A 57,671-nucleotide genomic window follows, 5' to 3' on the forward strand; every position below is an offset into this window, starting at 1 on the left:
TTCAGGACAGCGGGGGAGGCCGTGACGCGATTGCACGTCCCGATCTGTTTCCGCGGCGTCGCAATCGCGAAAAGCTGCGCGTCGTCAATTTTATCGGCTTGTCCGGCCCGGCCGGGATCTGGGGCCTGGCGGGCACCAATAGCATGATGCTCGCGGCTTCGGAGATCAATCGGCGCGGCGGCATTCTTGGGCGCGAGATCGAGCCGGTGTTTCATGACGCCGGCGGCGATATCGATGGCGTTGTCCGCACGGCAGCCGACATGATCGCGGCTGGTGATGTCGATGTCATCATGGGCTCGCATATCAGCGCGGTCCGCGTCGCGCTGCGCAAGGTGATTGCCGGGCGCGTGCCCTATATCTACACGCCTGTCTATGAAGGCGGAGAACGCACGCCTGGCGTGATGGCGATCGGCGAGACGCCGCGCGATCAGTCACGCCCGGCCATCGAATGGCTGGCGAGTGAAAAGAAAGCGGCGCGCTGGTATCTGATCGGCAGCGATTACGTTTGGCCGTGGCTGGCCCACAAGGCCACCAAGACATACATCGCCGGCGCCGGAGGGCGCGTGGTCGGTGAGGAATTCGTTGCGCTTGGCGAGCAGAATCACGATGCCCAGATCGCCCGTATCCGGGCCGCCAAGCCGGACGTCGTGGTCATCTCGCTGATCGGCACCGACAGCATCGTGTTTAACCGTGCCTTCGCTGAACATGGTCTCTCGTCGAAGGTTCTCCGACTGGCGGGGGCCATGGATGAAACGCTGCTGCTCGGCATGGGCGCGGATAGCTCCGAGGGGCTCTATTGTGCATCGGGCTATTTCGTCGACCGTGCGTCGGCGGCGAATGATGCATTCCGTGCGCAATATGAAGCATCGTTCGGACGCTGTGCGCCTGTGCCGGGATCGGTCGCGCAGTCGAACTACGAGGGGCTTCGGTTTCTCGAATCCGTGGCGACCAAGGCGGGCTCATTCGACGTCCGGCCGATGCTGAACGCGGCGTCCAGCGTGGCCTATCACGGCGCCCGCGGTGAGATCAGCATGCGCGGCGGGCGGGCGAAAATGCCGATCTATCTTGCCGAAGCAGACGGTCTGGATTTCAGGCTCATCCGGACATTCTAGGTCAGTCGCAGATGACCCGATCGGGACGATCCCGAAAAATAATACTTGAAAAGGAAAATATTTCTCTTTCTAATGATGCGCGAAAGGCGACACCGTCGTCGCCTTGACGGCGTGGGCATCCCGAAGAAATGCCGCGCCGGTTGCATCGTGGATATCAGGAGAAATCATCGTGGCCGTTTCACTTCCCACTCCCGATCAACTCCTCGCCGTCGCCGACCAGTGCGGCCTCGCGCTGTCCGATGAGGACGTCACCTCGTTCCGGGCGCTGATGCAGGGATCGGTCGATGCCTACAACGTCGTGGCGGCGATGCCCGACGAAGTGCCCGAGGTGAAATATCCGCGTACGCCTGGCTATCGGCCCGCGCCGGAAGAGAACACGCGCAACGCCTGGTATCGCAAGTCGGTGGTGAAGGGTGCGCCCAGCGGCAAGCTCAAGGGCAAGACCGTCGCGCTGAAGGACAACATCATGCTGGCCGGCGTGCCGATGATGAACGGCTCCTCCACGCTGGAAGGCTATGTGCCGGATTTCGACGCCACCATCGTCACGCGCATGCTGGACGCGGGCGCCGAGATCATGGGCAAGGTGCATTGCGAATCCTTCTGCATGTCCGGCGGCAGCCACACCAATTCGACGGGCAACGTGCATAACCCGCACAAGATGGGCTATTCCGCCGGCGGGTCGTCGTCCGGCAGTGCCGTTGTCGTGGCGCTTGGCGAAGTCGACATGGCAATCGGCGGCGATCAGGGTGGCTCGATCCGCATGCCGTCGTCCTTCTCGGGCACCTATGGCATGAAGCCGACCTGGGGTCTGGTGCCTTATACAGGCATTATGCCGATCGAGATATTCGTCGATCACACCGGCCCGATGACATCCAACGTCGCCGACAATGCGCTGCTGCTGGAAGTGCTTGCCGGCGATGACGGCTATGATCCGCGGATCAAGTCGCCGGAAGTGCCGGAATACACCAAGGCACTTGGCGTCGGCGTCAAGGGCATGAAGATCGCCATCGTCAAGGAAGGCTTCGAGCAGCTCGGCGCCGAGGACGCGGTCAATCGCAGCGTTCGCGAAGCCGCCAAGCGTTTCGCCGATCTCGGCGCGACCGTGGAGACGATCTCGATCCCGATGCATCTCACCGCGGCGGCGGTCTGGACCCCAATCGGCACCGAAGGCATGACCCAGACCATGATGGTGGGCGACGGCTATGGCCTCAGCCGGTCCGATCTCTATTCGACCTCGCTGATGGACGCCCATCGTGGCTGGCGCGGGCAGGCGGACTCGCTGTCCGAAACCACCAAGCTGCTGCTGCTGTTCGGCACCTATATCAACAATAATTTCGGCCCTCGTTTTTACGGCAAGGCACTGAACATCTCGCGTCGCGTCACGGCTGCCTATGACAAGGCGCTGGCGAGCTATGATCTGTTGCTGATGCCGACCACGCCGATGAAGGCAACGCCGCTGCCGGCGCCCGGCGCGCCGCGTGAAGAAGTCGTCGGCCGCGCCTTCGAAATGATCTCCAACACCTCGCCCTTCGACATTTCGCATCATCCGGCGATGTCGATCCCCTGCGGCATGGTTGATGGTCTGCCCGTCGGACTGATGCTGGTTGGCAAGCATTTCGACGAGATGACCATCTATCGCGCCGCGCACGCCTTCGAGCAGTGCGGCGACTGGAAGTCGATGTGAGGCATCCATGCAGAAGCGAGGATCGGTGATCACGCATGGATAATCTGATCATGGCGGTCTTCGAGATCGCCAGTTTCGGGGCGATCGTCGTGCTGGTCGTGCTGGGGCTGGGGATCATCGCCAGCATGATGGGCATCTTCAATTTCGCGCAGGGCGAGTTCGTTCTACTCGGGGCCTATGTCACCTACATTGTTCACACCGCGGGTTTGCCGGTGTGGCTCGGTATGATTGCGGCGCCATTTGTCGTCGGCGCGTTAGGCTTCGTGCTGGAACGCCTCATCGTCCGGCGATTCTATGCCGCGCCGATCGTCGCCATGCTCGGCACCTATGCGCTTGGGTTGATCATCCGCGAGATCGTGCGTGGCCTGATCGGCGGGCTGTATCTCTCGGTACCGGAGCCGGTCGGCGGTTCGGTGACCATCGGCGGCATGCATTTCTCAACCTGGCGTCTGGTGATCATCGTGATCACCGCGCTGGTGATGGCAGGGAGCTATCTGCTTCTGGCGCGCACCGCGTTCGGCCTGCGCATCCGCGCTTCGCTGGAGAACCCGGCGCTGGCGCGGGCCTCCGGCATTTCGACCAACGCAATCTATGGCGCAACCTTCGCCTTTGGTGCCGCGCTCGCAGGTCTGGCTGGCGCGCTGATCGTGCCGGTGTTCACGCTGTTCGCCGATCTCGGCATCCGCTTTCTGATTCAGGGCTTCGTCGCTGTCATGGTCGGTGGCATCGGCTCCTTTGCCGGCCCGGTCGCTGGCGCAGGCCTGATCGGCACGCTGAGTGCGGCGCTGCCCTGGGTCATCTCGCCCGTTATCGCCGATGTCGCCGTATTCGTGCTCGCCATCATCTTCATCAAATTCCGGCCGCAGGGCCTTGTTGCAGGAAAAGGGGTTTAGTCCGATGTCACGTGACGCCAACAATCTCAGCCGCCGCCGCTTTCTCGGCAACTTCGCCTTTGCTTCGACGGCCATCGCCACCGGTGTCGGCAGCTGGGTCATCCCCGCAGGCTGGGCCAACGCGGCAGCCGGACCGATCAAGGTCGGTGTCGGTACCGATCTGACCGGGCCGATGGGCTATGCCGGCAATGCTGACGCCAATGTGGCCAGGATGGTGATCAAGGACATCAACGATGCCGGCGGTCTGCTTGGCCGGCCGCTGGAACTGTATATCGAGGACACTGCGTCCAATGAATCCGTCGCGGTCGGCAATGTGCGTAAGCTGATCCAGCGCGAGAAGGTCGATCTGGTCATCGGCGGTATCACCTCGTCGATGCGTAACGCCATCAAGGACGTCATCGTCTCCCGCGGGAAGACGCTCTATATCTATCCGCAACTCTATGAAGGCAAGGAATGCACGCCCTATCTGTTCTGCACCGGGCCGACCCCGGCGCAGCAATGCGATGAATTCATTCCCTGGCTGATCAAGAATGGCGGCAAGAAATTTGCGCTGCCCAGTGCCAATTACGTCTGGCCGCATACGTTAAACGTCTATGCGCGCAAGGTGATCGAGGCCAATGGCGGCGAGGTCGTGTTCGAGGAGTACTATCCGCTCGACCAGATCGATTTTTCGTCGACAGTGAACCGCATCATTTCGAACAAGGTCGATGTCGTCTTCAACACCGTCATTCCGCCAGGTGTCGGGCCGTTCTTCAAGCAGCTCTCCGAAGCGGGCTTCCTCAAGAATGGCGGGCGGCTCGCCTGCGTCTACTATGACGAGAACACGCTGAGCATCAATCAGCCGGCCGAGATCGAGGGCCTCGCGAGCTGCCTCGATTACTTCAAGGCGCTGACGCCGGAAGATCCGTTCAGCGCCAAACTCCAGGCTGCCTACGAAAAACAGTTTCCGGGCAATTTCCTGTTCGCGGCTGGCAGCGCCGCGACCGGCACCTATCGCGGCCTGAAACTGTGGGAGGCGGCCGTCAAGGAAGCCGGCAGTGTCGATCGTGATGCAGTTGCCAAGGCGCTAGACCATGCCAAGATCGCCGAAGGCCCGGGCGGCCCGGCCGAGATGGTCCCCGGTCAGCGGCACTGCAAGATGAAGATGTATACGGCGGTGGCCAAGGGCGGCAAATATGAGGTCGTCGCGCGCAGCGCCGGTCTCGTCGATCCCAAGGAATGCTGAGCCGATAGTTCTAACCTCACGGGAGTGACCGATATCACTCCCGCTTCTCTTTCTCTCATGCCGGCGACCTGATGACCGAGACGACGCCACTCTCTGCCGTATCTCTGACGCGAGGCATCAGCGCATCGCGCCAATGGCGCGTGCTGCCGATGATCGAGATCGCAGTGCTGGTCATCGGCCTGCTGCTGCCGCTGGTGCTGCAGGACTATCTCACCGTCTATGCCACGCGCGTGCTGATCCTCTGCCTGTTCGCGCTGTCATTCGACCTGGTCTGGGGCCATGCCGGCATCATGAGTTTCGGCCAGGCCGTGTTCTTCGGCTCTGCCGGGTATGGCGTGGCGCTGCTGGCGCGCGATCTCGGCATTACCTCGATGCTGCTGGTGTTGCCTGCGGGAGTGCTGATCGGCTTCGCCTTCGCCCTGCTGCTCGGCGGCTTTCTGCTGCTTGGTCGCCATCCCGCCAGCGTGATTTTCGTGGCCCTGGGCACGCTGACCGGCTCCTATGCCTGCGATCGCCTGGCGCGGGGGTGGTATTATCTCGGCGGCCAGAACGGCATTCCCTCGATTCCGCCGATGACAATCGGCAGCTATGAGCTCACAGAGGGACCTGCCTATTACTACACGGCCATCGGCTTTCTGATCGTGGTCTATCTGCTCTGTCGTTTCCTGATGCGCTCGCAATTCGGCCTCGCGCTGGCCGGCCTGCGCGAGAACGAACAGCGCATCGCCTTCTTTGGCTACAAGGTGCAGCACCTCAAGGCGATCATCTTCTCGCTCAGTGGCGCCATCGCCGGGCTCGCCGGCAGCCTCTATGCGTTCCACGAAGGCTTCGTCTGGCCCAACATGCTGGGCGTCGTGATTTCCACCCAGGTGGTGCTCTATGTGCTGTTCGGCGGCTCCGGCACACTGATAGGCGCCGTGATCGGCACGGTCGTCATTGAGGCCGTCAGCTTCTGGCTGTCGAACAGCTATCAGGACATCTGGCCGATCATTCTTGGCGTATTGCTGCTGCTGGTCATCCTGTTCCGGCCCGCAGGACTGGTCAGCCTGTTGTTGTCAGAGCGCGAGCGCGTCGGCAGCTTCGGCCGTCCGGGGAAGCGATAGTCATGGCGCTTCTGGAAGCAAGAGGCCTCATCAAGATATTCGGCAAGCTCACGGCGCTGAACGGCGCGGACCTGACCATCGCCCACAATGAGTTTCACGGACTGATAGGTCCCAATGGTTCCGGCAAGAGCACGCTGATGAAATGTATCGCCGGTGCAGAGACGCCGACGCAAGGCACGGTTACATTTGCTGGTCGCGATATCACGCAGGCTTCGCCGGCGGAGCGCGCCCGTGCCGGTATGAGCCTGAAATTCCAGATCACCAGCGTGCTGCCGGCGCTGACGCTGTACGACAACATCCTGCTGGCACTGCAGGCGCAGACGTCGCTGCTCAATCTGGCGCTGTCGCGCACCCGCGGCGTGCTGCATGACAAGGTAATGGCGATGCTGGAGCAGTTCCGCCTCGTCGATCGCGCCCACGAGCCGGCATCCGCTCTGTCGCACGGGCAGCAGCAATGGCTTGAGATCGCCATGGCGCTGGCGCCCGAGCCGAAGCTCCTGCTGCTCGATGAGCCGACCGGCGGCATGAGCCTGGAAGAGCGCCGCGTCACCGGCGAATTGTTGCAGCCGATCAAGGCGCGCTGTTCGCTCGTCATCGTCGAGCACGATCTCGATTTCATCCGCGATATCTGCGACCGCCTCACGGTGCTGGATCAGGGCCAGATCCTGCAGACCGGCTCGGTGCAGCATGTGCAGTCGTGCCCCAGGGTCCAGGAGGTCTATCTCCGCCGTGCCTGACGATAAATTCCTCGATATCCAGTCGCTGGATGCCGGTTACGGCCGCAGCCAGGTGCTGTTCGGCGTTACGCTCAGCGTGCCGTGGCGCGGCGGCGTGGCCATTCTCGGCCGCAACGGCGCCGGCAAAACTACGTTGATGAAGGCTATTGTCGGCGAGTTGCCGGTGCTCGGCGGTGCGGTGAGCCTCGATGGCCGCGATGTCGGCAAACTGCCGACCGAGCAGCGTATCCGTCGCGGCGTCGGCTATGTCCCGCAGGAACATTCGGTGTTCGCGAAACTGTCGGTGCGGGACAATCTCGCCGTCGGCGCGCTGACCAATCGCGACAGCGGGGCAGTCAACCGCGTGCTGGAGATTTTCCCCAAGCTCGGCCAGCGGCTCGACCAGTTTGCCGGCACGCTGTCCGGCGGTGAGCGCAAGATGCTGGCGATCGGACGCGCCATGCTGTCCGACCCCAAAATCTTGCTGCTGGATGAGCCGACTGAGGGCGTCTGGATCGGTGTCATCGAGGAAATTACCGAGCGCCTGATCCTGCTGGCGAAGGACATTGCCGTCGTCATCGTCGAACAGCATCTCGATCTCGCGCTTCGCGTCGCGAGCCGCGCTTACGTGCTGGATCGCGGCCGGGTAGCGCTGACAGGTTCGGCCGGCGAGATTCGCGACGATCCAAGATTATTGCAGTATTTGGCGCCTTAGAGCCAAGCGAGATCGTTGGCACCTACCTCTTTGCAGCTCTCGCTTCAGGGTGAATTATGTCCGCTTTTGGCCCAAAGCGGACGCTTCTGATCCGGAAGTCCGGCCTTACTGAGTGTTCGAGGTCGCCTTTCGGAATGCCGGATTCCAGGCGGCGCATTTATTCAGAGGTTTAAAGTGACATCATAAATTCCGTGATCTTCTGTGTCGGCCATGACTTCGAAACCCAGCTCTCTACACATTTGAAGCATGATCGTGTTTTCGCGCATGATTTGGCCAACGATCTGTTTAAGCCCTTCGGAGCGGGAATACTCAATAATCAACTGCATCAAAGCCCAACCGAGCCCTCTGCCTTTGAGGTCCGATTGAAGGAGGATGGCATATTCACCGGAAACGCCGTCGTCTTTACGATGCATCCTGACGACGCCAAGTGGCTCCTGGCTCGCCTCATCGAATGCGATGAATGCCATGGCCTTAGCGTAATCAATCTGCGTCAAGCTTACGAGAAACGGGTGGGAGAATTCTTTGATGGCACCAAAGAAGCGAAGCCTGCGATCCTCTTTATTAACGTGGGAGAGAAGCGTCAGAACCGAAGGTTCATCCGCCGCCGTGATCGGCCGCGTAAAAATTCTCCAGTCAGAATTGAGAACGAGATGTCGCTCCCATTCGACCGGGTAAGGACGAGTTGATCCACCGACCGCGTTCATGTGTGGCTCGTGGCTTGATCCTGCATTAAATGCCGCCCTGTAGCTTGGCAGAGAGCATCCTCAAAATACCTTCGTAAGTGGTAACCATCTTCTTATGCCGATCGATTGTCTCGGCCGTTATGTCCTGCCAGTCGCCACCGGTGGCGCGCTTGCCGATTTGCAATTCGCCAGCTTTCATAGGCGACATGTGCTCGTGGCATTCGTCCAGAGCTTCCCTGATGCCATGTGCGCATGTTTCAAGATTTATCATGGGTGCCTCGTGGCTATTATATGGTGCAGGCGGGTAACAAAGCCTATTGAATGTTTCTATGTCGTTTGAAGCAGATGGCGGATTTCCTAGGCCGAATCGGAGCCGCACTCCGCCAAGTTCCTCACGCAATGACGCGCGATTACTAACTCCTCGTTCGTCGGAATGATCCTTATTTCAATACTGCTATCCCTAGTGCTGATGCACGCGGATCCCGCTTTGTTTGCGTCTGCATCGAGGGCGAGACCTAACCAGCTCAACTGCTCGCAAACGCGCCGTCGAATTTCCTGTGCGTGCTCGCCAATCCCACCGGTGAAGATCAGGCAATCCAGACCATGGAGACTGTTGACCATCATCGCCGATTGTCTGGCGATAGAATCCACGAACAGATCGATGGCTTCGGAGGCATACGGGCTTTCACTTGCGAGCAGTGCTCGTATGTCGCCTGATAGTCCCGACACTCCAAGCAGCCCGGAGTCTCGATAGAGCAGGTCTTCGAGGTCGGTTGCCGACATTCCACGCTGTTGTTGCAGATAGAGGAGCACGCCGGGATCAATGGCGCCGCAGCGGGTCGCCATCACCAAGCCGTCGAGCGGCGTGAAACCCATTGTGGTGTCGATACTGGCGCCATCGCGCATGGCGCATAGACTGGCGCCGCTGCCCAGATGTGCGACAACGCATCGTTTCTCGCCGGCAGATGGTGAGAGTTCCTGGAGTCGTCCGGCAATGAACTCGAACGACAGTCCATGAAATCCGTAACGGCGGATGCCGGTGTCATGAATCTGGCGTGGAATGGCAAAGCGGGTGGCGGAGGCGGGAAGTGAGTGGTGGAACGCCGTGTCGAAGCAGGCAACCTGGGGCAGTTCCGGCCGTTCGGTCATGATCGCACGTATCGGCGATAGACAGCGTGGCTGATGCAGTGGCGCCATCAGTGTCAGCTTTTCAAGCTCATTGACTATCGATCCCGTCAATCGGACCGGCGTTGCGAAGGCCAATCCGCCATGCACCACGCGATGACCAACTGCAATCAGATCGTCACTGGCAAGATAGCCATCGACCCAGTTCAACGCATCGAGCAGCAGCTCTTCTCCGTGGCGGTCTGCGACCTTGCGATGCCGATCATAGAGAATGGCTCCATCGGTCTCCTTGATCGTCAGGCGCGGTTCGACCTCGTGTTCGTCCAGACTCCCTCGGCAGAGCAATCTCGGCTCCCCATCCGATGCGATATCGAATAGCGCAAGCTTGATGCTTGAAGAGCCGGAGTTCACGACAAGGACGGCATCTGGCATTGTTTGTCCTCAGTCGACGGTGTGCTTGGTGAAGCGGTCTGGCCAGCTCCAATCGCGAATCTGCGGCATGTCTTCGCCATGGGCGCGCACATAAGTTGTGTGCTCAAGCAGCTTGTCGCGAAACTGCTGCTTGATCGCCGCCGCTGTGATGCCGAGGCCAGGAACGCGTTCGATGACGTCGATGGCGAGATGGAAGCGGTCGAGCCGGTTCAGCACCACCATGTCGAACGGCGTGGTCGTCGTCCCTTCCTCCTCGAAGCCATGTACATGCATGCCGGCATGGTTGGCGCGGCTGTAGGTCAGGCGGTGGATCAGGTTGGGATAACCGTGAAAGGCGAAGATCACCGGCTTGTCCCGGGTGAACATGCCATCAAAGTCGCGGTCATCCAGTCCGTGCGGGTGCTGCGTCTTGGGTTGCAGCGTCATCAAATCTACGATGTTGACGACGCGGATCTTCAAGCCGGGTACGGCTTGCCGCAGTAAGTCCACTGCGGCCATGGTTTCCAAGGTAGGCACGTCGCCACAACAGGCCATTACGACATCCGGTTCGCTGCCTGTGTCTTCGGTGCCAGCCCATGGCCAGATACCGATTCCGGCATCGCAATGGGTCGCAGCATTGTCCATGCTCAGCCATTGCGGCGACGGCTGCTTGCCGGCAACGATGACGTTGATGCGGTCGTAAGTACGCAGCACGTGATCGGTGATCCAGAGCAGAGTGTTGGCGTCCGGCGGAAAGTAGATCCGGACGATATCGGCCTTCTTGTTGGCGACCAGATCGACAAAGCCCGGATCCTGGTGACTGAAGCCATTATGGTCCTGGCGCCAGACATGGGATGTGAGGAGATAGTTCAGGGAGGCAACGGGACGTCTCCAGGGCAGCGTCCGGGATACTTTCAACCACTTTGCGTGCTGATTGAACATCGAGTCGACGATATGGATAAAGGCCTCATAGCAGGACATCAGCCCGTGGCGGCCGGTCAGCAGATAGCCTTCCAGCCAGCCCTGACATAGATGCTCGCTAAGCACTTCCATCACGCGGCCGTCCTGGGCGAGATGGACATCGTAAGGTTCGATGCCCTCCATCCAGACGCGCTCAGTCACGTCGAATACCGCGTCTAGCCGGTTCGACGCCGTCTCGTCGGGACCCATGATGCGAAAATTGCGCGCCTCGGCGTTTAGCTTGATGACGTCGCGCAGGAACTGCCCCATCACGCGCGTTGCTTCGCCTTCGGTCCCGCCGGGATGGGGAACATCGATGGCGTAGTCGCGGAAGTCAGGCAGCTTCAGCTCGTGCTTCAGCAAACCGCCGTTGGCGTGAGGATTCGCTCCCATGCGCCGGCGACCCTGCGGCGCCAGAGCCTGCAACTCAGGTAGCAACCCACCGGCATTGTCGAACAGATCGTCGATTCGGTAGCTGCGCATCCATTCTTCGAGCAGACTGAGATGTTCGGGATTGCCGCGCGGGTTGACAATCGGCACCTGGTGAGCGCGCCAGAAACCTTCGACCTTCAAGCCGTCGACTTCCTTGGGGCCCGTCCAGCCCTTTGGACTGCGCATGACGATCATGGGCCATTTCGGCCGATCCACCGTTGCGCGACCGTCACGAGCGGAAGCCTGGATCGCACGAATCCTGTCGATCGCGCGCTCAAGCGTGTGTGCCATCAGCGGGTGCATCATGGCGGGATCGCTGCCCTCGACGAACATCGGCTCATGACCGTAGCCATGAAACAGATGGCGTATTTCGTCGTCGCTCATCCGCCCCATCACAGTGGGATTGGCAATTTTGTAACCGTTGAGATGAAGAATGGGCAGTACCGCGCCGTCATGCTTCGGGCTCAAGAACTTGTTGGAGTGCCATGACGCGGCGAGGGGGCCTGTCTCCGCTTCGCCGTCTCCGACGACACAGGTGACGATCAGGTCGGGATTGTCGAAGGCCGCGCCGTAGGCGTGCACCAGCGCATAGCCGAGTTCGCCGCCCTCATGGATGGAACCGGGAGTTTCCGGAGCCGCATGACTTGGAATGCCTCCCGGAAACGAGAACTGTCGAAACAGTTTCTGCAGTCCGTCTTCGTCCTGGGTAATGTCCGGATAGACCTCGCTATAGGTGCCTTCCAGATATGTATTTGCGACCATCCCCGGGCCGCCATGGCCGGGGCCGCAGATATAGATCATGTCGAGGTCGTGGGCTTTAATAACGCGATTCAGATGCGCGTAGATGAAGTTTAGCCCAGGTGTGGTTCCCCAATGGCCGAGCAGGCGGGGCTTGATGTGGTCCTTGCGCAACGGCTCGCGCAGTAGGGCGTTGTCGAGCAGATATATTTGACCCACCGACAGGTAATTTGCGGCGCGCCAATAGCGATCAATCAATTGCACCTCGTCGGTGCTGAGGAAAGCTTCTCCATAACGTGGCATATGCTGCACCTTGATCCAGTCGCTACACGGCGGCAAATATCAGCCGCCAGCATTTGCATCGCTTTGTCGTAAATGTCAGCGGCTTGCGGGTGCGTCGCCGCGCAATGTACCGATCTTGAAGTGCTTCTTGGCGTAAGCGACGATTTGGCCATCGGTCGGATGGTCAGCGGCCTCGACGCCGACAATGCGGCTGCCGATATGCGTGTGCTCTCGCAGATAGGTCGCCAGTTCGGTTTTCGCCTGCGCCGGACCAATGATCAGAATCTCACCAGCATCACTCACCGCGTCCGCCGCGTCTTTCATCAGTCCCTTGTCTTCGTGGACATGACCGCTTCCGATTTCGTTGGCCTTGTGATGAATGTGGCGTGTCTCGAATGTTGGATGGAGATCGAGTTGATCTGTCCCGGTGAGGCCGACATGGAATATCTTCGCTTCGCGATGATCGATCCAAACGATCGCATGAAAATGATGCATCTTGTTTCCTTGTTTGCGATTTGCTCTCGCGTCTAACTTGCTCTTGCAGCGGTGTTATCCTCTGCAGAAGCGAGGTACATGCTTGCTGTTGCGAATGTCGTCGCAGAACAGTACGGCAAACGGCGAGTGGCCGTTTGACATACGTCAAACAGCTGTCACGTCAGAAACGATCTAATTGAAAAGACCACGAACACGCGTGTTGATCGAGTTCACGTCATCCAAACCGCCAGAGCGGCGTAAGTTCCGAAAATAAGTTATAGGTCGACGATAAACGGAGTTTCGTTCCGGCGATCAGGCAGAAGGAACTTCGTTGTATGATTTGAGGGCGATCCGTGTCACCCAACATGTGGCCTCCACTTCAACCCGCGTGTCGTCCTGCTGACGACGCTCGATGGCGCCTCCACTGGCCTATTTTGGCATAAGCGCAGGAGATCGTCGTGATAAATGCACCTTTGCTGATAGCCAGCGCCAACGGCGATGCGCTCGAATTGCGCCCTACAGGAAGCTGGACCGTCGTCAATGCGGCGACTCTGGAGCAACTATCTGCCAGCATAGCGCCTCAGCTCGCGCGGGCCCGGTCGGTAACCGTGAACATGTCCGGCGTCCGCGAGCTCGACACGTTGGGCGCTTGGCTTATCGAGCGAATATCGCGACATTTGGCCGGCGGCGGACAACGTGCGCACATTGTTGGTGCTGCAGATGACTATATCGATCTGATCGAAGAATTGAGACAGGTCAATCGACGACGTAATCCGGGTCCCACCGAGCGTAAGTCCATCGCCGACAGATTGGAAATGCTGGGTCGGGCGGCGCTGGCGGCAATTCTGGATCTGTCGGTTTTCCTTCAAATGCTCGGCGCGATTTGTCTGGCCGCTGTCGGTGTGTTTCGCCGTCCGAGATCATTTCGGCTGACATCACTGGTTTACCAGATCTATCGCGTCGGCTGGCAGGCGCTTCCGATCGTGGTGCTGATTACATTTCTGATCGGCGCCATTATCGCGCAGCAAGGCATCTTCCACTTCCGTAAGTTCGGCGCGGAGGCTTATGTGGTCGATATGGTCGGGATCCTGGTGTTGCGTGAACTGGGAGTTCTGATCGTTGCAATCATGGTCGCCGGAAGATCCGGGAGCGCCTACACCGCTGAACTGGGCTCCATGAAGATGCGCGAGGAGATTGATGCTCTATCGACGATGGGTCTTGATCCCGTCGATGTACTGATCCTGCCTCGCGTCGTCGCACTGATCATTGCATTGCCGATCCTGGCCTTCGTTGGGGCGGTGGCGGCGCTTTACGGGGGAGGCCTCGTCGCCTGGTTTTATGGGGGGATGTCGCCGGTAACATTCATAGCCCGGCTACATGAGGCAATCTCGGTGACGCATTTCGAAGTGGGTATCATCAAGGCGCCATTCATGGCGCTGGTGATCGGGATCGTCGCGTGCAGCGAAGGGCTTCGCGTAAAAGGGAGCGCTGAATCCCTAGGCAAACAAACAACGACATCTGTCGTGAAATCGATCTTTCTCGTCATCGTTCTCGACGGACTATTCGCCGTATTCTTCGCATCGATAGGAATGTAGCGATGCAGGAGACAGATACGCATGTTGCCATCCATGTTGAGGACCTGGTTGTCGGTTTCGGCCGCCATATCGTCATCGATCATCTGTCACTCGATGTTCGGCGCGGCGAAATCCTGGGGCTTGTAGGTGCCTCCGGTGGCGGGAAATCAGTGCTGATGCGGACCGTGATTGGTTTGATCGAGCGGCAAAGCGGAAAGATCGAGGTCATGGGGAGCGATATCGGTCTGACGCCCGGGCGCCGGACAAGGGATGCCGCTGCAAAATGGGGAGTGCTGTTTCAGCAGGGAGCACTGTTCTCGTCACTCACGGCATTGCAGAACGTCGAGTTTCCGCTTCGCGAGAATGCAACGCTCTCGGACGAACTCATGACTGAGATTGCGAATGCCAAGCTTGAAATGGTGGGTCTCGCGCCCGAAGACGGTGTCAAGTTTCCGTCGGAGCTTTCTGGCGGCATGACAAAGCGAGTCGCGCTTGCACGCGCATTGGCGCTGGATCCAGCCATCGTCTTTCTCGATGAACCGACTTCCGGCCTCGATCCTATCGCAGCTGGCGATTTCGATACGCTGATCAAGACGTTGCAGAAGACGTTGGGGCTCACGGTCTTCATGGTCACGCACGATCTCGCCAGTCTGAACACCGTTTGTGATCGCGTGGCCGCCCTGGCTGATGGAAAAATCGTCACGATCGGACCGATGAGCGAGCTGCTTCGATCCGAGCATCCATGGGTTAAGGCTTATTTCCATGGCAAGCGCTCCCTCATGCTCCAACCAAAGGCGATTTGATATGGAAACGCGCGCTCCTTTCGTCATCGTCGGTGCATTCGTTCTCGCAGCTATCGCTGCAGTGTTCGGCTTTATATTCTGGCTGCATAGCACCGGAAATTCAGGTCCGCGGACTGCCTATCAGATTCAGTTCGACGGCTCTGTGCCGGGTCTGCTGGTGGGCGCCGCGGTGCTCTTTAACGGCATTCGCGTGGGCGAGGTGACGCGTCTCGATTTGGCGGAGGATAGTCCCAGTCGCGTCAATGCAAGCATCTCGGTCGTGAACACCACTCCCGTTCGCAGTGACACAAAGGTGGGATTGGACTTCCAGGGACTGACGGGGGTGCCGGTAATCGCATTGGAGGGAGGTAAATTACTGACGAATTCCGCTCCCGTGACGATGCTGGTAGCCGAACCCGGCGCTGGCCGCAGTATGACACAAGCGGCACGCGAGGCCCTTGGGCGGGTCGACGGCGTTCTGGCGGACAATGCCGCGCCGCTCAAAAGCACGATCGCCAATCTTCAAGTGTTCTCAGAAGGACTCGCTCGCAACACCGGAAAGCTCGACGGAATTGTCAGCGGTCTGGAGCGAATGACGGGCGGCGGCGCTTCTCCGGTATCTAAGGCGACCTATAATCTTCGCGCTGCTGTTGATTTCCCGGCACCAACCAAAATACTTAAGGGGCAGTTCGCGATACCCGAGCCAACAGCTGTCGTCCTTTTGCAGACGCAACGCTTCTTGTTTTCGCAGCCCAAAAACACGGCGGGATTCCCCGATGCGCAGTGGGCAGACAGCATTCCCAAGCTCGTCCAGGCGAAGATCTTGGAGAGTTTCGAAAACTACGACGCAACACATGCACCCACGCGGCCGATGGACGGCGTTCAGCCCGATTATCAGCTTTTGATCGATGTCAGACGATTTGACGTTGGGCCTGATGAAACGCCTGCGGCAGAAATTGAGTTGTCTACAAAGATTCTGGATAAGGATGGAAAGGTCATCGCTTCACGGATATTTCGCCAGAGCCAGAGGATTGAACAGCTGGATGCACCAGGAACCGTTCGGGCTTTCGACTCTGCTTTCTCAAACCTTGCCAAAGAGCTCGTCTCTTGGACTATCCAGAGTTTCTGACTTTGCAATCAGCAATGGTTGGCTTGGCGCTGTTCGGGGGCGTCGTCGAACACGCCCGCATACAAACCCAGGCGCATTTTCAGGCGACGATGGCGGCCGAGACGGGAGATGTCATGGAGCAGTTGCGCGCTGCCGCGCGGTGGCTGCTGACCGTCAATCTCGACCCGACCCTGATCGCCTTCAAGCGGATTGCGTTCAGCGAAGCCCTCGTTGTTGGACAGTCGGTCGATAGCAGGACCGATGATCCGACCATGGACCGGCTGTTTGCTCTCCGCAAGGAGGCGCAGGACACCGGCATACTCGCCGACGGAGATACTCCCTTCCTGGCCACGCATCTGCTGGACTGCGTCGCGATATGCTCGATCGCATGACCTATGCATCGACGTGCGCTCAGAATGCCAATTCTGAGAAGGCTTGGAATATATTCCTCAGTGGCGCCCGCAAAGTGCCTAGTGACACCGATGTCAGCTATTGGCGCAAAGCGGACATTCATTCGTAAACCCGAGTCCCTTGCGGAGGGTGTGTCATTGGTGCAGGCCGTGGTTGCAGATCACTGACACGCCCGATGCCTCCAGGCTCCGGATCTTTTCAACGGATTTGTGGCAGAGGTCAGCATTCCGCGTAAGCTCGGCCATTCGGGCTGTAGGGTGCAATGTGGACGTCCAGCCTTCCGTGCTGCTACTTGTTCGGTCGCATTCATCTCGATCGTTTGTCCGGGCCCCATTTCGCATGCAGAATTCCACTGGCCAGAGGAGACGGATGTCGCTGGCGGGCATCCGTCTCGACCGGGCTTCGTCAGTGGCATTGCCCCAGCAAATCGCGGCGCAGATGCGCGACGGGATTCTGCATGGGACGCTGCCGGCGGGCACCCAGTTTCTCGGTTCGCGGGAGATTGCGCGCGAGCTCGGTTGCTCGCGCATGGTGGTGCTGAGTGCCTGGGACATCCTCTACGCCGAAGGCTATCTGGAATCGATGCCGCGCGGCGGTGTCTCGGTCGCCGCAGTCAGCCGCAACGCGGCATCGCCGGCGGGCGTGTCTGCGGATACCTCTCGCATCGCCGGTCCCATCTCTCAGCGCTGGCAGTCGCTGATTGGCTTCACCTACGAGACCAATTGGGCGTCGGATTTCAGCCCCGGTGCGCCCGATATCTCGACCTTTCCGTTCGGCGACTGGGCTCGGTTGCTGCGCCAGACGTCGCTGCAACCCGACAAGGAGGAATGCCTCGATTTGTCCCCCGCCGGGCTTCCTGAGCTTCGGCGCGAGATCGCGGATTTCCTCGGCGCGGTACGTGGTCTCGTCTGCACGCCTGAGCAGATCGTCGTTACCTCGGGCACTTCCAGCGCGCTCGACCTGTGCAGCCGCATGATCCTCGATCATGGCGACGAAGTCTGGGTGGAGGAACCGGGCTTCGTGGAGGCGCAGTGGTCGCTGACGGCGGCGGGTGGTAAATTGGTGCCGATACCGGTGGACGACAAGGGGCTGTGCGTCACCGAGGGCATTCGCCGCGCGCCGAATGCGAAGCTGATCGTGGTGACGCCGTCGCATCAATATCCGCTCGGTGTCAGCATGGGGCTGGAGCGGCGGCTGGAATTGCTTGACTGGGCCAATCGCAACGACGTCTGGATTGTCGAGGACGACTACAATTCCGAGTTCCGGCATCAGGACAGTATGATCGCGTCGCTGAAATCTCTCGACCGCGAGCAGCGCGTGATCTATCTCGGCACCTTCTCCAAGATCATGATGCCGAGCTTGCGCTTGGGCTACATCGTCGCGCCGGAGCGTTTCGTCGAGATCTTCACGAAGGGCCGCGCGCGCATCGACGTGCACAGTTCCGGCATCGGTCAGCGCGCCCTCGCCGAATTCATGCGCGAGGGTCATCTGCTGCGCCATCTCCGCCGCATGCGAAAAGTTTATGCGGAGCGGCAGCAGGCCCTGATGGATGCGATCCGTCAGTATTTGCCTGATGATCTCACCGTCGCTCCCTGTGCAACCGGTCTTCATCTCGTCGCTCTGTTCACCGAGCGCCTGAAAGCGCGGATGAGCGATGTGGAGGCGGCACGGCTGTTGAAGCAAGGGGGTCTCCACGTGCAGCCGCTATCGCAGAATCATCTGGAGGCGCCGATTTATGCCGGCCTCGTATTGGGCTATGGTCGCCTCAAGCCCACCGATGCGACGCGTCTGATCGCGAAAATGGCGCAGATTCTCGGTGTGGAACCGTCTGCGGCAAAAAAATAATTCGATCCGCTATATGCGTTTCCCGGCAATGGCCGCGCGCCCGCGAATTGGTCAATCGTCGGCGGGTGACTCCCTTGCCGCCGCGCAGGCGCGATCTCGTCGAACCATCGATGGCGCGATAACGGCCGCACATCCTGCATCTGAATGGAGCGGCGCGCCGATGGGATCGTTGCTGCATTCGCGTGCAGGACTTGCACTGTAACCAAGCACCTTGGCACCTCGCTCGCGCGTTACCCTAATGTCCGGCAATCTGGCCTAGTCGTTTCCGGCGAGTCTGGCTCTATCCGGACGCGCGCGATGCGCCAAGATTTTGCAGAACGAGGTTCGACAGGGGACGGTGGCAGATGATGGCTGATCGCGGGCGTTTGTTGAGATTGACGGGCAGCGTGCTGCTGATGGCGCTCACGCCAGCGGCGGCACAGGCGCAGACGCGTGCGGAGACGCTGCGTCAGGTGACCGGTAACAATATCCCCACGCTGGACCCGACCACGCCGGGGGCGACGCGCGAGGCCTTTGGCGTCTCGACCAGCATCTATGACCGCCTTGTGGCCTTCGACCGCAAGCGCGACGAAAATGGCGTTTGGGTATTCGACCGCAGCAAGATCCGCGGCGAACTGGCCGAGAGCTATGAGGTCAGCCCGGACGGGCTGAAGATCACCTTCAAGCTGCGCGATACCAAGTGGCACGATGGCACGCCCGTCACTGCAGAAGACGTGAAATGGTCGCTCGATCGTGCCGTCACGGCCAAATCCATTGCCGCAGGGCAAATGGGCACGGGATCGCTGACCAAGGCCGAGCAGTTCGCAATTGTCGACGATCGCACGATCACCGTAACACTACCCAAAGCGGATCGTCTGGCGCTGGCCAATCTCGCCACGCCGCTCGCGCCGATCTTCAACAGCAAGCTCGCGAAGCAGCATGCGACTGCCGAGGATCCCTGGGCGCAGGAATGGCTGAAGACCAATACCGCCGGTTCGGGCGCCTATACGGTCGAGATGTTCAAGCCGGGCGAACAGTTGGTCCTGAAGCGCAACGAGAACTGGAAGAGCGGCCGTGACGGCAAGCTGCCTTACTTCAAGCGCGTCATCGAACAGACCATCGGCGATCCCGCTACGCGAGCCAATCTGATCGAGAAGGGCGATGCCGACATCGCCATCGATCTGCAGGCCAGCGACGTACCGTCGCTGCAGCAGCGCGGCAAGGTCAAGGTGGAGTCGTCACCGCAGACCAACGGCTTCACCATGATTGCCTTCAACACGCAAATGGCGCCGTTCGACAATCTCAAGGTCCGTCAGGCCATCGCCATGGCGCTGCCCTATAACGACATGTTCAGCGCAGCAATCTTCAAGCGTGGCTCTCCGCTGTTCGGTGCATCGTGGACGTCGCCGCCGAATGCCGACTTCCCGCAGCCGATGCCGGCGAAGACCGATATGGCCAAGGCCAAGCAGCTTCTGGCTGAAGCCGGTTTCGAGAAGGGCTTCAAGACCACTTTCAGCATCAATGTCGGCTCCGCCGCTGTCACCGAGCCGATGGCGGCGCTGCTGAAGGAGGCGCTGGCGAAGCTCAACATTGAGGTCGATGTGCAGAAGCTGCCGGACTCGCAGATGTCGACGCAGATCACCGAGAAGAAGCTGCCGTTCTTCACCGAAGGTTCCACCGCCTGGCTGCCGACCACCGATTATTTCTTCCGCAATTTCTTCGCCGGTAACCAGCGCTGGAATTACAGCTCCTGGAATGACGAGCTGGTGGTGAAACTGGCCAATCAGGCTCGGTTCGAGCAGGATCAGGCCAGGTATGACGAGATGGGCAAGCAGATGATCGCGGAATACGTCAAGGAAGTTCCGTTGGTGCTCTTGTGGCAGGCCAATCAGGACGCCGTGATGATCCCGCAACTTGATGGCTACACCTACTGGTTTCACCGCCAGGTCGACTTCCGCGATCTCGCCCGCAAGTAAGCGAAGACGAACGACCCGGCGATGTAGCCCTTGTGCTGCATCGCCGGCCCTGAACGAAAGCGGGACCAACGCGCGTGACGAATATCTGGGAAATCGGAACCGACATCGGTGGCACCTTCACCGATATCATCGCCATCCGGCGCGACACGTCAGAGACGCGGATCGCCAAGGTGCCGTCGCGCCCCCATGCGCCGGTGCAGGCGATGCTGGAAGCGATCGAGGCCGTGGGTCTGCGCAAGAGCGACGTGAAGCGCTTCATTCACGGCACCACCCGGATCACCAATGCGATCGTCGAGGAACGCCTGCCCAGGATCGCCCTGATCGCGACGAAGGGGTTCGAGGACGTTCTTGAGATTGCGCGCTATCGTCGCCGCGATCTCTATCGCCTGGATATCGCGCCAAAGGCCAAGGCGCTGGTGCCGCGTGAATTGTGTTTCGCGCTCGATGAGCGCCTCGATCACGAGGGCCAGGTGCTGAAGCCACTGGCCGAAGCCGAAATCAAGCGCCTGATCGCTTGGCTGAAGGAGACCGGCGTGGAAAGCGTCGCCGTCTCGCTGCTGCATGCCTATGCCAATCCCGTCCATGAGCAGATGCTGGCCGAGCGGTTGAAGGACATCGTGCCGCATGTCTCGCTGTCGCACGAGATCAATCCCGAAGCGCGCGAATATGAGCGCACGTCATCGACGGCGTTCAATGCAGCGGCGATGCCGATTGCGGTGGAATATCTGAGCGAGCTTGAAGAACGTCTGCCCATCGGTCCGGGCCTGCAGGTGTTTCACTCCGCCGGCGCGATGATCCCAATTTCAGCCGTCAAGCGACGCCCGCTGGTGATGGCGATGTCCGGCCCGGCCGCCGGCGTCGCGGCCTCGGTCAGCATCGCGCGCCAGCTCAAGAAATCCCGCGTGCTCACTTTCGATATGGGCGGCACGACGACCGACGTCTGTCTGATCGTCGATGGCCAGGCGGAGATGGCCGACGGCAAGATGCTTGGCGATCGCCCGCTACGTCAGCCGATGCTGGCGGTGCATTCCATCGGCGCCGGCGGTGGCTCCATCGTGCGCGCCGGTGCAGGCGGTCTGAGCGTCGGGCCGGAAAGTGCCGGCTCCGAGCCGGGCCCAGCCTGCTATGGCCGTGGCGGCACCAGGCCGACCATCACGGATGCCAATGCGCTGCTCGGCTATCTCAACCCCGAAACCAAGCTCGGCGACCGCATCGGCATCGATGTCGATGCCGCAGCCCGTGTCATCGAGCCGATCGCGCAGGGCCTCGGGCTCAGCCTTACCGAGACTGCGCTCGGCATCATCCGCGTGGCGAATGCCACCATGGCGCGGGCACTGCGCCGCGTGACAGTGGACCGCGGCATCGATGGCCGCGACTGCACGCTGCTGGCGTTTGGCGGCGGCGGCCCGATGCATGCGGCGGGCCTCGCCGAGCTCTACGGGATCACAGAGATCGTGGTGCCCGCTGCGTCCAGCGCCTTCTCCGCGCTGGGATGTCTGACCGCCGATTTCAGCTTCTTGCAGCAGCAGACTCTGCGCGTTGCGCTGGATAGCATCGATCCGGCCAAGGTCACGCAGCGTATCGAAGCGCTGGTCGAGCAGACCCTCGTGCCTCTGCTCGCCAATGCGATCCCGCGCGCGTCGATCCAGATCGAACTGGTCGCGCTGATGCGCTATGCCGCGCAGGCCGATGCGATCCCGGTGCCGTTCACGATGCCGCTCGATGCTGAAAAATTGCGGCAGGACTTTCTCATCAAGCATCGCGAGTTGTTCGGCTACGCGACCAACGAAAGCTGCGTGATCGAATCCGTACGCGCGCAGGCGCGGCAGCCCTCGACCACCGAAGTCAGTCGCCCGTCAACAGTGTTGCGCGCGGTGGTGGCCCCCAAGCGCCGCTGCTCATTCGATGGCGCTCTGGATGTGATGACCGATGTGATCGATCGCAGCGCCATGACCTCCGTCGTGACCGGTCCAGCGATCATCGAAGACGCGTGGTCCACCGTAGTCCTCCCGCCGCAATGGCAGGCGACGCCGGACAGCAACGGCAATCTCTATCTCGCGAAGGTGCTGTCATGAAGCTCGACCCGTTTGCCGTCGAAGTGATCCGCCATGGCCTGTCGGCCGCAGCGGAAGAGATGAGCCTGGTGATGACACGCTCGGCGCGCTCACCGCTGCTGCGCGAGGCCGGCGATCTGTCTTCGGCGATCACCGATGCGCAAGGCGAACTGATCGGGCAGGGCCGTGACATCCCCGTTCATCTCGGCGCCATGGCCTATACGATCCGCGAATTGCTGAAGGTCGTGCCGGCTGCGACGCTGAGCGAAAGCGATGTGCTGATCTACAATCTCGGCGCGCTCGGCGGCAATCACCTCAACGACGTCAAGGTCGTCCGTCCGGTGTTCTTCGAGGGTGATATCGTTGCCTTCGCCGTCAGCCTCGCGCATTGGCCCGATATCGGTGGCACATGGCCGGGGAGCTATCTTGCCAAGGCCATCGACACATTTCAAGAAGCACTGCGGATTCCGCCGATCAAAGTCGCCACCGCGGCGGGTGTCAGCGATGCCATCGTCCAGTTCCTCAAGGTGAATGTCCGCGATCCGGAATCCTGCGAGGGCGATCTGCTTGGCCAGATTGCTTGCACACTGGCCGGCGAAAAGCGCATCGTCGAATTGTGCAAGCAGCACGGCAAGGCAATGTTCGTGGCGGCGCTGTCGCGGCTGCACGATCTCTCCGAAGCCGAGATGCGCGAAGCCATTCTCGGGCTACCTGACGGCGTCTATGAAGGCGAGGATTTCCTCGATGACGGCGGCTCCAATGACGAGCCGGCGCGTATCCATGTCAAGATCACCATCAAGGGCGACGAGGCGACCTTCGATCTGTCCGGCAGTTGTGACCGGGTCTCGAATTTCTGCAACACGACGTCCTTCATCGCGAAATCCGCGGTGGCCTATAGCGCGCGCATCATGAGCGGGCGCGATATGCAGCAGAATGGTGGCGCGCTACGTCCGCTCACTATCATCACTCGGCCGGGCTCGATCTTTGAACCCGGTCACACCGCGCCGGTGGCGGCCGGTAATCACGAGACGTCGCTGCGCATCGTCGATGCGATCTTCCTGGCGATGCAGCACGTGATTTCGGAGCGGCTGTCGTCGGGCGGTGCCACCACGTCCGGCATGCTCTCTTTCGCCGAGCCGCGGCAGGATGGCTCCTGGAAGATGCTGTACGAGGTCCATGCCGGCGGCGAAGGCGCGCGGCACAACCGCGCCGGCTGCGCCGCGACCCGCGTGCACCTGGCCAACACCTCCAACACGCCGGCCGAGGCCATCGAGGCCAACTACAATATCCGGGTCGAGCAGCAGGCGATCCGCTGGGGCTCCGGCGGGGCAGGCGCCTATCCGGGCGGCGACGGTGTCGTGCGGAGCTACCGGATCCTTGCCCCCAGCATGCATCTGACCAGTTGTGTCGAGCGCAAGATTATTCCCCCGTTTGGTCTGAAGGGCGGCGCACCCGGCAAGACCGCACGCCTCACGCTCACGCGCGGCGGCGAGGTGATCGATGTCGAGGGCAAGTCGAACCTCGTGCTGCAACGGGACGATGTCATCACCATCGAGATGTGCGGCGGCGGCGGCTATGGCCACGCGTGATGCACCTCCGCAAGGACAAAAAGGATATTCGATGAGCAGACTTTTGCGGACGGGCCTCAATGCCGGCGATAGCGCGCCCCTGACCGTGGTTGGCGGCGAAGGCGTCTATTTCCACCTGCAGGATGGGCGTCGCCTGATCGACGGCAGTAACACCGGTGGCGGGCTCGGTCATCGCCACCCGAAAATGGTGGAAGCCATTCGCGCGGCGGCGGATACGCCGGTCGTCAACGAAGGCTGGACCTGGATCGGCCGCGAGAAAGCCGCCGATGATCTGATCAGCACCGCCTTCGCGGGCGAGGAGGACTGGGTCGGCGGCGTGCGCTTCTGCATCAGCGGCTCTGAGGCCAATGACATGGCACTGTCGCTCTGTCAGGCTCTGTCGCAGAAGACGGCATTGGCGACGCGCGAGCGCGCCTATCACGGCCTCGTCGGTCTGTCGCGCAGCATGACTGTGCAGCCGCACTGGCATGGTGGGCTCGCCGTGCAGGCCGGCGGTTCGCGTCTGCCGGCCCCGATGGCGCCGGTGAAGATCCTGCCTGCACCTGACGGGGCGATTTATGGCGCGCCGCTTAGCAACCAGCCGGTTAAAGACGTGCTCGCCGATGCTGGTACTGTTCTGGCGGACACTGCGGCGACCATCATCGACTACACGCAGGGCGGCAACTATTACGACGGCGACTATCAGGACGAAGTCGCTGATCACGCCGCGAAGGCGAATTCGATCTGGATCGCCGACGAAGTCGTCACCGGCGCCGGCCGCTCCGGCCGCTGGTTCGCGTTCCAGGGTGCCAAGAGCCGTCCGGATATCGTCACCATGGGCAAGTCGCTCGGCGGCGGCGCTGCGGCGGTCGCGGCCGTGATCGTGTCCAAGAAAATCGTCGAGCAGCTCAAGGGATCGAGCTGGCAGAACTACGGTACGCTGCGTGGCCATCCGATCAGCATGGCCGCCATCAGTGCCTATCTCAATGTGGTGACAGAAGAGGACATTCTGGCGCGCGTGCGCGCCATGGAAGCGTTCTTCACGAAACGTCTACTCGAAATCGCGCGTAACCATCCGAGCGTCAGCCGCGTTGCAGGCCAGGGCCTGCACTGGACCGTCGAACTGCACGGGCCCGACTGGCGTTCATGGGCTGCCGACACCATGGAAAATCCGATCGCCTCTCGTGTCGCCGCGCGGGCGATGGAAGCCGGTGCCGTGATCGGCACCAGCGGCGAGCAGACCTCGCTGTTCCTGGCGCCGCCGCTGATCATCAGCGAGCAGGATGCCGAGCGGTTGCTCGCAGCGCTCGACCACGGACTCGAACTTGCCGACCAGGAACATGCGCGTTCCGGCGGCCTCAACTGACACACGACAACAGAGACTTGAAGATGCAAGACGAACAGGACATCCGCGCCGTCATCGCCGGCTATTTCGATGCGCTGCATCACGGTGATGTCGCCGGTTTCCGTCGGGTGTTGCACCCGCAGGTGCGGCTGTCCTCAGCAACCGATGGCACGCTCGTCAATCTCGATCTCGAAACCTATATGGGCATGGTCGCGTCGCGGCCATCATCGGCGTCGCGGGGCGACCCGCGCGAGGACGAAATCGTGAGCGTGTCGGTGGCATCGCCGACAACGGCCCATGCCCGCGTCAAGGACATGTATCTGCCGAAGCGCTTCGTCAACGAACTCTCCTTCATCAAGATCGATGGCCGCTGGCAGATCATCGCCAAGGTCTGGCACTTCTTCGCCTGATTATTGCTGAAATGTACCTGTCAGGAGGCTTGCCGTGAGTGCCATCTCTCCGTTCTGGCCGCCCGGCGAACCGCACACTCTGCCGCTGCCGGAAGGCGTCCTCTACGACGCGCTGGTACGCGCGGCGACAGCACGGCCGGATCATCCGGCCACGCTTTTCTATGGCGGTGTTGTCACCTATGCGGAATTGTTGCGGCAGGTCGATGCGCTCGCCGGCTATCTGCAGAACATCTGCGGCGTGAAACGCGGCGACCGCGTCATGGTCGCGTTGCAGAATTCGCCGCAATATGTGATCGCGTATTACGCAGTCGTGCGGGCCGACGCCGTGATTGTGCCGATCAACCCGATGAACAAGACCGCCGAACTCGACTATATCGCGTCCGACAGCGGCGCGAGTGTGGCGATCATCGGCAGCGATCTCGTCGATGTTTTTGCACCGCTGCTTGGCAACACCATCAACAGCATCATCGTCGCGCACTATCGAGACTATGTGCCCGAGACATCGCCTTGCACGCTGCCAGCCTGCGTGACGCAAAACGGATCGTGCCCCACGGCGCCGGGTTGGCGCGCCTGGGACTATGTCATCGCGCGCAACGAGACGCCGTCGCCGATGACCGCGACGCCAGCCGATCTCTGCCTGTTCCCTTACACATCCGGCACGACAGGCAAGCCGAAGGCCTGCATGCATCTGCACTCGAGCGTGCTGTTCACGGCGGTGTTGCAAGCGCGCTGGTACCGGCTCGGTGGCGACGACGTGCTGACTGGCGTGCAGCCGTTTTTTCATGTGGCGGGCATGCAGGGCTCGATGAATGCGGCGATCTCGGTCGGCGCGACGCTGATGCTGATGGCGCGCTGGGATAAGGACCTGATCCCTGATCTGTTCGAGGCCCATGGCGTTACCTTCTGGAACGCGGCGCCGACCATGATCGTCGATGTACTCTCCAGCCCGACATTTCGCGAAGAATGTTTTGCAAAGCTCAAGGTCGTCACCGGAGGTGGCGCGGCGATGCCGGTGGCGGTGGCCGAGCGGTTGAAGACCCGCTTTAGCCTCGAATTCGTCGAAGGCTACGGCATGACCGAGACCATGTCGCCGACCCACATCAATCCGATGGAAGCGCCAAGGCGCCAGTGCCTCGGCATCGCCGTGCACCAGACCGACGCGCGGATCATCGATCCCGACACGCTGGCCGAGCTTGGCAATGACGAGATCGGCGAGATCGTCGTCAACGGCCCGCAGGTGCTCCAGAACTACTGGAACAAGCCCGAAGCGAACGAGACCTCCTTCGTCACGCTCGACGGCAAGCGCTTTCTACGCACCGGCGATCTCGGCTATCGCGACCGCGACGGCTATTTCTTTGCTGTCGATCGGCTGAAGCGGATGATCAATGTCAGTGGCTTCAAGGTGTGGCCGGCGGAAGTCGAGTCCATCATGTATGGCCATCCCGCCATCAAGGAGTGCTGCATCATCTCGACGCCGGACAGCTATCGCGGCGAGTCGGTGAAGGCGCTGGTGGTCCTGCATGATGCGGCCAAAGCGTCGATAACGGCAGACGACATCATCGGCTGGTCGCGCGGCGCCATGGCCAATTACAAGACGCCGCGCTCGGTGGTGCTGGTCGACAGTCTGCCGCGCTCGGAAAGCAATAAGATCAGCTGGCGGTCGCTGCAGGAAGCGGAGTGGATATGACGACAGCGACCTCGCCAGCGGCCGAGCTTGGTCCCGAAGGACAGTTCTGGGCCCATCTGCGCGCCGGCAGACTGATGATCCAGCGTTCGCGCTCGACCGGCGAATATGTGTTCTATCCGCGCCTGATCGCGCCGCACAGCGGAGCCGACGATCTCGAATTCGTCGAGGTCGGCGGCTTCGGCACGGTCTATTCGACCACCATTATGCGGCGGCCCGCGAAGCATGGCGGCGACCACAATGCTTGTGTCGTCGATCTCGACGAAGGCGTCCGCATGCTTAGCCGCGTCATCGAGTGCGCTCCGGAAGAGGTTCATATCGGCATGCGCGTGCAGGCGGTGATCGCACTGGTCGATTTCGGCGCCTATGCCAATAGCGAACAGCCCATCGTGCTGTTTCGTCCCGTGGGAGCCGCGCCATGACCGCATCCTCGTTGCGTGGCAAGAGCACCATCGTCGGTATCGGCACCTACGGCCTCGGCCGTGCGCCCGGTCTATCCTCGATGGATCTCATGGCGGGCGCCACTGCACGCGCGGTCGCCGATGCGGGTCTGCAGTTGAAAGACATCGACGGTATTTGCGGTGGCACGCTGTATCACATGTTCCCGACGCTCTCGATGGGTGAGTATCTCGGCATCCGCCCGAAATGGGCCTGCTCCGACATGACCGGCGGCTCGTCCTTCCTGTCGCATCTCCTGCAGGCGACCATGGCCATCGAGGCAGGGCTCTGCACCACGGTGCTGATCGCCTATGGCTCCAACCTCAAACAGGCCGGCACCTTCGGCATCCACGAACTGCCGACCTTCGAGAAAGTCTACGGCCTGATGTCGCCGCTGCCCGGCTACGCGATGTGCGCCGCGCGGCACATGTATGAATATGGCACCACGCGCGCGCAGATGGCGGAAGTTGCCGTGGCCGCGCGGCAATGGGCGCAGCTGCATCCCGATGCGACGATGAAGGCACCGCTGACCATCGACGACGTGCTCGCATCGCCACTGGTGGCCGATCCGCTCTCGCGGCTGGATTGCTGCCTGATGAGTGATGGTGGTGCGGCGGTCATCGTCACCAGTCCCGATCGTGCGAAAGCGCTGAAGCACAAGCCGGTCTATTTCCTCGGCGGCGCCGGCGCGAGCTGGAGCCGCGAGGTCTCGCAGATCCCGGATTTCTGTACGACGCCGACGGCTGAATGCGCGCCGCGCGCGTTCGAGATGGCGGGCATCACCACGACTGATGTAGATGTGTTGCAGCTCTACGACGCCTTCACCATCAATGTCATCATGTTCCTGGAAGATATGAGATTCTGCAAGAAAGGCGAGGGCGGCGCGTTTGTCTCCGGTGGTCGGATCGCGCCGGGTGGTGCTCTGCCGGTCAATACCAATGGCGGTGGATTGTCGTTTGCGCATCCAGGCATGTATGGGCTGTTCACGCTGATCGAAGCGACGGAGCAATTACGCGGCAATGCCGGCGCACGGCAGATCGCGGATGCCGAGATCGCGATCGCTCATGGCAATGGTTGCACCTTCTCGCATGAATTCACGGCCGTGCTTGGCGGCGCCAACACGCTGTAATGACAGATCTGTTGATGTCCATATTGTCCTAGGGATAACCGCTTGCGTTGGATTTCCGCTCACAAAGCGAGCGGGCAGGTTTGTCGTGAGCAAAAATATGTTCGCTGACGAGACAGTACCAATGGTACGAGGCGGATTTCGTCTAAAATTCATAGACGAGTAGTAACATCCGAGCATGCGGATACAGTATTCTGTATTTCGTTACCTTTGAAAAGTTCCACCAGATATCCGGTGGGGTTTGTCCATCAACCATGATTGCGCATCGTTGCTTACGGTTCAATTCCGAAGTCTGGAATGAAATTTGCAGCCGATTCGATGGTTGAGTTGAGTATCAGGAGGTAAAGATGGCGATGTTACACCGGCCTTGGACTGCCGACGAAATTGCAATGCTCCACCACTTGGCGGGAACCCTACCGCCGGAAGAAATAGCGAAGGAAATTGGGCGTACCCGAGCTGCCACCACAATCAAAGCCCACGAGCTACACCTGTCCCTAAGACGACCAAGCGCTGAGCGCCCAGGCAAGAGTTGGACGAAGAGCTCGGTTCTCGGCTAAGTCGTTAAACGCAGACCGCCATAAAGCTGGCATCGTGACATTGATCGACCGTTGGGCAATGCGTGACGCCCTCGGGTGAGTTATCGGTGCCACTTTGAGGATGGCCATAAAGGCGCAGCAGCCGGTCCTGAAGCGGCGCGATGAGGCGTGTAACTTGTCGTCTCAGCCAATCGTCGCGTCACTATGCTGTCGCACATCGATCGACTTATCGTCGCCGTCTACCTTGGAACGTTAATACGCATTCGTGCCGCAATACATTGACGGCCGCGCGAGTTTCCGATTTTGATCTAGAGCAGGCTCGTTTTATCCAAATCGCGAGATCCCGGGGCGCGCACGTCCGGCCCTGCCCAGCGGAACGCCTAAAGAACTGGCTCGTCGTTTGACGGCGGCCAGGGTGCGGTCCAGGTCTTGCGCGATCTCGAGATTGGATCGGCCCGCTATAGCCAGTTTCCTCAATCTCTGATCTTCCTCAACCGACCAAGCATTGTTCGATGGAACTGTCACGTTGACCCCTTGCTCGCGAAAGGCATTTACAATGAGTGGAAGCCCGTTGGAGAACTCGGATCGCTGATCATTGGACTCATGCAGAGGGTTCGACGGATATCATGACGATCCCATCAACATTGATAAGGAATACCATAGTCGGCTCATTAGACTCGGGAGCACGAAGATGTGCGTGCTCAAAGGCAGCGATCTCGCGTGGAGAGGCAGGGCGATATGCGAGACGGGAATGGGGGTAACAAATAGGCTCGCCATTGGTAGCCATCGACTCGAGATCTGTTCTAAGCAGATCATCGACGCAAATAGCACCGGCGACATCCGCATCGGGCGCGTCGAATACAAGCGTCGGTCTGCCGTCAATCTCAAGAACAAATACTTGAGCCGCTGTCATTCGAAGACGTGCCTCGTAACAAGAACTAGAAACTAAAAATCCAACAATGGAAAAATAGAATGAACCGCGTTGTTCTCTCTGGGCCGTGCCGCGGATTGATAAGTCAGTCGTTTTCGGTCAATCCAGGAATAGTCCGTGAAGGATAAGTCAGAATTCAACGCTCCGGTAAAGCTCCATCACTCGCTCTCGTCGATATGTTGATTTGATCCAGTCGGCGGCGCAGTTCCCCAAATCATGTCGATGGTTCTCGCAATCGAGGTGTCTCTCAATAATATCTGCCACATATTGTGGATCCATCGATGATAGGTGAGCAGCCGTTATTCCGTCGCAAGAGTAATCGCGTATTCCACCTACGGCATTTGCGATAACGGGCAAGCCTACCATCATAGCTTCGGCGACGACGATGCAGAATCCTTCCTCGTCACTCATATGGATAAAGAGATCATGATCCGCGGCATCGGCGTACCACTTATGTTTGAATCCAGCGAATTCGACCTGTTGGCCAATGCCGAGCTCGTTCGCCAATTGTTGAAACGCAGCTTTCATGGGTCCTTCGCCGTAAATGGTCAGAACGAGCGGGCGACCACGGTCGGCCAGAATTCGAATTGCCTTGAGCAGGAGATCGACGCGCTTTCGACTGACCAGGCGACCGGCGGTTACGATCCGCGCTGGGCCAGAGAGTTCGTAACAGCTCTTCAACGGGGCTTCATCGCTGGCAAGGAACAGCGGGACGACTTTCTCCTCACGTTGCCGCGGCTTGAAGTAAACGCGCGTTGCATTCAATGTCGTGGTGCAATCTGCCCAAACGCTGTCGACTCGACCGGAAGTCAGTCGTAGAAGCTTACTATATAGCGCGACGGCCGGTCCGCGCTCCAGTTCGGCAATGTGCTCGAAGGCGATGCACTTGACCTTGGGAAATGCATATAGGACGAGCCTGCCGATAATGTTCGCCTGTTTAAGCGACAAAATAACTGAATCTGGACGGAAGGTGGCGATGGTCCGGAACAGCAGATACATTCCAATAACGCAGCCGCGGATCGTCAGCTTTGGCGAAGCGCTGGCTTCGATAATGCGGTCTTCGCCCGCTAAAGCCCCGACTTCACGCCTGAGCTCGGCGGAACCTCTGTGCAGAATGATGACCCGGAAGTCGTAACCCTCGAAAAGGCCGTTCTCCAGCAGGCTGCGCAGCCCGATCTCGGCACCACCTCGCGTGAGGCCATTGATGAAGTAGATAACGCGGCGTTGCCCGGTCATGATCGGCTCGCGCGTGACAGCGTCAACTTTACGGCTCTCATGGCCGATTCACCGCCTAGATAGTGTAATGCGAGAGTCAGCCAGGCTCGCAGATTCAACGGGTTGAAATAGATCGCCGACGTCAGAAGATTCACGGCGTTCTCGCTGCGGCCGTCCAGCGCCTCCAGATTTCCGAGCTTTCGCGCTCGTTCGGATAGCCGCCTAGCTGCGTAACGAAGCAGACGTGGATCCTGAGCGGCGATATGAAGCGCCACGTAGGCGTGATGCTTCATCAGCTGGTTGCGTTTGGAGGTCACGGCCGATTCGTGAAGTCGCTTGTCGATCAGAGGGATCTTTACCGCTGCAACGCGACCTAGCCTTGTTGCACGGAAGAAAAATTCAGTGTCCTCGAACACTTCCAGCGTCGCGTCGAAGCCGCCAAGCTTGTCCCATAATGATCGCCGCATCAGCACCGTGGACGGGACGATGGGAGGGTCGTCCATGAAATACGCCAGGCTCTGATCGGACTGAAGGGTAAGATCAACGAGCGGGGCCACTTCGGGCGGCTTGCGATTGTCCGACCAGAATAATGAGAATGCAGTATAGACGAGCGCGGTCTCCGGCATGGCCTCAAAGACGGTAAGCTGCCGTTCGAGCTTGTCCGCTCGCCAGAGATCGTCCGCATCCAGGAAGGCGATATAGTCGCTGTCGGTGACGGCGACGCCGCGATTGCGGTTGAGCGACACGCCGCGTGTGCCCTGAATCTTGTCTGTGGCGACCGGCAAGATCGATATGCGGGGATCGCGCGCGGGGAGCTCCTGCAGGATCGCCTGGGTCTCCGCATCCGACCCGTCGTCGCAGATAACGATGTGGTCGATCAGGTCAGCGCGACTTTGCGCGAGCACGCTGGCAATGGCTGCATGCAGAAAAGGCCCCTCGTCAAAGCAGGTAACGATAACGGAAACACTCATACGATTACTCACTACTAGGTTCCAACCGGCTTTTCTGCGTCAGGTGCCGTCCATGCATATCGCCACCAGCTCAAGTGGCCCGGTTCTCCATGATATACCGATGCTGTTTTCGGGGCTCGATCGCATGCTGCGCGCGAGCGACCGCGACGCATTGCTCCGCGTAAGTTCGCGCGCGCATGACAATATTGGGCAGCAAGTCCGGCATCAGAGTAATCAAAACGATGATCACGAACATCTCGGTGCCGGACCCTTCATACCACATGTAGGTCAGCACCGGGATGAACATAATGAACAGAATCCGGATGTAGGCATAGTCGCCGAAGCGACGCCGCATCCAGATCGCATCGCGAATGCTCAGGATCATCGAACGGCCGAGCGCAGCAAGTACGATGCCAGTACCGAGAATTCCGTTCTCGGCCAGCATGCGCAGAAATTCATTATGCACGGCTGCCCGCAAATACGGCGGATAGTTTGCGAAATATGTCCGTGCGAAATTGCCGGTTGCATCAGTACCTGCGCCCAGGAACGGGTTCTGGGAGAACATCGCCCACGCGACTTCGGTGCCAAGCCTGCGAGCGGTATCGCTAATGGAGGAAGGTAAGCCGCCCTCTATCGCGTACCAGATCTCATTCCGGTCCTGCTCGACAAATATACTGCCGACACGCTGCGATATCTGTCCGTCGGTCAGAATGTCTGCAAAAGCCATGGCCAGGGCGCCCGCAGCGGCAGCCAGAACGAGAGCGCCCAGGTTCCGAACATTGAGAAATACCGCGAGTGTGACGGCCAGAAATGGCACCAGCGCCTTTCGCTCGGCCGACATCAGGATCAAGACAAAAAGCAGACCCCAGATCGAGAGCCAGAAGCGGTTGGTCGGCAGCGCCCCGATCACAAGGCCGATCGCGATGCACATCGGGAGAAACAGAAAGGCCGATTTTGGATCGCCCAGTTGCTTCCACACAATGATATGGCCATGTGAGACATGCCAAATGACGTTGAATGCAATTGTCGCGGCCAGAAGCCCGAGAAGCAGCTGGTAATGCCAACGTCGCAGGCCGGACGTGTCGATATTGCAGATGAGAATTCCGAGAGAGATAAGAATCGCGATCTGCAAAAATCGCTTGCTAATGTAAACTAGTTCACCAGTCCAGAGTGCCGGAACCGTCGAAACCAGATAAAACATGAGGAGAAGGAGCATGCCTGCACTGATTCTGATATGACGCGGATGCGTCGTGCATAGATACAGTGCAATAAGACCCAAGGTGACAATGTCGATGGGCTTTAGCGTGCCAACCGGAGTTCGTAACTCCAGCCCCATGAAAAGTGCGCCGAGCGAACAGACGATGCCGGCCGCGACGATGCTTCGCGGTGTAACCTCAAATCGGCTTCTGAAGGAGCTATTGTACAATGGCTCGCGCTCGCATGATGGCAGTTTGGTAGATCGTCTCTAGAGACACGCCCATACTGGCAGTCGACCACTTTTCCAGATCAATGGATTTTGCATTTGAACTCATACTGGCAAGAAGAAACGGGTCGTCGAGCAGGCTGCGGACGGAGGTCAGCATTGAATCAAAGTCTCCCTGCTTGCAGATCACGCCGTTATACTCCGACTTCACAATCACCTCGATGCCCGGCAGGTCGAAAGTAACGGCAGGTTTTCCGCTGGCACAGTATTGAACGACGGCCCGCGGCAGGCCCTCTCTGCCGGAGCAATAGATGCACAGATCTGCCGTCTCCAGAAACGCGGGCGCGTCCGAGACATAACCGCACACATCAATGATCTCCTGTAGCCCGAGATTAGACACATGCTCCTTCAATGAGTCTTCGAGCGCGCCTGTACCAGCCAGCACGAATGTCGTGTCGCCAAACTGTGCCCTTCGCTCGCTGATGCCGTCGATCAGCTCGCGATGAGCCTTCCGCCGTTCGTAATTGGCGAGATAGACAACTCGTCGGCGCGGACGGCTCGTCGGAGTGTCGATACGCACGTGCTCCAGCTGCCGGCTCCGGAAGGCATCAATGTCCATGCCGCTGGGCACGATATAGTGCAAATCGGGGGTGCCGACGCCATGCGCGAGCGCTAGCTCCATCATGCCGGGGCTCACATCGACGAAAGCGTGGGTGCATGATGCGGTGACCCGCTCTAGAGCAACATAGACCTGACGCTGCAACCAGCCGACATTGATGAAAGCGAGGATATGAATTCCGTGAACGACGGCGAGACTCGGGATGTTCATTGCCGCCATGCGCCCGATGACGCCGGCCTTGCTGGTGTGCGTATGTACGACGTCCGGCCGGAGCCACCACAGCAGGCGCCGGATCGTACGCATGGCGCGCAGATCGCGCATCGGGCTGATGCTTCTGGTCAAGGACTTGACCTGAATGGCTTTCACCGCCGGATGCAACCGAGCAATCATCTTCGGATCGAAGTCGTGTCCATAGATGATTGTGACGGGATGCCCCAGTTGAGCAAAATGGTTGCAGCTGAGGACTGTATTTTCATCAGCTCCTCCTGCAACGAGGCGAGTGATGATGTGAAGAATATGATGCGGATTCGTATTGTACATGTCGATTTCTCCGGAAGAGAAACGCAAATTGGCGAACGGTCCGGGGAACGCTAAACGACGTCCCCGTAGATCAGTAAACATCGCGAATTTTCATAACCGAGTAGATAGTTCGAAAGATAATCTTGATATCGAGAGTCAGACTCCAATTTTCGATGTACCAGAGATCCTGCTCTACGCGCTTGGCCATAAGGTCTGTGGTGGCCGTCTCGCCGCGATAGCCGGTGACTTGCGCCCATCCCGTAATGCCCGGCGGCATCCGGTAGCGAAGCGCATAGTTATCGAGCAGATTGCTATAGGTCTTGTCATGCGCAACGGCATGCGGACGAGGTCCGACGATCGACATTTCGCCGCGAAGAACATTGATCAGCTGAGGTAGCTCGTCGATGCTCGTCGATCTGAGCCAGCTACCAATTCGGGTAATGCGTGCATCGCCGCGCGATGCCTGCTGGACAACGTTGCCGTCATCTGCAGTGGTCATCGAGCGGAACTTGAGGATCCGGAATACACGGCCGTTAAAGCCGGTGCGCCTTTGTGCGAAGAACACGGGTCCCGGGCTATCCAGGCGGATTAATACCGCGATCATCAGCATCATCGGCCACAGAGCGAGTAGACCAGCCCCGGCGAAAGCAATATCAATCAGGCGCTTTATGGTCTGTTCGAACGTTGAGCACGGTCGGCGCTGCAGCTCGACAGCAACGCCGGCCCCGATATCGACCAATGGCCGTTGCAGAAGGAAATATAGCTCGCTATGCGGGATGAATTTCACGGAAACCGGGATGCGACGCAGTTGATGCATCAGGTTTGTAAGCTGCGTCGAATTCATGGCGCCAGCACAAATGACGATCTCGTTGAGTTTTCCGTCGCGGTTAAGATCGAGGAGGTCGTCGCGGGCGATCGCGCTGTCCCGGCCCAAGGTGCCCGCAAGATCATTGGCGGGATAAGATCGAACAATCTCATACCCATGCTGTGACAGAGAGTGAATGATGTCATTGGTTTTCGACAGTGGCGCGTGCGGGTCGGAATCCTGGATTAGGGCGATCCGCTTGCGCTTGAGGCCGCCGTGGCGAAGCGCATTCGTTAGAAGACGTCCTGCGGCATATCTTACGATCCCGAGCGCTACGGCACCGGTGACGAAGTAAAGAACGAGAGCGCCTCGCGAGAATTGATCACCGATCTTTAGCAAGAACGCCGCCAAAGAGCCGAAGAGAAAGACGCCTACCCAGTTCGTCAGTATCTTGGTCAGTGTGGTTCCGTTTCGCAGCAGTGATGACGGGCGATATATCCCCCGTGCATGTGCCGAGGCGAGATATAAAGCACCGAGTATGAAGCTCGCGCCGAGCGGAGCGCGTAATTCGCTGAAAACTGGGAGCTGGGCGTGCGAATAGAAGTATGCGTATGTCAGTACGGAGATACAGCCGGTTAGAATAATGGCGCAGGCGTCGCTTATTGCCAGCGCGTAACCCCACGCTTCATACGATAACGGAATTCGATGGCTGGGCTTGAACAGAAGCTGTGGCCCGTGGAACTCTGATACCGATGCCATAGTTGCTACCGACGCGTTGCATTGAAAAAGATAGAAAGTCGAACCGGCATGGAAGCCCCGCATGGGGACCGTCGCTTTGTATCGTTCTGCAGTCGAGGTCGTTGAGCGTAATTCTTGATAGTCAGAAATTGTTAGTTCAGAAGAAAATATCCTGGCCCTATTCAGGGTTGCGAAGGCGCTTAACGTCAAGATTAAAAGTTTAGCGGTGTTTGCTTTCAAAATCGTAGGTTCGTCGTCGTGATATGACCTGTAGCGAAGAACTTATGGATGCTCTGCGAGGTTTCGCGGCAGTCGCCGCCGAAGAAGTGGACTTTGCGAGTGTTCAACAGGCAGCGTCCTGAATTCCATTATTAATCGTCGGGGAAGCAGGATATGAAGTATTGCGCAATCCTCTGTGCAGCAGTGTGCGTGCTCTGGCGTTGTTATTAGTTGGCATAACGTATGCTTGTTTTTGAGCGGCTGCTGGGAGTCGGAGTACTCGATTATGTGGTTGCGGCATAAGCAGGACGATCGCCAATCCCTTGTTGTTATGCTCACGTGTCAGTTCGTGGAGATCATGGGCGGCGCAGAGAAGCAGTGCTTGAGCCTGTCCCGGGCGCTAGAAGGTCGTGGAGAGAATGTCATCGTCTTGTCGAGCCGCGTACCCGGCGTCGCTCTTGACGATGGTGCTATCGGTATCCGAGTGATCCGCTTTTGGTGTCCGTCGCCGCCGCAGCTCGCCGGTCGCCATTTGTTGTCGTCATTGCTCTGGGCAGTTCAGGCGCTGTTCTGGCTGTGCTGGCATCGCCAACACATCAAAGTTGTTCACGCGCACCAGCTCCGGATCAACGCCTATGTCGCCGCGGTCGCAAGCAAGTTCCTGAAGCTTCCATCGGTCCTGAAGTTGGGCGTTGGCGGAGAAGAGAACGATCTCGTGGTGATAGGACGGAGGAAATATCTGTTCGGGAAGGCCGGTGTCGATTTTGTGGTTAGGCACGCGAGTCGGTTCATTGCGATCAGTAAGCAGATCGAAGACGATCTGAAGGCGCATGGCGTATCTCCGTTTGCAATCGCGTCGATTCCGAACGGTGTCGATCTCACTCGCTTCGCAGCGTGCATTGAGGAGACGCAGGAAGCGCGGGCCGCTAGCGTTAAAGATGCGGCAGTGTTCTGCTTTGTGGGGCGGTTGTCTCCCGAGAAGAATGTGTTGTCGATGATTGCGGGCCTCCAGTCTGTACCGGCGCCGAAGAGGACAATGGTGATGCTGGCCGGGGAAGGGCCTTTACGGGGCGCGATCGAAGCCAGACTGCAAAGTGCGCGAAATCCGCTAGATATACGGCTGCTCGGTGCCATTACGGACGTTAGCGGACTTCTTCACCGCTCGCACTTTCTGCTGCTTCTCTCAAGTTCTGAAGGCCTATCTAACGCGCTGCTAGAGGCGCTCGCGGCTGGCGTCGTGCCAATTATTACGGATATGAGCGGTGCACGCGACGTGATTCCGTTCGAGAATTATCCGCTGTTTTCGGTGAGCGGTAGCGAAGTCGACATTGCGGTCGCCGTTCGCAGGGCCCACGCACTCGACCCAGCGATCTGGCTGGAGTGGTCGCGGCGGTTGTCCCAGCACGCGAAGAAAAAGTTCGACCTTGAATCGGTCGCGACGCGCTATGTTGAACTCTACCGTGCCTTGTCCGAGCCAGGCGCTTCTGTCGGACTAAGAACCGCTCGCGAGACATCTCAGGTCAATCAAACCTAGTGATCTTTCAACCCTCAGAAAAGGGGATGTGACCGTGCTGGCTAACCTCACCGAGATCGCCCATTTGCTCAGGCGTCCTGAATGTCTGGAGACGCCGTTGTTCTTGAAGGAAGCTATTGGTACTAGTGGCGGCGAAGCGATAACGGAAGACGCCGTCCGCCGCATTCATGGGCAGCCGATACTAATTGATTTCAACACCAGCGTGGCGCGCCCGGAGGACTTCAGCGAGGGATTTCGCCCGCTTCTGGACAGGAAGCGACATTCCCTTTTCAGACGGCTCGCGAAAAGTCTCTATGTGTCTACGGCGACAAGCGCACGGAACTACAAGCGGGTAGCGGCGGAGATCAAGGCGCGTGTCGCCAAGCCGGTTGTGCTGGTGATTGGTGGCGGAACCAGGGGAGAGGGGGCGGACGCGCTTTATAGTGATGCTGAATTACGTGTCGTCTCGTTCGACATCTATCCGAGCGAGAATACGCTCTTCATCGCCGACGCGCACTCGATCCCATTGATGTCGGGCTGTGTCGATCTGGTTTGCATTCAGGCCGTGCTGGAGCATGTCGTGGATCCTGTCCGAGTGGTCTCCGAGATCGTTCGCGTACTGAAGCCGGGCGGGTTCGTCTATGCGGAAACACCGTTCCTGCAGCATGTTCACGAGGGTGCCTATGATTTCTGGCGTTTCAGCGAAAGTGGTCATCGGCTGCTCTTCCGCGAGTTCGAGGCAATCGATCGTGGTACTCTCGGTGGACCCGGTCTTTCGCTCTACTGGGCCGTTCGTCAATTCTGGAGGGCGGTCACGCGATCAAAGACGCTAGGAAATTTGCTGGCAGCTCCAGGACTGGCCTTCGTCATGCTGGATCGCTTCATCCCCGAGCAGCGGCGGATCGACGGTGCAAATGGCTCATTCTTCTTCGGCGTTAAATTTTCGGGGAATGTCCGGCCGCAACTGCATCCAGCGGATATCTATCTGGGCTAGCGAGGTGGCGTCGTGAACCGTAACACAGTTGATACTGGAGGGACGTTTCGCTGATGGACGCGCGTGGGGAATCCTCCGGCGACAGCCTCACACGAAGGCTCGGTACCGGCGTTGGCTGGCTGATGATCGGGCGCCTCGGGTTGGCACTCTCCGGGCTTGCGTCGTCAGTGGTACTAGCACGACTGATGTCACCGCGTGAATTCGGCATGATGGCTGCGATCACGGTCGTTCTGTTTCTCGGCAATGCTCTGACCGAGGGCGGCTTTGTCTCTCCCATCATTCAAAGGACAAAGGTCGATGCTGATCTCAGAAATGCAGTTTTCAGTCTGTCTGCAATATTTGGCCTCGTGCTCGGAGCTTTGGCAGCCGCTGCGTCGCCGTGGGTGGCCGGGTTTTTCAGGATAGAAGGACTCGAATGGCCGCTGTTAGCTGCGGTCGTCATCATTCCAATCAAAGCGATGGCGGCGCCTGCCATCGGGTTGCTGATGCGTGATCATCGCTATCGGGAGGTCACGGTTGCCGCGCTGTTATCGAACATATTCGCCTACTCCATCGTAGCCATCTTGCTTGCCGCTCTGGGATTCGGGATTTGGGCTTTGGTGATCCCGAGCATTCTCGCCGCGTTGACCGAGCTAGTCCTGGTTGGTCGTGCAGCCGGTCCGCCTCGAAAATTCGTATGGCGGATCACAGATCGGAATTTCATCAGCGACTGGCGCGCTTCCGTCTCCAGTGGGCTTTTGAACTGGGGTGCGCTTTCGAGTCCGAATGTCATCGTCGGGCGACTGTTCGGCGCGGATGGACTGGGGCTTTACTCACGTGCCGGTAGTCTATTCTCCATGGCAACGCAACTATTCTCCACGACGGTTGAGCGGGTCATGTTCTCGGGTTTGTCGGGAGTTCAGGACGATGGCGAGCGTGTAACGTTGCTCTTTCGGCGCATGCTGTCCGTGTTGCTGCCTATCTACGTCACTATCGGCGTCGGGCTCGCCATCCATGCCGAGCCGATCATTCGTATCCTGTTCGGTTCTCAATGGTTGGCTGCGATCCCCGTGACCAGTGTGTTGTTCCTGGCATTTTCAGGCCGCGCCAGCTACAAAATCTCGGAGTCACTAGCGCTCAGCAAAGGGCGTTTCAACGGCGTTGCCTTTCGTCAATTGCTCTATCTTGTCCTTGTGAGCGTTGGCTTGCTGGTCGGATCTCCGCACGGCCTAGTCGGAGTCGCGAGCGGCTTCACTGCTGCAATCTGGATATTCTACGTGGTGAGTGTTCTCCAGGCTCGACGTCTTGTTAATCTCAGCTGGGCAAGCATCGCCTTCGTGCACGTGCGCGCCGTTGGGATCGCTGGCGTTGGCGCATTCGCCGACATCGCGGTGATCTGGTCCTTCTCACGGTTTGGCTGGCTTCTGTCGCATGGTGCGGGGGCAATGGCGCTAATCATCGTTCTTGCGGTGACGATGTCGCTGTTGCCGGATCGGATCATCGGCGAGGATCTGGTTTGGGCGCGGCGCAGAATATTCTCACTGATCAAGATCCGGACGGGCAGGCCGGTGGTTGGCTTGCCCGTTGTGTCGGTCGACTGAGGCTGACTGACAGCCCAGGCGCCTACATGTTTGCCATCTAGCTGACGGCGCGAAGCAAAGACTTGGGCCGCGAAGGCTTGTGACCGACGCTGTTGTAAATGAAGCCGTGGCGTTCGATCTCGGCCGCTCGGTAGACATTCCGGAGGTCGACCAGAATAGGCAGATGCATCAGCTCGCGAAGCCGTGGGAAGTCCAGTGCACGATAAGCATCCCACTCCGTCACTAAAACCAGGGCGGACGCATTATCGGCGCAAGTGTAGGCATCCGGATAGAACGTCACTCCGCTGATAACCCCTTGGGCCTGCGCCATTCCTATTGGATCTGTAACATTGACCGTCGCGCCGGCGTCGAGCAACGCCTGAACGATCGCGATGGATGGAGCGTCGCGCATGTCGTCGGTATTGGGTTTGAAGGTCAGTCCCAGCAATCCGATCGTCTTGCCTTTAACGGAGCCGCCACAGGCGGCAATGACCTTACGAGCCATGGCGCGCTTTCGCTGGTCGTTTACGGCAGCGGCCGTTTCCACGATACGTAACGCTCCACCATAGTCTTGCGCCGTCTTGACAAGCGCCGCCGTATCTTTCGGAAAGCATGACCCACCATAGCCTGGGCCGGCGTGCAGGAATTTCTGACCGATCCGGTTGTCCAGCCCCATACCGCGCGCGACATCCTGGACATTGGCATCGGCTAGCTCGCAAAGGTCTGCGATCTCGTTGATGAACGTGATCTTGACGGCCAGGAAGGCGTTAGATGCGTATTTGATAAGCTCGGAAGTTCGCCGCTCCGTGAAGAAGATTGGCGACTGGTTGAGGAACAGTGGGCGATAGACTTCGCTCATTACATCCCGCGCACGCTCTTCCTCGGTACCGATGACAATACGATCCGGCCGCTTGAAGTCGCCGATCGCAGCACCTTCACGCAAGAATTCCGGATTTGAAACAACCGAGAACTGCAGATCAGGCCGCGCCGACCTGATGATGCTCTCGACTTCATCACCGGTTCCAACCGGTACCGTCGACTTGAGAACGATGATTGTATAGCCTTCGACGGTTCCCGCTATATCGCGCGCTGCCTGGTAGACATAACTCAGATCCGCATGGCCGTCGCCCCGTCGCGATGGCGTGCCGACGGCGATGAAGATGACGGATGCGCCTTTGACAGCAGCCTTGAGATTTGTGGTGAATCGCAATCGATCAGCGGAAATATTCCGGGTGACGAGGTCGTCCAGTCCGGGTTCAAAGATCGGAATGGTACCAATCTTGAGGTTCTCGACCTTGGTGGAGTCCGTATCCACGCAAGTCACAGAGTGGCCAAAGTCTGCAAAACAGGCTGCCGAAACCAGTCCGACATAGCCAGCACCTACTACCGTAATATCCATCGTTCAAACCTCTTTTACTCGAGAAAACGAAAGTCCGGCAATTGCACATATACCAGGCAACGCATGAGCGGCACCTCATATCCAGATATGCAGAATCCCTGCCAATTCGCGGGACCGGTGGACGGTATGACCCAGCTTGAGGAGGTCACGTGCAACGTGAAAGCCGATGAAGCCGGCTGTGCCCGTGACAAGAAAACGCATTGTTGGCTTCCTTTCGGGATAAGCGGGGCGGCCCGCGTTAGACCCCGGGCAACATCGTCCTCATAATTCCGTCGGCGGCCCGGAGCGCCAGCTGGATGATGGTGAAAGTGGGATTGGCGCTCCCAGCAGTTGGAAATGTCGATGCACTGGCGATCCAGATGTTGGGGATGGCATGGCATTGTAGATCTGCATTGACCACGGACTCCGCTGGTATCGTGCCCATGCGCGTCGTACCTGACGGATGAGAGGTGTCGACGGATTCCGAGAGCGACAAGGTTCCCTCTAAAACACCCGGATTCCAGATTACCGGGCACAGGGGCTCAATTCCCGCACGAATCCAGAAATTGCTCAGGCATTGCACTGTGTGCAGAAACGTCCGGAGCTCGGTCTCACCGGGTGCCCATTCCAATTTTGGAAGCGGAACGCCGAACCTGTCACGTTTCTGGGATAGTGTGATTTGATTGTCGTAGACGGGGATTTGCTCAATCCGGACATCCAGACGCAGTTCAGCGGCGGGCGGCAGAAATGTCTGCTGTGTCAATGCGCGCCATAGGCCGAGGTTTGTCAGCAGATCGCGGTCGACCAAGAGATAGAGGAGTTTGCGCAGCGAATGCTGGAGCTCGCGCCGCTGGAAATCACGAACGAGTGCTCTCAGCCGATCCAGAGGTGTGCCGTCGGAGATGTGTAACCGGACTTCGGCATAGGCGCTGGCGACAGCGTTCGCATCCTGAGCCTGATCGCTGAGCTGGAAGTAGAGCTTCCGACGGGTGCTTCCCCAATAATCATAGCCGAACAGGCGGGTCACCCGGTCATCGTCGGTCGGCAGAAGCCGGCCAACTTCGAGCCGGATATGATCTTGAAAATAGTGGCCCAACGCGTTGCATCTCTCGAACGCGCGATTTTGCGACTGCTGATCTAGAATCAGAAGAAGCCGCGTCGTCTCGATCGTGCCCGCCGAGATGAGGAACTGATCCGCGTTGACTGTGAGTTTGCGACCGCTGAGGGAGCGGGCTTCGACTGACGTTAGCCGGCCCGTTGCTGGATCGACCCCCAGACCGCAGACTGTTGCTCCAAGATAAAGCTGAAGTGCGGAGCTGCGTGTGATCTGCCGTTGCAGCCGCTGACCAATATTGCGGCGCCGAAAATTTGGCCATTTCGGTAGCCGGATGTGAATGTCCGGGTCGCATCGTGGAATGACAGAGTTAGGATCTATCCCATCAAGGACGTCTCCCTCGAACGCACTATTGTCCAGGCCAAATAGTTCTTCAATTTCTGGTGTATAGATGTCGAGCTCATGAATCGGGAACGGCCAGCCGTCCAGCGACAGGTGTGGACGCGGGCCAGTGTCGTGCGGCGTTAGAGGAAGAAGGCGCCCACCCCATCGACGTGATGTACCTCCGAGACCGCGAAGCCGCCCCGTCATGGCGCCAGCATATGACGTCGATGAAGTGTCTGCGCGATTCAATTCGTCGATGTCGGGTTCGAGCGTCTGATAGCCGCTTTCAAGCAGGACAACCGAATAGCCCTGTTTTGCGAGACGTAGTGATGCGACGAGACCGGCAAAGCCAGCTCCAATGACGCATATCTGCGTGAACTTCGCCTCGTCATTCTCTTCAACGCGGAGGTCTCGAATAGACATTCGCTCATCCGCAGTCGGTCGCACGGCTCAAGCGCGATGCGATGGATTAAGGAGAATGGAAGGATCGCCCCGGGGATAGCGTTGCAAGAAGAATGCCGCGTGGCTTCGGCGGGAGCCAGGCAGCGTCGTCGGTAACGGTCTCGCATCAATTAATATTGTTCTCGATCGACGTTCGAAAGCGGCCCCACGTCGACACCACGAAATCGCAGCGCTGACATCTCACTTCCTGATCTTCCCGGAGAAGCTTGGGAATTCGGATGGACGGGCTCCCGCACGCAGCGCAGTGGAATTCGCGCCAACCCGACGAACGAGATTCCTTCTCCCAGCTACGGTCCGGCATACGCACCTCTCAAGCTCGAGACGAACTACTCATGCAATAGTGAGGCCAGCTCTGGCATGTCGATTGCTTGACGCCGGATGTAATGCGTCATGGGCTTCATGCCCTGGGCCGGCGACCGATTTCGACGGAGCAAAGGACCTATGGCTTATTCCGCAGCTCGTCCGACGCCAGAAGTCATTGATGCGCAGAAGTCGCAGCAGGAGACGCATGCTGCAATGCTGGAATCAGCATCGGGTGATGCGTTCAAAGGTATCTGCATCTTCCTTATCATCTTTGGACATAACAAAAGCCTGGAATATGCGAGCCCGGAGTTTCGGGCATTTCTGTATTTGTTTCACGTTGCGATGTTCTTGTACTTGCCGTTCCTGAGGCCTTGGCAGACGTGGGGGCAGGCAAAACCATTCGACCTGATCGTCCGTTACGGCTGGCCTTGTGTGGTGTTCACACTCGTCTACTCACTTATCTTTGTGAAATTCTCCGGTCGCACATTGATCGAAGTACCCATGCTGGTCGCCGAAGCCGTGCTTGCCATGAGTGCGCGCGGCTTCGATCACGCGACGGGCCTTCAACTGCTCTGGTTCTTGCCAGCGCTGATCGGTGTTCGCCTTGTGATGATTGTTGTGGCACCGCTCGCGGGCGCGCAATTATGGCCTGTTCTGGCCGTCGCGGCTTTGGTCCACAGTCTGGTAGGTCTGTTGCCGGAGAGTCTGAAATACGTCACGCCATTCGGGTGGCCGATTGCGGCGTTGCTGCTGTTTCCGGGAATGGTAATTGCGTTCCTCGATCTTGGGCGACGCCGAATGCCGGCGTGGATGCTCATCGGTCTTGGCGCGATTGCATTGACGCTCATGCTCGCGACTGGGCTGATCAATCGTGGTCATCCACTCAATGTCGGAATGATCTTTGTGCCGTCAATCGCAACGCCGTTGAAGTTGATTGCGCTCGACCTCATCCAGATATGGGCCTTTGTCACTCTCTTGGCCGTCAGCCGATTGTTGCCGGTGCAGAGGTTGTTTGGTGGGCTTGGCAGGATGTCCTTCGAGCTCTTTGTGCTTCACCAGCCGATCTATATCGGGATCCGCGCGATCTCGCCGGCGGTGCTGGTCACCAGTTGGGGGCCTTGGGCGACAGGCGCTGTGACGCTCGCTTTGACGATTGTGATCGCCGCGGGTGTTGCTGTTGCCATTCGCAGCGTGCCGCCAGTGCACAGGCTCCTGTTTCCGGCCGGCGTGGGCTCCTTCGGTCGCTTGTGGAATCCGCGCCTGCAGCAGTGAGAAGCCTGGCCTGCCGAGCCGGCGAAACGGGCAAGTTGAAAGTAAACGGGGCAGATTGAGGCAATCATGCAGGCCGAGACGAGTTCTTCAAAAGACGGAAGCGCTGTCAACGAGGTGGTTTACGCCGCAGCCCATTATATCAAGCCGGGAGGCTCATTCGTCCTGCTTGGCCTCGCTTTTGTCCTGACGCTTGTGATGCTTGCCCATAACGGCATTTTCGGCGTTGTCGAGACGTTCTCGGACGAGCATGACCATTTCAAGCGGTCAATGATGTTCGCCAGCATTGTCCGCGGGAATGCAAATCTCGAGACGATCGGCACGTTTTACGCGGGGGGAATCTGGCCGCCGCTCTATCCGATGCTGATGGGTAGCATCCATGCAATAACGAATTGCGGCGTGGGAGTTCTTCGGGGCATTAATGTATTGTTGGCCTATGGCGGCTTTGCATTCCTGATCGCCGCGATAGCGCAGCCATGGGGCCGCTATATCGGTATCGCCGTTGTCGCCCTGTTCGTCATCGGAACACATTATTACTTTCAAATTCGTCCTGAAAGTCTGGTGCTCCTGCTACTCGGTGCCGCGATATTTCTGATCGTGAAGTATCGTCTGTTCTCCGTTGGCACGCAGGGGCAGCCGAGCCGATATGTGCTTTGCGGGGCATTGTTCGCGATGGCTTGTCTGACACACGCATTCGTCGCGGTGCTGGCCATTTATCTTGTGATGCTCGCTCTGCTCGCGATCCGGTATCGGTTCCATTTCGTGGTGGCATTTGCCGTGATCGCCGGGCCCTACGTTGCAGCGCAGGTGATGATCCATAACGGCGTCGTGCTGTTCGCGACCACGGCCGAGGAAAATCTCGCACGAAACAATAATGTGTTCCTTCGGGATCATGAGCGGCCGCAGGCGGATGAGCTGCTCTTCGCGGAAATGGAGCGGAGGTATAAAGCGGGTGACAAGGTGACATACCCGCGCCCCATGTTGTTGCCCCAGGGAAGATACGAGCAGTGGCTCCATGACGAAAACAAGCGCCGCATATTCAAGGAAATGGCCATGGAGGAGGTCCGCGCCGATCCGGCGGGCGTAGCGATCCGGGCGATGCAGCGCGCTACCGGCCTGATTGGCGGAGAGGGCTGTGTCCCGGGCCAACGTTATGGCTGCAATGTCAGCCCAAAAATCGACCTGATGGCATTCTGCGGCCTCGAACTACTTGCACTTATCGGTTTGGCTTATGCGGCGCAAAGTGAACGACTGCGAGCGTCCTCATTCTCATTTGTAATCGCATGCGTCGCATTGCTCGCTCCCATGATTGTCACCCAAGCGGTCGAGCGCCAGTTCGTCATTGTGCTGGTATTGGCATCGTTCGGTGGATTGGCTCGCCTCAAATCGCCGCGAACATAGGCACCACGCGCGACGCGGGCGCGGTCCGCAGTGCGAGTGGTGCGCTATAGGACATCGCGTGCTTCCGAAGGAAAACCTGCGGAAGGCTGATTTTACTGAAAAGTAAGTCTCGGTTCCGCCCAACTAAACGTGGAAGTGTAGTTTCTGGAGATGTCGCAAATGAAGGCGTTTCCTGCATATAATATGTACTTGCCGAAAATTGTACGCGTTCGATAGCCTACCCGAAGTGGAATTTTCCTTTAGGAGGATCCATTGCGTTTCGCAGCTTTAGACGGCTGGCGTGGTATAGCAGCCATCGGGGTTGCAGTTTTCCATCTCAGTGTTCTCGGTCATTTTTTTGATATTCCCTTTGTTCGAAAAGCGGATGTATTCGTCGATTTCTTCTTTGTCCTGAGCGGTTTTGTTCTTACTCACGCTTATGGCAACCGCCTTTCGAACAAGGACGAGTTTTTTCGTTTCGCTATTCGTCGCTTCGGCCGGCTGTGGCCGCTGCACATTGTCACTACGCTTGTTCTGCTCGCAAGCGAGGTCCTGAAGTATGCGACGATGAAGTTTGCTGGCCTCGGTGCGGGCGCGCCTGCATTTGCCGGGCGAACGAGCGTGGAGGCGCTCATCTATAATGTATTCCTGCTGCATGGCCTTGGCTTCTTTCCGGACTTCACCTGGAATCTGCCGAGTTGGAGCATCAGCACTGAATTCTACGTCTATGCAGCATTCGCAAGTATTTGCGTGGTGTTCGGACGGCCGTCGGTGGCGATTGCGGGCGTAGCCGCTGCGCTGGCTGCCGCCGTCTTCTACATGTTGATCGGTCAGCATACCGGGCCGCCGCCGCTCTATACCGCTGTTCCGAGATGCATGTGCGAATTCTTCGTCGGCGTTTTCGTCTACCGGCTCTTCCGCATGACGCCGCCATTGGGGATGCGTGCAGCTTCGTGGTTCGAGATCCCGATCGTTATCGCGATGGTCGTGCTGGTTTCGATGTCATCCCGCAGCCAGCTAGCCCTCGTGAGCCCAATTCTCTTTGGAGCGGTGGTCTTTGTCTTCGCGGGCGGGGGTGGGATTTTATCGCGCGGGCTCAAGTGGGCGCCGCTTCAGAGTATGGGAGAGATTTCGTATTCGATTTACCTGGTTCATTTTGTTGTTCTGACCATCTTCAACGCGCTGACGCGGGCGCTGGAGCAAAAATTGCATATGCCGCTGCGCGCGCAGTTCGTTCATGACGGAGCGCCGTTCGATGTTCTCACGGTGGGTGGTCCCTGGTTTCTGGATCTCGTAGCGGTTGGCTATCTCGTCATCGTGATCTTCGTGTCGCGTCATACGTACAATCTAGTTGAAGTCCCGGCTCGGGATTTTTTCAACAATCTGGCCGCAAACATGTTTCCGGTCGCACCTGCGGGGAGTGCAGAGAAGCCGATTCCGTGTGGCCTGCGGGACGCGCTCTGAAGTTCCAGCTGGCGACACGGGGGCCCTCGACGGGCTAGCGCAACGCGAGACGAGATGCAGACGAGTTGATGTGAGACGACCTGTAATAATGTGAAGCGAGCTGGAGTAAGGCGTATGGGCTTAGCAGAAGCATCGTTGTCCGGTATGTCGGTTCCGCTCATCGTCGATGTTGATGGAACGCTCCTGAAGACCGATTTGCTCGTCGAGACATTTCTTGCGCTGCTCTCACGCAAGCCATGGAGAGCGCTGCTGGCGCTGGCAGAGCTGCGGAAAGGCAGGGCTGCCTTCAAGGCACGGCTGGCGAGCGAGGCCGAGATCGATATCTCGCTGATGCCCTTGCGGGAAGAGGTCATCACGTTCCTTCGCGGTGAGAAAGCCCGAGGGCGGAAGATCTATCTCGCGTCTGCGGCCGACGCGCAGCTCGTGTCCGCACTGTCCGATTACCTTGGCCTGTTCGATGGTGTGCTTGGATCGGACGGCAAGATCAACCTGTCTGGTGCGGCCAAGGCGGATGCCTTGTGCGAGCGATTTGGTAAGGCTCAGTTCGATTATGTTGGCGACAGCCGGGCGGACCTTAAGGTCTGGAGCACCTGCAACGTTGCAATCGTCGCCGGTGGGCGCGGCGCCTGGCGCGCCGGAATCTCGGGCGGCCAGCCAGGCGTAGTGGAGATTGTTGGGTCCCGGCCAGGCCTTCGCGACTACATCTCGGCGCTGCGCCCGCACCAATGGCTGAAGAATGCGCTCGTGTTTGTTCCCGCTATCGCCGGACACGTCTTGATGACGACCTGGTTCGGGTCGATTCTTGCCTTCATCAGTTTCTGCCTGTGCGCGTCCGCAGTCTACATTCTCAACGATCTGCTCGATCTGCGAGCCGACCGGCAGCACCCGCGCAAGCGCAATCGTCCGTTCGCATCAGGGCGCGTTCCCATCATCCATGGGGCGGTGATGGCGCCGAGCCTGTTGCTTGCGGCGTTCTCCCTCACATTGTTCCTGCCGAAGGTCTTTGCGGTCGTCTTGGCCGGCTATTTGGTTTTGACAACGCTTTATTCCTTTTGGCTCAAGCGCAAGGTGTTGGTGGACGTCATCGCGCTTGCGTGCCTGTATGCCGCGAGGGTGATCGGCGGATCGGTGGCCACCGGCGTGCTGATCTCGCAGTGGTTGGAAGCGTTCTCCATCTTCCTGTTCCTCAGCCTCGCCCTCGTGAAGCGTTCCGGTGAACTAGTCGATCGCGTTAAAAGTGGACGTGGTGATCCGGGCGGACGGGGGTATAGGCTCGACGATTTGCCGGTGATCGAGTCCATGGCCGCTGCCAGCGGCTATTTGTCGGCGCTGGTGATGGCGCTCTACCTGAACAGCGAGGCTGTCGTAAACCTCTATAACAAGCCGCATCGACTGCTGCTGATCTGCGTGGCGTTGCTGTTCTGGACGAGCCGGATGTTGCTCAAGGCTCATCGCGGACAGATGGATGATGATCCCATCGTCTTCGCTGCGCGGGACCGGGTCAGTCTGGGCGTAGGAGCGGTATGCCTCGGCGTCGTGTATATCAGCCTATGAAGTCATCGGCTCGCAGCCTGATCGCGACTTATGTCGTCTTTTGCGTCATAGCAATGGCGACCAACCTCGGGACGCAGAACGCATTAAACTGGCTGTTGGTAAAGCAGGGAGTCGCGGACCAGTTTCGACTGCTTGTCGTGCTCGCCGGCGGTACACTGGCGGGCCTTCTGATCAAATACGTGCTGGACAAGCGCTATATCTTCGAAGACCGCAGCCACGATCTCAATTCTCATGCGCGCAAGTTCTCGATGTATACGGCGATGGGACTGGTGACGACCGCCATCTTCTGGATATTTGAATCCGTGGCGTTCTTCATCGTGCCGACGACCACGGGATTGATGGTCGGCGGGGTGATCGGGCTCACTATCGGCTATGTCATCAAATACTACCTCGATCGGCGATTTGTCTTTGAGGCGGCGGCATGATGCTTTCAGGATGGGGACGATATCCTGTGCTGTCATGCACAGCCCGGAAGGTGCGCGGCGAAGCTGATGTCATAAAGTTGATGGCTTCAACAACAAGCCTGATCGCCCGCGGAGCGGGCCGCGCCTATGGCGACGCGGCACTGAATTCGCAGATGACGCTGCTGATGGAGGGCAGCGATCGCATTCTTTTTTTCGACGAAGAGACGGGGCGTCTGACATGCGAGGCGGGAGTACTTCTCGCCGACATCCTGAACGTCTTCGTACCGCAGGGCTGGTTTCCGCCTGTTACGCCGGGCACGCAATATGTGACTGTGGGAGGCATGATCGCCTCGGACGTCCATGGAAAGAATCATCATGGCGCGGGCAGTTTTGGTGAGTATGTCGAGTCCCTTGACCTCGCGGTCAGCGATGGACGAACGTTGCGTTGTGCGGATGATGAGAATACTGACCTATTCAATGCCACGATCGGCGGCATGGGGCTGACCGGCGTCATCCTGCGCGCGACCTTCCGCATGCTGCGCATTGAGACGGACCTGATTGTTCAGGAAACTATTCGGGCAAACAACCTGAGAGAAGCTTTCGACGTGCTAGAGAGCTCACTCTCAGCAACTTATTCGGTCGCATGGATCGATAGCTTGGCGCAGGGTGACAAGCTTGGCCGCTCGGTTGTGTTCACGGGAGAGCATCTAGCAGCAGCGGAATTGCCGAAGGATCGGGCATCTGTGCCATTTTCCGCCAAGCTTCCAAACGGGCGAAAAGTACCATTCGACTTTCCCGGGATGACTCTGAACAAATTTAGCGTATCAGCCTTCAATGCACTCTATGTCGGATCGCGCAGATTCGGGCGCTCGTTGATCAATTTCCAGCCTTACTTCTATCCTCTCGATAGTATCGCGGAATGGAACCGGATCTACGGGCGCGCGGGCTTCGTTCAGTATCAGGTGGCATTTCCGCGCGAGAGCAGTTTCGAAGGGATAAGCGCGATCCTTCGGACTGCCTCTGACTACGGACTGGGGTCATTTCTCTCCGTGTTGAAGCTCTGTGGCAGACAGCGGAATAGTCCACTTTCGTTTCCACGAGAGGGCTACACGCTGACTCTCGATTATCCCATTAGAGCAAGAACTTTCAGCATGCTCCTCGAACTTGATCGCATCGTTGATGATCACGAGGGGCGGATCTATCTGGCGAAGGATGCCAGGATGGGAGCCCGCATGCTGGAGCGTGGATATCCGCGGATCGCTGAATTTGCCGCTGTACGGCAACGGTTCGATCCAGATCGCAAAATGCGTTCCTTACTCTCTGACCGACTGGGCATCTAATGATGATCGCTTCGCCTGTTTTGATCGTGGGTGCCGCGTCCGACATCGGACGCGCGATTGCGGCGGAGTATGCCAAGGCGGGCGCTTCGCTCATTCTCGCCGCGCGAAATGTCAGCAGGCTAGAGCCCGACGTGAAGGATCTGTTCTATCGATATAAGGCGGACGCGCAGCTCATGGAGCTTGATATTCTTGACGAGGGGCAGCGCGAAGCACTGCTTGGAAAATTAACGGAGGTTCCCGGTACCGTCATTTCCGTTGCCGGCGTTCTTGGCGACGAAGTGGCCGCATGGAGCAGTGTCGCTGCTGCTAACCATATCATGCAAGTAAATTATGTTGCTCCGTCCCTATTGCTCGGGGCCTTGGCCAATCTCATGGCGGAGCGGCCAGGCGCGTGCATCATTGGAATTAGCTCGGTCGCGGGAGACCGGGGACGCAAGAAGAATTATACATATGGTTCCGCCAAGGCAGGTTTCACTGCGTTTTTGTCCGGTCTGCGTAATCGCTTCGGATCGAGCGGACTTCATGTGCTTACGGTCAAACCTGGATTTGTCGCCACCCGAATGACCGAGGGTATGGCACTTCCACCGTTTCTCACAGCGAGTCCGCAGCAGGTTGCCAGTTCCATCATCAGTGCCCACCGCAAGAAGAAGGACGTACTCTACGTGCTGGGTGTCTGGCGAGGGATCATGTTCATTATCCGGGCGATCCCGGAACGTATGTTTAAATCCATGGATATCTAAGAAGGATCGAGGGTGGAGATGTCTGAGTGAGGTCGTGACCGATATCTGGCACCGTCCTTGCTTAGTATTTGGTTCGACTCAGAAGATTTCGATTCCAACTGCCTTTCTATGCTTTCTACGACGCGCAGTATTGTGAAGTAGTGTCAGAGTAAGGGAGCATGCCGTGCTCGAATTGCATCGAAATTCGTTTCGTGTTGACCAAGAGATCAATCAGGCGCCGCCTTTTGGCGATCGAAGTCTGAGCCTGTCCGGCTTCCTGGCAATATTCCGCCGAAACCGCTGGTTGGTGATAGGCTGCCTCGTCCTCGCCTGGGGCATTGGTGGGACCGTCTATATGACGTCCCCAAAGCTATACACGTCGAAGGCGCGCATGATGCTGGATGCGACGAGGTCAAAGTTCCTGTCTTCGCAGCAAGCCAGCGCGCCCGACGGGGTTCTGGATGCCATGACCGTCGAGAGCCAGGTCGAGGTGGTGCGATCGGAAGGCGTTGCCATTGCTGTCGCCAAGAAATTAGATCTTGCCAACGATCCTGACTTTACTTCGCCGGGCGGGTCTCCAGTGGCGACTGTTATCCGGTTTGTTGTCGGCCTCTTCACGGAATCGTCCGATCCCAGCGAAAGCCGGGTTTCGCGTGCTGCGGTCGATAATCTGCTTGAGAATCTGACAGTCACTCGGGTTGGATTGACCTACGTCATCGAGATCAGCTTTCGTGCCCGCGATCCCAAGAAGGCTGCCATCATCGCCAATGCGTTTTCGGATGCATATATCGCAGGTCAACTGGAAGCAAAGTATAGCGAGGCGAAGAGAGCGGCCGACTGGTTGCGTGAACGAATTGCAGAGCTTCGGCAGGAGTCATTCGTTGCTGAAAGCGCCGTGCAGGATTTCAAATCGCAGAACAATATCGTCGACACCAAGCAGGGCCTCATTAGTGAACAGCAACTTGGCGAACTGAACACGCAATTCGTGCTCGTCCAAGGGCAGGTCGCGGAAGCCAAAGCACGACTGGATCGTGTGAACGTGGTCATGACCGAAGGTGTTACCAACGCCGCGGTCGCAGATACGTTGAAAAGTGAAGTTATCAACCGAATGCGCCAACAATATCTCGATATGCAGCAGCAAGAAGCACAATTGTCGAGAAAGTACGGACGCGAACACGGAGCCGCCGTCAACCTGCGAAACGTGATGACTGGCCTTGAGCGGTCGATGGCCGACGAAGTAAGCCGCGTTGCCGAGGCGAACAAAAGCGACTACCAAATTGCCCTGCTACGTCAGCAAGCGATCACTGCAAACGTAAATACCTTGATCAAAGGGGAAGCGCTGACGCGCAAGGCGCAGGTGACCCTACGCCAACTTGAAAGCACAGCGCTGAGCTATCGTGCGATTTTTGACTCGTTCCTCCAAAAGTATGTGCAGTCGAATCAGCAAACCTCGGTTCCTTCCACGGAAGCGCGCGTTATCACGATTGCGACGCCGCCAGAAAAGAAGAGCAATCCAAAGGGCGGCATCATTCTTGGTATCGCAAGTGCGCTTGGCTTGATGGCCGGTGCGGCGGCTGCGTTTGGACGCGAGGCACTCGATCGGACGTTCCGTTCGATTGAAAGTGTTGAGTCGACGTTGCGCGTTTCTTGTTTCGGAGCTTTGCCATTCGTAGCGGGGAGGAAGTTGCGCAGGTCGGGACCGAAGATACTAGGTTTGGGACAACCTAAGATCGATGCCCCGGCCCGTGACCTCGACCCAGGCGAGTCGATCGCGCGCTATGTTATCAATGATCCCTTCTCGCGCTTTGCTGAAACTCTTCGCACGATCAGGGTCGCTGCTGATCATGCCGGGTTGATCGGGAAGTCGAAGGTTATCGGCGTTGTTTCAGCGATGCCTGAAGAGGGTGCAACCACGATTGCTGCTAATCTCGCTCATTTGGTGGCGCATGCAGGCAATCATGTGTTGCTGATAGACGGCGGTCTGAGGGATGCTGGCCTGACGCGTGCGCTGGCTCCAACGGCGGCAACCGGACTACTGGATGCGATCGGACGTCCTGAAGATACCGATGAATTCTTCTGGCAGGATGCTGAAACGGGATTAAAATTCCTGCCAGCGATAACGCAGGAAAGGCCAATCCACACGGCGGAGAAACTCTCGTCGCTCGGGATGGATTTGTTGCTGAAGAAGGCCAAGGAGAACTTCGACTATATCATCATCGATTTGCCGCCGCTGACCAAAGCGGTCGATGCTAGGGCCATTAGCCCTCTGATCGAAAAGTTCGTCTTCGTTGTGGAGTGGAGAAAGACCTCCTACGACGAAGTCATTGGCGCCCTGTCTACGGCGCCAATGGTCTACGAAAAGATGCTCGGTGTTGTGCTCAATAAAGCGGCATCCTGAGAGTATCTTTTGAGATCATCGCATGAACTGAGCGTATTCGATTGCCCGCGAATCCGCGGTGCGCTGCTGCTCGTCGAAACCTTTCACCTCTGCGCTCAGGATTCCTAATAATATCAGTGCGTTATTTTGACTATCCTGCGCATAAGCATTCGTTAATCGTCTTTGGTCATCATCGATTAACCAATGTTGCCTGAAATCCTCCATTCCCAATAAAAAAGCACTGGTAGTTCAAAGGGGTTGGACGAGTCTGACCTGCCTTGGTACGGCATCTGCAGGCTATTGTTCAGAAATGCGTTTGCGTTCTTGCCAATAAGGCTGCCCTTTTGATGAATAAGTCCACGCCAGCCAATCCTAAGGGCGGTTTACGGATCACGCCTTCCTCGAATTGCGCGCGGCCTCGGCCTGTGTTGGCAGGGCTGGCATTTGTTTCTGTGCTCTTGGGAGGCTGTGCGGGCGGGGTGCTTCCGTCCAGCGGTCCTCCATCGGCTAGGGTCTTCAAGGAGTCGGTCGACACCGTAGGTAACCCCAATTCGACCGTCGGCTATGTGGTAGTTAACCTCCGCCCCGAGGTGGTTACGCATTTGAACTCTGAGGATGGCGGGCGCCTCTTCAGCAACATGAGGGGACGTGCGAAGACAAGTGTTGCGCTTGGAATCGGCGATGTAGTCAGCATCACAATTTATGAGGCGCAGCGCGGCGGCTTGTTCACGTCGACCGAGGGCAATGCCGCGCCTGGCAATGCCGTGGAGCTGCCACGTCAGCAGGTCGATCTGGCCGGAAACATCACCGTGCCTTATGCTGGCGCCATCAAGGCTGCGGGCCGGTCGCCGCAGGATGTGCAGCTTGAGATCAAGAGTAAGCTAAGCGGCCGTGCGATTGATCCTCAGGTCCTTGTTTCGGTCGCGGATCGAATCTCCAACAGCATCAGCGTTCTTGGCGAGGTGAATACGCCTGCTCGTATTCCGATCGAACCTGGTGGCATCCAGCTGCTGCCAGCGCTTGCCCGAGCGGGCGGCACAAAGGCGCCGGCGTTTGAAAGCATCATCTCGATTCAAAGAGATGGGAAGATCGACAGCGCGTTGCTCGTTGCTGTGAACGAGCGCCCGGATAACAATATTCAGCTTCGTCCTGGTGACGTCGTGACAGTTACGCGTCGTCCGCGCTACTTCTTGGCTTTCGGTGCTACCGGCCAGACAACGACTCTGGGTCCGCTGGATCGTCGCTTCCCATTCGATTCTTATCGTATGTCTCTCGGAGATGCTCTCGCCAAGGCGGGCGGTCTTCAGGATGACCGTGCACAGGCGGCAGCCGTATTTCTTTATCGATTTGAGTCGCGCCAAGCGCTTGAGCGCATGGGCGTAGACGTCAGCCTGCATCCCGGCCCGCTTGTCCCGACAGTGTATCGGGCAGACCTCGAAGATCCGTCCGGTTACTTTCTTATCTCAGATTTCATCATGCGTGATCGGGATATGATCTACGTCTCGAACGCGCCCTCTGTTGATTTCCTGAAGTTTATCACTCTTATCCGATCGGTCCCGCAGACCGTGTCCGACTACAGGGTGGCTGCGGAAGCTCGCTTCTGATTCCTTGAAATGGCGTGAGATGCGTTCGCTTATGCGTTAAAACACAGGTATCTACCGCGATTGCTAACAGGATTTTGCATCGCGGTATCGAATCTTCTGGACACCATCTGTGGTTCCGCTAGTTCGATAGTTGCCTTGCGAAATTTCACTTGGGACGCGTTCTATATGTTCCGCTAGCCGCGGCGAGAGCTGATATGAGCGTCATTATCATGCTGATGACAATCAATGGACTTGCCGGTTTTGCACTTGGTTTGCTTGGACGGGCCCGTATCGCAATCTTTGCGCTGCTCGGCTCCATGCTTTTCTCAGCAGTTGTACTCTTCGCCAACGTTGAAAGTCAGATTATCTGGAAGACGATTGTCTGCATGTTCATTGGACAGGCTGCGTTTCTTCTGGCGTCCACGTTAGTCTTTTTTTGGAGCATTAGGAGCCGTTTCTCCGAAACTCCCCCAGCGCAAGATGTGGCCATCAAGGAAACCAAGCGATGGGAGAAGAAGCCTGCCAGCAAGGTGCATTAGTTGTTAAAGACCGGTGGCGGACATGGAAGCTGGTTTTTGTTCAAGTGTTCGGTCAAGGCGGTCCTGTGGGGAATCGATTCTTTGGACAAGGGGTTTGTACGCGCGAGCAATACAGGCACTGCGTGCATTTTAATTTAGGCTGCATTTGACGCGCAGCACGTGAAATGGCGAAGGTTGGATTTGTACCAACGATTTTGAGTACTCGCCTTACGCGCTATCGGGCTGCCCCAGCCCCCGTCGCCGACTGGACCGCACGGCCATGGTGAAGTGAATTTCGCTAAATTATCGGAGTAGCAATCGTTAGCGGAAACACTACCAAGCCCGGCAGGCAGTGCGCAGCGGGAAATCCCAAAATCGGCCCATTTCCCCTGCAGACCGGCGCTAAGCCCACTCCGGTCCGGCCGCTCACCGAAGATCGAACCAAGTCCCCGCACACAGTCTCTCGAAAACGGGCATTTCTGTCGTATTAGCCGGAGACTTTCGGGTATTGGACAGCTTATGGGGCCGATTTCGCCAACCAGGGACTTTCTCGCTCACAAGAAACGCCGCCAAATACGTGCCTTTCTCGACATATTAATCCAATCGGC

46 protein-coding genes (1 of these 46 only partly in view) are annotated in these 57,671 nt (G+C 58.5%); 33 read left to right on the plus strand and 13 right to left on the minus strand.

The genetic code is table 11. The features are described 5' to 3' along the window. The 7 genes from A4A58_RS18115 to A4A58_RS18145 all read left to right on the plus strand — a co-directional run. Window positions 1-1,112, plus strand: the 3' portion of a protein-coding gene (locus A4A58_RS18115) for a substrate-binding domain-containing protein (RefSeq protein WP_068734615.1). The gene continues 70 nt to the left of window position 1, outside the view; 1,112 of the gene's 1,182 nt are visible here — the last part of the coding sequence; the start codon falls outside the window, past its left edge; its stop codon occupies window positions 1,110-1,112. 169 nt (window positions 1,113-1,281) lie between these two features. Further along, window positions 1,282-2,796 carry an amidase gene (locus A4A58_RS18120; protein ID WP_068734617.1) on the plus strand — a complete coding sequence of 505 codons (1,515 nt, stop codon included), beginning with the start codon at window positions 1,282-1,284 and terminating at the stop codon, window positions 2,794-2,796. A gap of 35 nt (window positions 2,797-2,831) precedes the next feature. Beyond that, window positions 2,832-3,689 (plus strand): branched-chain amino acid ABC transporter permease, encoded by an 858-nt coding sequence (locus tag A4A58_RS18125; RefSeq protein ID WP_068734618.1) that lies wholly within the window; start codon window positions 2,832-2,834, stop codon window positions 3,687-3,689. 4 nt (window positions 3,690-3,693) lie between these two features. Next, entirely contained in the window at window positions 3,694-4,914 is a 1,221-nt protein-coding gene (locus tag A4A58_RS18130) for a substrate-binding protein (protein ID WP_068734619.1), read from the plus strand. 71 nt (window positions 4,915-4,985) lie between these two features. Then, window positions 4,986-6,017, plus strand: coding sequence for a branched-chain amino acid ABC transporter permease (locus tag A4A58_RS18135; protein ID WP_068734620.1), 1,032 nt, complete (start codon window positions 4,986-4,988; stop codon window positions 6,015-6,017). Between the two features lie 2 nt (window positions 6,018-6,019). After that, complete coding sequence (locus A4A58_RS18140) at window positions 6,020-6,754, plus strand: ABC transporter ATP-binding protein (protein ID WP_068734622.1); 735 nt, start codon at window positions 6,020-6,022, stop codon at window positions 6,752-6,754. Continuing rightward, window positions 6,705-7,448 carry an ABC transporter ATP-binding protein gene (locus A4A58_RS18145; RefSeq protein WP_433993636.1) on the plus strand — a complete coding sequence of 248 codons (744 nt, stop codon included), beginning with the start codon at window positions 6,705-6,707 and terminating at the stop codon, window positions 7,446-7,448. Before A4A58_RS18140 ends, A4A58_RS18145 begins: the two co-directional genes overlap by 50 nt. 161 nt (window positions 7,449-7,609) lie before the next feature. Here A4A58_RS18145 and A4A58_RS18150 read toward each other — a convergent pair whose 3' ends face one another. The 5 genes from A4A58_RS18150 to A4A58_RS18165 form a co-directional block, all read right to left on the minus strand. Next, window positions 7,610-8,152 (minus strand): GNAT family N-acetyltransferase, encoded by a 543-nt coding sequence (locus A4A58_RS18150; RefSeq protein WP_068734626.1) that lies wholly within the window; start codon window positions 8,150-8,152, stop codon window positions 7,610-7,612. Window positions 8,153-8,177: 25 nt separating this feature from the next. Continuing rightward, on the minus strand, window positions 8,178-8,402 hold the full coding sequence (locus tag A4A58_RS30365) for a hypothetical protein (protein ID WP_139069877.1): 225 nt from the start codon (window positions 8,400-8,402) through the stop codon (window positions 8,178-8,180). Between the two features lie 86 nt (window positions 8,403-8,488). After that, complete coding sequence (locus A4A58_RS18155; protein WP_068734627.1) at window positions 8,489-9,688, minus strand: acetate/propionate family kinase; 1,200 nt, start codon at window positions 9,686-9,688, stop codon at window positions 8,489-8,491. Window positions 9,689-9,697: 9 nt separating this feature from the next. Further along, window positions 9,698-12,100: a phosphoketolase family protein gene (locus tag A4A58_RS18160; RefSeq protein WP_068735343.1), complete on the minus strand. Its 2,403-nt coding sequence runs from the start codon at window positions 12,098-12,100 to the stop codon at window positions 9,698-9,700. Between the two features lie 75 nt (window positions 12,101-12,175). Continuing rightward, window positions 12,176-12,574 carry a translational machinery protein gene (locus A4A58_RS18165; protein ID WP_068734629.1) on the minus strand — a complete coding sequence of 133 codons (399 nt, stop codon included), beginning with the start codon at window positions 12,572-12,574 and terminating at the stop codon, window positions 12,176-12,178. Window positions 12,575-13,011: 437 nt separating this feature from the next. On the opposite strand from A4A58_RS18165, the gene A4A58_RS18170 reads away from it, so the two are divergent. The 13 genes from A4A58_RS18170 to A4A58_RS18230 all read left to right on the plus strand — a co-directional run bounded on the left by A4A58_RS18170 (window position 13,012) and on the right by A4A58_RS18230 (window position 28,856). After that, window positions 13,012-14,148: an ABC transporter permease gene (locus tag A4A58_RS18170; protein WP_068734631.1), complete on the plus strand. Its 1,137-nt coding sequence runs from the start codon at window positions 13,012-13,014 to the stop codon at window positions 14,146-14,148. Between the two features lie 2 nt (window positions 14,149-14,150). Continuing rightward, the gene (locus tag A4A58_RS18175; protein WP_068734633.1) at window positions 14,151-14,930 is read left to right on the plus strand and encodes an ABC transporter ATP-binding protein; all 780 of its coding nucleotides are present in this window, start codon (window positions 14,151-14,153) and stop codon (window positions 14,928-14,930) included. Window position 14,931: 1 nt separating this feature from the next. Further along, window positions 14,932-16,038 (plus strand): ABC-type transport auxiliary lipoprotein family protein, encoded by a 1,107-nt coding sequence (locus A4A58_RS18180; protein WP_068734635.1) that lies wholly within the window; start codon window positions 14,932-14,934, stop codon window positions 16,036-16,038. Next, on the plus strand, window positions 16,017-16,409 hold the full coding sequence (locus A4A58_RS18185; RefSeq protein ID WP_244499798.1) for a hypothetical protein: 393 nt from the start codon (window positions 16,017-16,019) through the stop codon (window positions 16,407-16,409). The genes A4A58_RS18180 and A4A58_RS18185 overlap by 22 nt, the downstream gene beginning before the upstream one ends. Window positions 16,410-16,509: 100 nt before the next feature. Continuing rightward, the gene (locus A4A58_RS18190) at window positions 16,510-18,273 is read left to right on the plus strand and encodes a PLP-dependent aminotransferase family protein (RefSeq protein ID WP_244499799.1); all 1,764 of its coding nucleotides are present in this window, start codon (window positions 16,510-16,512) and stop codon (window positions 18,271-18,273) included. A gap of 347 nt (window positions 18,274-18,620) precedes the next feature. Then, window positions 18,621-20,228 carry an ABC transporter substrate-binding protein gene (locus tag A4A58_RS18195; protein WP_068735345.1) on the plus strand — a complete coding sequence of 536 codons (1,608 nt, stop codon included), beginning with the start codon at window positions 18,621-18,623 and terminating at the stop codon, window positions 20,226-20,228. Window positions 20,229-20,302: 74 nt separating this feature from the next. Further along, window positions 20,303-22,303, plus strand: coding sequence for a hydantoinase/oxoprolinase family protein (locus tag A4A58_RS18200; protein WP_068734641.1), 2,001 nt, complete (start codon window positions 20,303-20,305; stop codon window positions 22,301-22,303). Then, window positions 22,300-23,871, plus strand: a complete 1,572-nt coding sequence (locus tag A4A58_RS18205) for a hydantoinase B/oxoprolinase family protein (protein WP_068734643.1) — start codon at window positions 22,300-22,302, stop codon at window positions 23,869-23,871. The genes A4A58_RS18200 and A4A58_RS18205 overlap by 4 nt, the downstream gene beginning before the upstream one ends. Before the next feature lie 31 nt (window positions 23,872-23,902). Beyond that, window positions 23,903-25,216 carry an aminotransferase class III-fold pyridoxal phosphate-dependent enzyme gene (locus A4A58_RS18210; RefSeq protein WP_068735347.1) on the plus strand — a complete coding sequence of 438 codons (1,314 nt, stop codon included), beginning with the start codon at window positions 23,903-23,905 and terminating at the stop codon, window positions 25,214-25,216. Between the two features lie 23 nt (window positions 25,217-25,239). Next, entirely contained in the window at window positions 25,240-25,605 is a 366-nt protein-coding gene (locus A4A58_RS18215) for a nuclear transport factor 2 family protein (RefSeq protein ID WP_139069878.1), read from the plus strand. 34 nt (window positions 25,606-25,639) lie between these two features. Further along, on the plus strand, window positions 25,640-27,292 hold the full coding sequence (locus A4A58_RS18220; RefSeq protein WP_068734647.1) for a long-chain-fatty-acid--CoA ligase: 1,653 nt from the start codon (window positions 25,640-25,642) through the stop codon (window positions 27,290-27,292). Further along, entirely contained in the window at window positions 27,289-27,711 is a 423-nt protein-coding gene (locus tag A4A58_RS18225; RefSeq protein WP_068734650.1) for a Zn-ribbon domain-containing OB-fold protein, read from the plus strand. Before A4A58_RS18220 ends, A4A58_RS18225 begins: the two co-directional genes overlap by 4 nt. Next, window positions 27,708-28,856, plus strand: a complete 1,149-nt coding sequence (locus A4A58_RS18230; protein ID WP_068734652.1) for an acetyl-CoA acetyltransferase — start codon at window positions 27,708-27,710, stop codon at window positions 28,854-28,856. Before A4A58_RS18225 ends, A4A58_RS18230 begins: the two co-directional genes overlap by 4 nt. A 1,593-nt stretch (window positions 28,857-30,449) precedes the next feature. Here A4A58_RS18230 and A4A58_RS18240 read toward each other — a convergent pair. The 5 genes from A4A58_RS18240 to A4A58_RS18260 all read right to left on the minus strand — a co-directional run bounded on the left by A4A58_RS18240 (window position 30,450) and on the right by A4A58_RS18260 (window position 36,610). Next, complete coding sequence (locus A4A58_RS18240) at window positions 30,450-31,556, minus strand: glycosyltransferase (protein WP_068734656.1); 1,107 nt, start codon at window positions 31,554-31,556, stop codon at window positions 30,450-30,452. Beyond that, window positions 31,553-32,506 (minus strand): glycosyltransferase family 2 protein, encoded by a 954-nt coding sequence (locus A4A58_RS18245; RefSeq protein WP_068734658.1) that lies wholly within the window; start codon window positions 32,504-32,506, stop codon window positions 31,553-31,555. Before A4A58_RS18245 ends, A4A58_RS18240 begins: the two co-directional genes overlap by 4 nt. A 70-nt stretch (window positions 32,507-32,576) precedes the next feature. Next, a complete protein-coding gene (locus tag A4A58_RS18250; protein WP_139069879.1) occupies window positions 32,577-33,911 on the minus strand; it encodes an O-antigen ligase family protein in 1,335 nt (444 codons plus the stop codon). Then, window positions 33,901-35,067, minus strand: coding sequence for a glycosyltransferase (locus tag A4A58_RS18255; RefSeq protein ID WP_068734662.1), 1,167 nt, complete (start codon window positions 35,065-35,067; stop codon window positions 33,901-33,903). The genes A4A58_RS18250 and A4A58_RS18255 overlap by 11 nt, the downstream gene beginning before the upstream one ends. A gap of 70 nt (window positions 35,068-35,137) precedes the next feature. Beyond that, entirely contained in the window at window positions 35,138-36,610 is a 1,473-nt protein-coding gene (locus tag A4A58_RS18260; protein ID WP_068734664.1) for an undecaprenyl-phosphate glucose phosphotransferase, read from the minus strand. 484 nt (window positions 36,611-37,094) lie between these two features. Here A4A58_RS18260 and A4A58_RS18265 point away from each other — a divergent pair, with 484 nt between their 5' ends. The 3 genes from A4A58_RS18265 to A4A58_RS18275 are packed head-to-tail and all read left to right on the plus strand — an operon-like array spanning window position 37,095 to window position 40,895. Next, window positions 37,095-38,342 carry a glycosyltransferase family 4 protein gene (locus A4A58_RS18265; protein WP_139069880.1) on the plus strand — a complete coding sequence of 416 codons (1,248 nt, stop codon included), beginning with the start codon at window positions 37,095-37,097 and terminating at the stop codon, window positions 38,340-38,342. Window positions 38,343-38,376: 34 nt separating this feature from the next. After that, the gene (locus A4A58_RS18270) at window positions 38,377-39,315 is read left to right on the plus strand and encodes a class I SAM-dependent methyltransferase (protein ID WP_158005703.1); all 939 of its coding nucleotides are present in this window, start codon (window positions 38,377-38,379) and stop codon (window positions 39,313-39,315) included. A 53-nt stretch (window positions 39,316-39,368) separates the two neighbouring features. Next, a complete protein-coding gene (locus A4A58_RS18275) occupies window positions 39,369-40,895 on the plus strand; it encodes an oligosaccharide flippase family protein (protein WP_068734670.1) in 1,527 nt (508 codons plus the stop codon). Window positions 40,896-40,932: 37 nt separating this feature from the next. On the opposite strand, the gene A4A58_RS18280 is transcribed toward A4A58_RS18275, so the two are convergent. The 3 genes from A4A58_RS18280 to A4A58_RS18285 form a co-directional block, all read right to left on the minus strand. Next, window positions 40,933-42,273 (minus strand): UDP-glucose dehydrogenase family protein, encoded by a 1,341-nt coding sequence (locus tag A4A58_RS18280; RefSeq protein WP_068734672.1) that lies wholly within the window; start codon window positions 42,271-42,273, stop codon window positions 40,933-40,935. 75 nt (window positions 42,274-42,348) lie between these two features. After that, window positions 42,349-42,474: an NAD-dependent epimerase/dehydratase family protein gene (locus A4A58_RS31270; RefSeq protein WP_204378185.1), complete on the minus strand. Its 126-nt coding sequence runs from the start codon at window positions 42,472-42,474 to the stop codon at window positions 42,349-42,351. A 37-nt stretch (window positions 42,475-42,511) separates the two neighbouring features. Then, entirely contained in the window at window positions 42,512-44,113 is a 1,602-nt protein-coding gene (locus A4A58_RS18285) for a GMC oxidoreductase (RefSeq protein ID WP_068734674.1), read from the minus strand. A gap of 480 nt (window positions 44,114-44,593) precedes the next feature. On the opposite strand from A4A58_RS18285, the gene A4A58_RS18290 reads away from it, so the two are divergent. The 10 genes from A4A58_RS18290 (at window position 44,594) to A4A58_RS18340 (ending at window position 57,084) form a co-directional block, all read left to right on the plus strand. Continuing rightward, the gene (locus A4A58_RS18290; RefSeq protein WP_068734676.1) at window positions 44,594-45,727 is read left to right on the plus strand and encodes an acyltransferase family protein; all 1,134 of its coding nucleotides are present in this window, start codon (window positions 44,594-44,596) and stop codon (window positions 45,725-45,727) included. Window positions 45,728-45,793: 66 nt separating this feature from the next. Next, window positions 45,794-47,125 carry a hypothetical protein gene (locus tag A4A58_RS18295; protein ID WP_068734678.1) on the plus strand — a complete coding sequence of 444 codons (1,332 nt, stop codon included), beginning with the start codon at window positions 45,794-45,796 and terminating at the stop codon, window positions 47,123-47,125. Between the two features lie 252 nt (window positions 47,126-47,377). Beyond that, on the plus strand, window positions 47,378-48,568 hold the full coding sequence (locus tag A4A58_RS18300; protein ID WP_068734680.1) for an acyltransferase family protein: 1,191 nt from the start codon (window positions 47,378-47,380) through the stop codon (window positions 48,566-48,568). A 114-nt stretch (window positions 48,569-48,682) separates the two neighbouring features. After that, window positions 48,683-50,122 carry a UbiA family prenyltransferase gene (locus A4A58_RS18305; protein WP_081421944.1) on the plus strand — a complete coding sequence of 480 codons (1,440 nt, stop codon included), beginning with the start codon at window positions 48,683-48,685 and terminating at the stop codon, window positions 50,120-50,122. Beyond that, the gene (locus A4A58_RS18310; RefSeq protein WP_068734684.1) at window positions 50,119-50,547 is read left to right on the plus strand and encodes a GtrA family protein; all 429 of its coding nucleotides are present in this window, start codon (window positions 50,119-50,121) and stop codon (window positions 50,545-50,547) included. The genes A4A58_RS18305 and A4A58_RS18310 overlap by 4 nt, the downstream gene beginning before the upstream one ends. A gap of 50 nt (window positions 50,548-50,597) precedes the next feature. Beyond that, the gene (locus A4A58_RS18315; protein ID WP_204378186.1) at window positions 50,598-51,866 is read left to right on the plus strand and encodes an FAD-binding oxidoreductase; all 1,269 of its coding nucleotides are present in this window, start codon (window positions 50,598-50,600) and stop codon (window positions 51,864-51,866) included. Window positions 51,867-51,868: 2 nt separating this feature from the next. Then, window positions 51,869-52,606 carry an SDR family oxidoreductase gene (locus A4A58_RS18320; RefSeq protein ID WP_068735349.1) on the plus strand — a complete coding sequence of 246 codons (738 nt, stop codon included), beginning with the start codon at window positions 51,869-51,871 and terminating at the stop codon, window positions 52,604-52,606. A gap of 163 nt (window positions 52,607-52,769) precedes the next feature. Beyond that, a complete protein-coding gene (locus A4A58_RS18325) occupies window positions 52,770-54,983 on the plus strand; it encodes an AAA family ATPase (RefSeq protein WP_068734688.1) in 2,214 nt (737 codons plus the stop codon). 326 nt (window positions 54,984-55,309) lie between these two features. Beyond that, window positions 55,310-56,566, plus strand: coding sequence for a polysaccharide biosynthesis/export family protein (locus tag A4A58_RS18335; RefSeq protein WP_081421945.1), 1,257 nt, complete (start codon window positions 55,310-55,312; stop codon window positions 56,564-56,566). A 194-nt stretch (window positions 56,567-56,760) separates the two neighbouring features. After that, a complete protein-coding gene (locus A4A58_RS18340; protein WP_068734694.1) occupies window positions 56,761-57,084 on the plus strand; it encodes a hypothetical protein in 324 nt (107 codons plus the stop codon). Window positions 57,085-57,671: the final 587 nt, after the last annotated feature.

The organism is Tardiphaga robiniae (assembly GCF_001618955.1).
Classification (GTDB): Bacteria; Pseudomonadota; Alphaproteobacteria; order Rhizobiales; family Xanthobacteraceae; genus Tardiphaga; species Tardiphaga robiniae_A.

Bases quoted from the DNA above. Each gene is read 5' to 3' on its own strand.
- A4A58_RS18320 (WP_068735349.1), top strand. From the start codon at position 51,869: ATGATCGCTTCGCCTGTTTTGATCGTGGGTGCCGCGTCCGACATCGGA.
- A4A58_RS18180 (WP_068734635.1), top strand. From the start codon at position 14,932: ATGGAAACGCGCGCTCCTTTCGTCATCGTCGGTGCATTCGTTCTCGCA.
- A4A58_RS18245 (WP_068734658.1), bottom strand. From the start codon at position 32,506: ATGAGTGTTTCCGTTATCGTTACCTGCTTTGACGAGGGGCCTTTTCTG.
- A4A58_RS18155 (WP_068734627.1), bottom strand. From the start codon at position 9,688: ATGCCAGATGCCGTCCTTGTCGTGAACTCCGGCTCTTCAAGCATCAAG.
- A4A58_RS18305 (WP_081421944.1), top strand. From the start codon at position 48,683: ATGGGCTTAGCAGAAGCATCGTTGTCCGGTATGTCGGTTCCGCTCATC.
- A4A58_RS18255 (WP_068734662.1), bottom strand. From the start codon at position 35,067: ATGTACAATACGAATCCGCATCATATTCTTCACATCATCACTCGCCTC.
- A4A58_RS18145 (WP_433993636.1), top strand. From the start codon at position 6,705: ATGTGCAGTCGTGCCCCAGGGTCCAGGAGGTCTATCTCCGCCGTGCCT.
- A4A58_RS18135 (WP_068734620.1), top strand. From the start codon at position 4,986: ATGACCGAGACGACGCCACTCTCTGCCGTATCTCTGACGCGAGGCATC.
- A4A58_RS18275 (WP_068734670.1), top strand. From the start codon at position 39,369: ATGGACGCGCGTGGGGAATCCTCCGGCGACAGCCTCACACGAAGGCTC.
- A4A58_RS18175 (WP_068734633.1), top strand. From the start codon at position 14,151: ATGCAGGAGACAGATACGCATGTTGCCATCCATGTTGAGGACCTGGTT.
- A4A58_RS18205 (WP_068734643.1), top strand. From the start codon at position 22,300: ATGAAGCTCGACCCGTTTGCCGTCGAAGTGATCCGCCATGGCCTGTCG.
- A4A58_RS18140 (WP_068734622.1), top strand. From the start codon at position 6,020: ATGGCGCTTCTGGAAGCAAGAGGCCTCATCAAGATATTCGGCAAGCTC.
- A4A58_RS18160 (WP_068735343.1), bottom strand. From the start codon at position 12,100: ATGCCACGTTATGGAGAAGCTTTCCTCAGCACCGACGAGGTGCAATTG.
- A4A58_RS18125 (WP_068734618.1), top strand. From the start codon at position 2,832: ATGGATAATCTGATCATGGCGGTCTTCGAGATCGCCAGTTTCGGGGCG.
- A4A58_RS18130 (WP_068734619.1), top strand. From the start codon at position 3,694: ATGTCACGTGACGCCAACAATCTCAGCCGCCGCCGCTTTCTCGGCAAC.
- A4A58_RS18265 (WP_139069880.1), top strand. From the start codon at position 37,095: ATGTGGTTGCGGCATAAGCAGGACGATCGCCAATCCCTTGTTGTTATG.
- A4A58_RS18150 (WP_068734626.1), bottom strand. From the start codon at position 8,152: ATGAACGCGGTCGGTGGATCAACTCGTCCTTACCCGGTCGAATGGGAG.
- A4A58_RS18230 (WP_068734652.1), top strand. From the start codon at position 27,708: ATGACCGCATCCTCGTTGCGTGGCAAGAGCACCATCGTCGGTATCGGC.
- A4A58_RS18260 (WP_068734664.1), bottom strand. From the start codon at position 36,610: ATGGCATCGGTATCAGAGTTCCACGGGCCACAGCTTCTGTTCAAGCCC.
- A4A58_RS18215 (WP_139069878.1), top strand. From the start codon at position 25,240: ATGCAAGACGAACAGGACATCCGCGCCGTCATCGCCGGCTATTTCGAT.
- A4A58_RS18195 (WP_068735345.1), top strand. From the start codon at position 18,621: ATGGCTGATCGCGGGCGTTTGTTGAGATTGACGGGCAGCGTGCTGCTG.
- A4A58_RS18280 (WP_068734672.1), bottom strand. From the start codon at position 42,273: ATGGATATTACGGTAGTAGGTGCTGGCTATGTCGGACTGGTTTCGGCA.
- A4A58_RS18285 (WP_068734674.1), bottom strand. From the start codon at position 44,113: ATGTCTATTCGAGACCTCCGCGTTGAAGAGAATGACGAGGCGAAGTTC.
- A4A58_RS18295 (WP_068734678.1), top strand. From the start codon at position 45,794: ATGCAGGCCGAGACGAGTTCTTCAAAAGACGGAAGCGCTGTCAACGAG.
- A4A58_RS18335 (WP_081421945.1), top strand. From the start codon at position 55,310: ATGAATAAGTCCACGCCAGCCAATCCTAAGGGCGGTTTACGGATCACG.
- A4A58_RS18310 (WP_068734684.1), top strand. From the start codon at position 50,119: ATGAAGTCATCGGCTCGCAGCCTGATCGCGACTTATGTCGTCTTTTGC.
- A4A58_RS18290 (WP_068734676.1), top strand. From the start codon at position 44,594: ATGGCTTATTCCGCAGCTCGTCCGACGCCAGAAGTCATTGATGCGCAG.
- A4A58_RS18165 (WP_068734629.1), bottom strand. From the start codon at position 12,574: ATGCATCATTTTCATGCGATCGTTTGGATCGATCATCGCGAAGCGAAG.
- A4A58_RS30365 (WP_139069877.1), bottom strand. From the start codon at position 8,402: ATGATAAATCTTGAAACATGCGCACATGGCATCAGGGAAGCTCTGGAC.
- A4A58_RS18210 (WP_068735347.1), top strand. From the start codon at position 23,903: ATGAGCAGACTTTTGCGGACGGGCCTCAATGCCGGCGATAGCGCGCCC.
- A4A58_RS18225 (WP_068734650.1), top strand. From the start codon at position 27,289: ATGACGACAGCGACCTCGCCAGCGGCCGAGCTTGGTCCCGAAGGACAG.
- A4A58_RS31270 (WP_204378185.1), bottom strand. From the start codon at position 42,474: ATGCGTTTTCTTGTCACGGGCACAGCCGGCTTCATCGGCTTTCACGTT.
- A4A58_RS18340 (WP_068734694.1), top strand. From the start codon at position 56,761: ATGAGCGTCATTATCATGCTGATGACAATCAATGGACTTGCCGGTTTT.
- A4A58_RS18240 (WP_068734656.1), bottom strand. From the start codon at position 31,556: ATGACCGGGCAACGCCGCGTTATCTACTTCATCAATGGCCTCACGCGA.